38 protein-coding genes (1 of these 38 only partly in view) are annotated in these 46,729 nt (G+C 62.8%); 24 read left to right on the top strand and 14 right to left on the bottom strand.

All coding sequences use genetic code 11. The annotated features are described in order from the left end of the window. A partial coding sequence (locus P3C39_RS08945; protein ID WP_275953149.1) for an alcohol dehydrogenase catalytic domain-containing protein occupies positions 1 to 316 on the bottom strand: 316 nt, incomplete at its 3' end. 198 nt (positions 317 to 514) lie between these two features. Between P3C39_RS08945 and P3C39_RS08940 the strand changes: the two genes are divergently transcribed. The 3 genes from P3C39_RS08940 (at position 515) to P3C39_RS08930 (ending at position 7,033) form a co-directional block, all read left to right on the top strand. Further along, a complete protein-coding gene (locus P3C39_RS08940; protein WP_275953148.1) occupies positions 515 to 2,527 on the top strand; it encodes an acetyl/propionyl/methylcrotonyl-CoA carboxylase subunit alpha in 2,013 nt (670 codons plus the stop codon). A gap of 107 nt (positions 2,528 to 2,634) precedes the next feature. Next, positions 2,635 to 6,162, top strand: a complete 3,528-nt coding sequence (gene dnaE, locus P3C39_RS08935) for a DNA polymerase III subunit alpha (RefSeq protein ID WP_275953147.1) — start codon at positions 2,635 to 2,637, stop codon at positions 6,160 to 6,162. A 67-nt stretch (positions 6,163 to 6,229) separates the two neighbouring features. Further along, entirely contained in the window at positions 6,230 to 7,033 is an 804-nt protein-coding gene (locus P3C39_RS08930) for a potassium channel family protein (protein ID WP_275953145.1), read from the top strand. Positions 7,034 to 7,045: 12 nt separating this feature from the next. On the opposite strand, the gene P3C39_RS08925 is transcribed toward P3C39_RS08930, so the two are convergent. Beyond that, on the bottom strand, positions 7,046 to 7,927 hold the full coding sequence (locus tag P3C39_RS08925; protein ID WP_275953144.1) for a DMT family transporter: 882 nt from the start codon (positions 7,925 to 7,927) through the stop codon (positions 7,046 to 7,048). 197 nt (positions 7,928 to 8,124) lie between these two features. Here P3C39_RS08925 and P3C39_RS08920 point away from each other — a divergent pair, with 197 nt between their 5' ends. After that, complete coding sequence (locus P3C39_RS08920; protein WP_024503586.1) at positions 8,125 to 8,631, top strand: hypothetical protein; 507 nt, start codon at positions 8,125 to 8,127, stop codon at positions 8,629 to 8,631. 6 nt (positions 8,632 to 8,637) lie between these two features. Here P3C39_RS08920 and P3C39_RS08915 read toward each other — a convergent pair whose 3' ends face one another. Beyond that, positions 8,638 to 9,966 carry a DNA polymerase IV gene (locus tag P3C39_RS08915; RefSeq protein ID WP_275953143.1) on the bottom strand — a complete coding sequence of 443 codons (1,329 nt, stop codon included), beginning with the start codon at positions 9,964 to 9,966 and terminating at the stop codon, positions 8,638 to 8,640. Between the two features lie 65 nt (positions 9,967 to 10,031). On the opposite strand from P3C39_RS08915, the gene P3C39_RS08910 reads away from it, so the two are divergent. Together P3C39_RS08910 and P3C39_RS08905 are read left to right on the top strand one after the other, a co-directional pair. Continuing rightward, complete coding sequence (locus tag P3C39_RS08910; RefSeq protein ID WP_275953142.1) at positions 10,032 to 10,607, top strand: GNAT family N-acetyltransferase; 576 nt, start codon at positions 10,032 to 10,034, stop codon at positions 10,605 to 10,607. Positions 10,608 to 10,714: 107 nt separating this feature from the next. After that, positions 10,715 to 12,247 (top strand): hypothetical protein, encoded by a 1,533-nt coding sequence (locus P3C39_RS08905; RefSeq protein WP_275953141.1) that lies wholly within the window; start codon positions 10,715 to 10,717, stop codon positions 12,245 to 12,247. A gap of 10 nt (positions 12,248 to 12,257) precedes the next feature. On the opposite strand, the gene P3C39_RS08900 is transcribed toward P3C39_RS08905, so the two are convergent. Together P3C39_RS08900 and P3C39_RS08895 are read right to left on the bottom strand one after the other, a co-directional pair. Then, complete coding sequence (locus tag P3C39_RS08900) at positions 12,258 to 12,911, bottom strand: hypothetical protein (protein WP_275953140.1); 654 nt, start codon at positions 12,909 to 12,911, stop codon at positions 12,258 to 12,260. Then, the gene (locus P3C39_RS08895; protein ID WP_024503583.1) at positions 12,908 to 13,207 is read right to left on the bottom strand and encodes a DUF3572 domain-containing protein; all 300 of its coding nucleotides are present in this window, start codon (positions 13,205 to 13,207) and stop codon (positions 12,908 to 12,910) included. Before P3C39_RS08895 ends, P3C39_RS08900 begins: the two co-directional genes overlap by 4 nt. Positions 13,208 to 13,453: 246 nt before the next feature. Between P3C39_RS08895 and P3C39_RS08890 the strand changes: the two genes are divergently transcribed. From P3C39_RS08890 to ugpC, 9 genes are all read left to right on the top strand, one after another. After that, complete coding sequence (locus tag P3C39_RS08890; protein WP_013531932.1) at positions 13,454 to 13,825, top strand: response regulator; 372 nt, start codon at positions 13,454 to 13,456, stop codon at positions 13,823 to 13,825. 33 nt (positions 13,826 to 13,858) lie between these two features. Beyond that, on the top strand, positions 13,859 to 15,232 hold the full coding sequence (locus P3C39_RS08885) for a PleD family two-component system response regulator (RefSeq protein WP_064995799.1): 1,374 nt from the start codon (positions 13,859 to 13,861) through the stop codon (positions 15,230 to 15,232). Between the two features lie 521 nt (positions 15,233 to 15,753). Beyond that, positions 15,754 to 17,226: an FAD-dependent monooxygenase gene (locus P3C39_RS08880; protein WP_275953139.1), complete on the top strand. Its 1,473-nt coding sequence runs from the start codon at positions 15,754 to 15,756 to the stop codon at positions 17,224 to 17,226. Between the two features lie 127 nt (positions 17,227 to 17,353). Then, positions 17,354 to 18,088, top strand: coding sequence for a FadR/GntR family transcriptional regulator (locus P3C39_RS08875; protein ID WP_013531928.1), 735 nt, complete (start codon positions 17,354 to 17,356; stop codon positions 18,086 to 18,088). Beyond that, positions 18,085 to 19,272 carry a PLP-dependent transferase gene (locus P3C39_RS08870; protein ID WP_224619355.1) on the top strand — a complete coding sequence of 396 codons (1,188 nt, stop codon included), beginning with the start codon at positions 18,085 to 18,087 and terminating at the stop codon, positions 19,270 to 19,272. Before P3C39_RS08875 ends, P3C39_RS08870 begins: the two co-directional genes overlap by 4 nt. Positions 19,273 to 19,301: 29 nt before the next feature. After that, positions 19,302 to 20,579, top strand: coding sequence for a sugar ABC transporter substrate-binding protein (locus tag P3C39_RS08865; RefSeq protein WP_013531926.1), 1,278 nt, complete (start codon positions 19,302 to 19,304; stop codon positions 20,577 to 20,579). 206 nt (positions 20,580 to 20,785) lie between these two features. Next, complete coding sequence (locus P3C39_RS08860) at positions 20,786 to 21,709, top strand: sugar ABC transporter permease (RefSeq protein ID WP_064995801.1); 924 nt, start codon at positions 20,786 to 20,788, stop codon at positions 21,707 to 21,709. Next, the gene (locus tag P3C39_RS08855) at positions 21,709 to 22,557 is read left to right on the top strand and encodes a carbohydrate ABC transporter permease (protein WP_013531924.1); all 849 of its coding nucleotides are present in this window, start codon (positions 21,709 to 21,711) and stop codon (positions 22,555 to 22,557) included. The genes P3C39_RS08860 and P3C39_RS08855 overlap by 1 nt, the downstream gene beginning before the upstream one ends. A 4-nt stretch (positions 22,558 to 22,561) precedes the next feature. Further along, positions 22,562 to 23,629, top strand: coding sequence for a sn-glycerol-3-phosphate ABC transporter ATP-binding protein UgpC (ugpC, locus tag P3C39_RS08850; RefSeq protein ID WP_024503579.1), 1,068 nt, complete (start codon positions 22,562 to 22,564; stop codon positions 23,627 to 23,629). A gap of 1,109 nt (positions 23,630 to 24,738) precedes the next feature. Here the strand turns inward: ugpC and rpmG are convergent. From rpmG to P3C39_RS08810, 8 genes are all read right to left on the bottom strand, one after another. Next, positions 24,739 to 24,906, bottom strand: coding sequence for a 50S ribosomal protein L33 (gene rpmG, locus P3C39_RS08845; protein WP_006201775.1), 168 nt, complete (start codon positions 24,904 to 24,906; stop codon positions 24,739 to 24,741). 153 nt (positions 24,907 to 25,059) lie between these two features. Next, positions 25,060 to 25,518 carry a hypothetical protein gene (locus P3C39_RS08840; protein ID WP_024503577.1) on the bottom strand — a complete coding sequence of 153 codons (459 nt, stop codon included), beginning with the start codon at positions 25,516 to 25,518 and terminating at the stop codon, positions 25,060 to 25,062. Between the two features lie 111 nt (positions 25,519 to 25,629). Further along, positions 25,630 to 26,808 carry an MFS transporter gene (locus tag P3C39_RS08835; protein ID WP_275953135.1) on the bottom strand — a complete coding sequence of 393 codons (1,179 nt, stop codon included), beginning with the start codon at positions 26,806 to 26,808 and terminating at the stop codon, positions 25,630 to 25,632. 75 nt (positions 26,809 to 26,883) lie between these two features. Continuing rightward, positions 26,884 to 27,624 (bottom strand): NUDIX domain-containing protein, encoded by a 741-nt coding sequence (locus P3C39_RS08830; RefSeq protein ID WP_013531919.1) that lies wholly within the window; start codon positions 27,622 to 27,624, stop codon positions 26,884 to 26,886. Positions 27,625 to 27,710: 86 nt separating this feature from the next. After that, positions 27,711 to 28,145 carry a DUF983 domain-containing protein gene (locus tag P3C39_RS08825; protein ID WP_275953168.1) on the bottom strand — a complete coding sequence of 145 codons (435 nt, stop codon included), beginning with the start codon at positions 28,143 to 28,145 and terminating at the stop codon, positions 27,711 to 27,713. An 11-nt stretch (positions 28,146 to 28,156) separates the two neighbouring features. Further along, positions 28,157 to 30,475, bottom strand: a complete 2,319-nt coding sequence (gene rnr, locus P3C39_RS08820) for a ribonuclease R (RefSeq protein WP_275953134.1) — start codon at positions 30,473 to 30,475, stop codon at positions 28,157 to 28,159. A gap of 6 nt (positions 30,476 to 30,481) precedes the next feature. Continuing rightward, positions 30,482 to 33,118, bottom strand: coding sequence for a type I DNA topoisomerase (gene topA, locus P3C39_RS08815; protein WP_275953133.1), 2,637 nt, complete (start codon positions 33,116 to 33,118; stop codon positions 30,482 to 30,484). Between the two features lie 358 nt (positions 33,119 to 33,476). Then, positions 33,477 to 33,854: a hypothetical protein gene (locus P3C39_RS08810; RefSeq protein ID WP_024503571.1), complete on the bottom strand. Its 378-nt coding sequence runs from the start codon at positions 33,852 to 33,854 to the stop codon at positions 33,477 to 33,479. A 185-nt stretch (positions 33,855 to 34,039) separates the two neighbouring features. Between P3C39_RS08810 and P3C39_RS08805 the strand changes: the two genes are divergently transcribed. From P3C39_RS08805 to P3C39_RS08780, 6 genes are all read left to right on the top strand, one after another. Then, positions 34,040 to 34,786, top strand: coding sequence for a cytochrome c biogenesis CcdA family protein (locus P3C39_RS08805; RefSeq protein ID WP_013531914.1), 747 nt, complete (start codon positions 34,040 to 34,042; stop codon positions 34,784 to 34,786). Between the two features lie 83 nt (positions 34,787 to 34,869). After that, positions 34,870 to 35,307 carry a hypothetical protein gene (locus tag P3C39_RS08800; RefSeq protein WP_024503570.1) on the top strand — a complete coding sequence of 146 codons (438 nt, stop codon included), beginning with the start codon at positions 34,870 to 34,872 and terminating at the stop codon, positions 35,305 to 35,307. A 147-nt stretch (positions 35,308 to 35,454) separates the two neighbouring features. Beyond that, positions 35,455 to 36,813: a bifunctional UDP-N-acetylglucosamine diphosphorylase/glucosamine-1-phosphate N-acetyltransferase GlmU gene (glmU, locus tag P3C39_RS08795; RefSeq protein WP_024503569.1), complete on the top strand. Its 1,359-nt coding sequence runs from the start codon at positions 35,455 to 35,457 to the stop codon at positions 36,811 to 36,813. A 172-nt stretch (positions 36,814 to 36,985) separates the two neighbouring features. Further along, on the top strand, positions 36,986 to 38,809 hold the full coding sequence (gene glmS / locus P3C39_RS08790; RefSeq protein WP_275953132.1) for a glutamine--fructose-6-phosphate transaminase (isomerizing): 1,824 nt from the start codon (positions 36,986 to 36,988) through the stop codon (positions 38,807 to 38,809). Between the two features lie 31 nt (positions 38,810 to 38,840). Further along, entirely contained in the window at positions 38,841 to 39,143 is a 303-nt protein-coding gene (locus P3C39_RS08785) for a HigA family addiction module antitoxin (RefSeq protein WP_024503568.1), read from the top strand. Positions 39,144 to 39,223: 80 nt separating this feature from the next. After that, a complete protein-coding gene (locus P3C39_RS08780; protein ID WP_024503567.1) occupies positions 39,224 to 39,979 on the top strand; it encodes a DUF502 domain-containing protein in 756 nt (251 codons plus the stop codon). On the opposite strand, the gene recG is transcribed toward P3C39_RS08780, so the two are convergent. Then, positions 39,931 to 42,039, bottom strand: coding sequence for an ATP-dependent DNA helicase RecG (gene recG, locus P3C39_RS08775; RefSeq protein WP_024503566.1), 2,109 nt, complete (start codon positions 42,037 to 42,039; stop codon positions 39,931 to 39,933). The two genes, P3C39_RS08780 and recG, sit on opposite strands and share 49 nt — an antisense overlap. Positions 42,040 to 42,131: 92 nt before the next feature. Here recG and P3C39_RS08770 point away from each other — a divergent pair, with 92 nt between their 5' ends. The 3 genes from P3C39_RS08770 to P3C39_RS08760 form a co-directional block, all read left to right on the top strand. Further along, the gene (locus P3C39_RS08770) at positions 42,132 to 42,419 is read left to right on the top strand and encodes a succinate dehydrogenase assembly factor 2 (protein WP_013531907.1); all 288 of its coding nucleotides are present in this window, start codon (positions 42,132 to 42,134) and stop codon (positions 42,417 to 42,419) included. Positions 42,420 to 42,491: 72 nt separating this feature from the next. Next, the gene (gene mfd, locus P3C39_RS08765; RefSeq protein WP_275953131.1) at positions 42,492 to 45,989 is read left to right on the top strand and encodes a transcription-repair coupling factor; all 3,498 of its coding nucleotides are present in this window, start codon (positions 42,492 to 42,494) and stop codon (positions 45,987 to 45,989) included. A gap of 134 nt (positions 45,990 to 46,123) precedes the next feature. Then, positions 46,124 to 46,729 carry the beginning of a 3-deoxy-7-phosphoheptulonate synthase class II gene (locus P3C39_RS08760; protein ID WP_013531905.1) on the top strand. It continues 768 nt past the right edge of the window, so the window shows 606 of its 1,374 coding nt (coding positions 1–606); its start codon is at positions 46,124 to 46,126; the stop codon falls past the right edge of the window.

Genomic DNA, 46,729 nt, shown 5'->3' with positions numbered 1-46,729 from the left:
AGAGGTTCGTCTTTCTCGACAGGCAGGACGGGCACTGGCGGCATTCGGGCGTATAGAGCGGGATGACGTGGTCGCCCTTCTTGAGCGAGGTGACACCCTTGCCGACATCGACGACGACGCCGGCGCCCTCATGGCCGAGGATGGCCGGAAACAGACCTTCCGGATCGGCGCCCGACAGCGTGAATTCATCGGTGTGGCAAATGCCTGTCGCCTTGATCTCGACCAGCACTTCGCCCTCGCGCGGGCCCTCGAGGTCGACCTCCATGATCTCCAGCGGCTTTCCGGCGGCAACAGCGACAGCGGCGCGGGTTTTCATCAGGCGTCCTCCAATGCGAATTTTTTTCCAAGGTTTCAGGTTTTGCCGACACGATCAACTGGCAGCTGGCTCCCCGACTGGGCCACAGCGATGAATTGGAATCGCAAGTCGATTGAAAGGCAGTGAATTGCATGGTCGGCTTGACCCTGCAAGCACAGGCCATAAAAGGAACGGCCGACCCGAGGGATGACATTTCGCATGTTCACCAAGATCCTGATCGCCAATCGCGGCGAAATTGCCTGCCGCGTCATCAAGACGGCGCGCAAGATGGGCATTGCCACGGTCGCGGTCTATTCCGATGCCGATCGCGACGCCGTGCATGTCGAGATGGCCGACGAGGCGGTGCATATCGGGCCTTCGCCAGCCGCGCTGAGCTATCTCGTCCCTGAAAAGATCATCGCCGCGTGCAAGGAGACGGGAGCCCAGGCCGTGCACCCCGGCTACGGATTCCTGTCCGAGCGGGCGGCCTTCTGTGAGGCGCTGGAAGCGGAAGGCATCATTTTCATCGGCCCGAAGCCCAAGGCGATCAAGGCGATGGGCGACAAGATCGAATCGAAGAAGTTCGCCAACGCCGCCAAGGTTTCCACCGTGCCCGGCTGGCTCGGCGTCATCGAGAATGCCGATCATGCCGAAAAGATCGCCGGCGAAATCGGTTATCCCGTGATGATCAAGGCTTCGGCCGGCGGCGGCGGCAAGGGCATGCGCATCGCCTGGAGCGAAGCCGAAGTGCGCGATGGCTTCGACCGCGCGCGCTCGGAAGCCAAGAGTTCGTTCGGCGACGATCGTCTCTTCATCGAGAAATTCGTCGTCGATCCGCGCCACATCGAAATCCAGGTGCTGGCCGACGCGCATGGCAACGCGCTCTATCTCGGCGAGCGCGAATGCTCGATCCAGCGACGCAACCAGAAGGTCGCCGAAGAGGCGCCGTCGCCATTCCTGGACGCAGCGACACGCAAGGCCATGGGCGAGCAGTCTGTGGCGCTGGCCAAGGCCGTCGACTACCAGAGCGCCGGCACGGTCGAATTCATCGTCGACAATGACAAGAACTTCTATTTCCTTGAAATGAATACACGATTGCAGGTCGAGCACCCGGTGACGGAGCTCATCACCGGCATCGATCTGGTCGAGCAGATGATCCGCGTCGCCGCCGGCGAAAAGCTTGGCCTGAAGCAAAGCGACATCGAGCTGAACGGCTGGGCGGTGGAAAGCCGGCTCTATGCCGAAGACCCTTACCGCAATTTCCTGCCTTCGATCGGCCGGCTGACGCGCTACCGGCCGCCGGAGGAAGGACAATTCGGCGATGTCGTCATCCGCAACGACACCGGCGTCACCGAAGGCTCCGAAATCTCGATGTTCTACGATCCGATGCTCGCCAAGCTGTGCACCTGGGCGCCGACGCGTCTGGAAGCCATCGATGCCATGTCGGAAGCGCTCGACAGCTTCGTCGTCGACGGAATCGAGCACAACATTCCGTTCCTGGCTGCCTTGATGCAGCATCAGCGTTGGCGGGAAGGGCGGATATCGACCGCTTTCATATCGGAGGAATATCCCGACGGTTTCGCGCCGGTCGTGCCGAACGACGACGAGAAAGCGGTGCTGGCGTCGATCGCGACCGCAGTGGAACTGCTGCGACGTGATCGGCTTGACCGGCTGGGCGGGCGCCTGGCGCCGCATTCGGGAGCGCTGAAGCGCGGCTGGGTCGTGAAGATCGATGATGACTATCTGTCGGCGTCCATCATCGAGGGCATGATTTCCATTCCGATGGAAGTCGATCTGTCGATCGCGGGCGGCAAGGCGCTGACCGTTGCATCCGACTGGCGGCCGGGCGATCTGGTCTGGCGCGGTACGGTCGGCAAGCGCAAGGTTACGGCTCAGGTCAGGCCGGTCGCCAATGGCTTTCGCATCGCCTGGAAAGGCATGTCGGTGACCGCGCGCGCCATGCTGCCGCGCACCGCCGAACTGGAAAGGCTGATGCCCGAAAAGGTGGCGCCGGACACGTCGAAGCTGCTGCTTTGCCCGATGCCCGGCCTTGTCGTGTCGATTGCCGTTGCCGAAGGCCAGGAGGTCAAGGCAGGCGAGACATTGGCTGTGGTCGAAGCGATGAAGATGGAAAACGTGCTGCGTGCCGAACGCGACCTTGTCGTCTCCAAACTCAACGCCAAGCCTGGCGACAGCCTGGCTGTCGACGCTGTGATCATGGAGTTTGCTTAGGGCCAGCCGGGCAGGCAGCCTGTGATCAGCAGTGGTTTGTACTGGACTGGCATCGCGCGGTCCCGGACAATACATCTCCATCGACTCAAGGACCTTCACGCAGCACCATGGCCGACGAAAAACTCCCCCGCGATCCCTTGAAGCGAGAAGCGGCGATTGCTTTGGCGCGGCCGGAGGCGCCGGCGCGGCCCTTCGTCCATTTGCGCGTGCATTCGGCCTATTCGCTGCTGGAAGGCGCCTTGCAGATCGGCAAGGTGGTGGCTCATGCGGTCAAGGACGAAGCCCCGGCCATCGCCGTTACCGACACCAACAACCTGTTTGGCGCGCTCGAATTCGCGCAGAAGGCGGTGAAGGACGGCATCCAGCCGATCATCGGCTGCCAGACGGCGCTCGCCTTTTCCGGCGAAAACAGCGATGGCCAGCGCGACCGCCGACGGCAAGGTCCCGATATGCGGCCGGTCGTCCTGCTTGCCGCGACCGAGGCGGGCTATTCCAATCTGGTCAGGCTGGTCAGCCGCGTCTACCTCGAAACGCCGCCGGGCGAAGCCGTGCACCTGACCACCGAAATGATGGAAAGCTATTGTGACGGGTTGATCTGCCTCAGCGGCGGACCGCGCGGACCGATCGGCACCGCGCTCAAGGAAGATCGCCGCGATCTGGCCGAAGCCCGGCTTTTGACTCTCAAGGAGATGTTCGGCGACCGGCTCTATGTCGAGCTTGACCGGGTTTCCGGCTACGATCGCCTGATCGAAAAATCCTCGATCGATCTGGCCTATGCCCATGAACTGCCGCTGGTCGCCACCAACGAGGCGTTCTTTTCCTCTCGCGACGACTATGACGCACATGACGCGCTGATTGCCATTGCCGAGGGATCGGTCGTCGCCGCCGACAACCGTCGCCGGCTGTCGCCCGACAATTTCCTGCGCAGCCAGGCCGATATGGCAAGGCTCTTTGCCGACCTGCCGGAGGCGATCGACAACACTGTCGAGATCGCGCTGCGCTGCTCCTATTACCCGAAGAACCGCAATCCGATCCTGCCGCGCTTCACCGGCGGCGATGTCGCCGACAATGACGCCGCCGTGCAGGCGGAAGCCGACGAACTGGCCCGCCAGGCCCATGAGGGGCTCGACGCGCGCCTTGCCATGCATGGCCCGACCGCGGGCTATACGGTCGAGCAATACCGCGAGCGGTTGAACTTCGAGCTTGGCATTATCACCAAGATGAAGTTTCCCGGCTACTTCCTGATCGTTGCCGACTTCATCAAATGGGCCAAGGCGCAAGGCATTCCGGTCGGGCCTGGCCGCGGTTCGGGCGCAGGCTCGCTGGTCGCCTATTCGACCACCATCACCGACATTGATCCGCTGCGCTTCTCGCTGCTGTTCGAGCGCTTTCTCAATCCCGACCGCGTGTCGATGCCCGACTTCGACATCGACTTCTGTCAGGATCGGCGCGAGGAGGTCATCCGCTACGTCCAGCAGAAATACGGCCGCGACCAGGTCGGCCAGATCATCACCTTCGGTACGCTGCAGGCGCGCGCCGTGCTGCGCGACGTCGGCCGCGTCCTGCAAATGCCCTATGGCCAGGTCGACAAGCTCTCCAAGATGGTGCCGCAGAATCCGGCCAATCCGGTCAAGCTCGCCGACGCCATCGCCAACGAGCCGCGCTTTGCCGAAGAGGCCGAGAGGGAGCCGATCGTCCAGACGCTGCTCGACATGGCGCAGAAGCTGGAAGGCCTCTACCGCCATGCCTCGACGCACGCCGCCGGCATCGTCATCGGCGACCGGCCGCTCTCGGAGCTGGTGCCGATGTACCGCGATCCGCGCTCGGACATGCCCGTCACCCAGTTCAACATGAAATATGTCGAGCAGGCCGGGTTGGTGAAGTTCGATTTCCTCGGCCTGAAGACGCTGACCGTGCTGGAGACGGCGGTGAAGCTGATCCGCCGGCGCGGCATCGAGATCGACCTGGCAACCATCCCGCTCGACGATCCCGAGACCTACGCCATGCTGTCGCGCGGCGAAGTGGTCGGCGTGTTCCAGGTGGAAAGTGCCGGCATGCGCAAGGCGCTGATCGGCATGCGGCCCGACTGCATCGAGGACATCATCGCGCTGGTCGCACTGTATCGACCCGGCCCGATGGAAAACATCCCGACTTATAACGCCCGCAAGCATGGCGAGGAGGAGATGGCCTCGATCCATCCCAAGATCGACCATCTGGTGAAGGAGACGCAAGGCGTCATCGTCTACCAGGAACAGGTGATGCAGATCGCGCAGGAGCTGTCGGGCTACTCGCTCGGCGAAGCCGATCTGCTGCGCCGCGCCATGGGCAAGAAGATTCGCGCCGAGATGGACAAGCAGCGCGAGCGCTTCGTCTCCGGCGCGGTCGAGCGTGGCGTCGGCAAGCCGCAAGCCGACTTCATTTTCGACCTGCTGGCCAAGTTCGCCGACTATGGTTTCAACAAATCGCACGCCGCCGCCTATGCGGTGGTTTCATACCAGACCGCCTATCTCAAGGCGCATTATCCGGTCGAGTTCCTGGCGGCGTCGATGACGCTCGACATGGGCAACACCGACAAGCTCGCCGATTTCCGCCAGGACGCGCTGCGCCTCGGCATCGAGGTGCTGGCGCCGTCCGTGACATCGAGCTTTCGCCCCTTCGAGGTCGGTGAGAACCGCATCTATTATTCGCTGGCAGCGCTCAAGGGCGTCGGCGACGCGGCGGTCGAGCACATCGTTGCCCAGCGTGGCGAAAAGCCGTTCAAGAGCCTCGCCGATTTCTGCGAGCGGGTCGATCCCAAGATCGTCGGCAAGCGCGTCTTCGAAAGCCTGATCATGGCCGGCGCGCTCGACTGCTTCGGCCACGACCGCGCGTCGATGATGGCGGGCGTGGAACGCATGATGGGACTGGCGTCGCTGGCGCAGCAGAACGCGGTTTCCGGACAGCACGACATCTTCGGCGCCTCGCTCGGCGCCCAGTCGCAGGCACTCAATCTGCCGGCGACAGAGCCGTGGCTCGCCGCCGACCGGCTGCATCGTGAATTCCAGGTGGTCGGCTTCTACCTCTCGGCCCACCCGCTCGACGAGTACAAGGCGGCCCTGCAGAAGATGCGGGTGCAGACGTGGGCCGAGTTCTCGGCGGCCGTCAAACGCGGTGCCGCCGCCGGCCGTCTGGCCGGCACGGTGACATCCAAGCAGGAACGCAAGACGCGCACCGGCAACAAGATGGGCGTCATCGCCTTTTCGGATACGTCAGGCCAGTACGAAGCCGTGCTGTTTTCGGAAGGACTGGCACAGTATCGCGACCTGCTCGAGGCCGGCCGCTCCGTCGTCATCACCGTTGCGGCCGAGGACAGGCCGGAAGGCGTCAATCTGCGCATCAACTCGGTGCAGTCGCTGGAGGATGAGGCAAGTCGCATCCAGAAGGCGCTGCGTATCTTCGTGCGCAACGCCACGCCGATCAACACGCTGGCCGGCCAACTGACCGTCAGGGGCGAAGGCCAGGTCAGTTTCGTGCTGATCAAGGAAGAAGGCGAGGGTGAAATCGAGATAGAGCTGCCGAACCGCTACCGTATCTCGCCGCAGATCGCCTCGGCGATGCGCGCGGTGCCGGGCGTGGTCGAAGTGGAATTGGTGTGACCCCCGCTCTTTTCGGCGCGCGGCAATCAGCCGGGCGGTCGCTGCCGCCAACGCCGGCGCAGTCAGCATGAAGCCGGCGCAGAGGAATGGGTCGCAGGCGGTTTCAGTCTTGGCGCGGCTGCGTGACCGGCTGCGCAGGCTTTATCATGGGCGCACGCCGGCCGCTTTCCGGTTCCAACTGGTGGCCATCGTCATCGACCTCGCCATCATCGCCTTCTTCATCGCGACGCCGGTTCTCCAGGACAAGCCGTCATTCCTCTGGCTCGACTATTCGGCGGCCGCGCTGGTTGCCGCGGACCTCGCTGCCCGCCTGCTTGCCTCCAAGAACATGCTGCGGCTGATGAAGCAGCCGACCTCGTGGGTCGATGTCTTCATCCTCTTGACGCTGCTGATGCCAACGGCGTTCGCCAATCTCGCCTTCCTGCGCATCCTGCGGCTGTGGTCGCTGTCACGCAGCGGTTCGCTCTGGCGGCATTTCGAGATGCGAGGACTGCGGCCGTGGCGAGAGGCTAGCCACGCGGTCATCAACCTTTTGACCTTCCTGTTCGTCATCACGGGCTTCGTCTACACGTTCTTCTTTCGCACTGGCGCCGGTCTGGAAAACTATATCGACGCGCTTTATTTCACTGTCGCCACGGTGACGACGACCGGCTTCGGCGACATCGTGCTGCCGGGCATGGCCGGCAAGCTGACGGCAATCGTCACCATGATCATCGGCATATCGCTGTTTGTCAGACTGGCTCAGGCGATCTTCCGGCCAGCCAAGGTGTTGTTTCCCTGTCCGCAGTGCGGCTTGCGGCGGCACGAGCCGGACGCCGTGCATTGCAAGGCCTGCGGCCATCTTCTCAACATACCCGACGAAGGGAACTGACGGCCGGCGGGACTACGACGCCGCCACTTCGGCCGGCTTTATCTGCCTGCGCTGCAGATTGAGCAGATTGCCCATCAGGATCAGCAGCGCGCCGCCGGCGGTGAAGGCGTCGATCTGCTCGCTATAGAGCAGCCAGCCGATCAGTGCCGATAGCGGCACGCGTAGAAAATCCATCGGCGAGACGATGGTCGCGTCGGCATAGCCAAGCGCTCGGGCCATACAGAAATGCGACGACATGCCGGTGAAGGCGATCAGCACGATCCATGGCCATAGCTCCAGTGGCGGGTTGCGCCACGCATAGAGCGCCGGGATGAGACCGACCACCGACTGGACAATCAGCATCCAGCAGATGATGCGTACGACGCTGTCCGTCCGGGTCAGCGACTTGACGGTGACCACCGAGATGCCGAAGCAGGCCGCGGCGCCCAGCACGACCAGATGTCCAGGATCGACCGAACCGACACCGGGGCGCACGATGATCACCACGCCTATCAGCCCCAGCGCGATCGCTGCCAACTTGGGCCGGTTCAGCCTTTCGCCCAGAAAGATCACCGCCAGGATAGCTGTCCAGATCGGAGTGGTGAATTCGATCGAGATCAACACGGCCAGCGGAATCAAGGTGAGGGCGTAGAGCCATGCCGCCTGGCCCGTGTAATGGATGACGTTGCGGGCGATATGGGCAACCGGGCGCTGCGTGCGCATGGCTTGAAAGCCGCCACTCATCATCACCAGCGGCAGCAGGATGAAGAAGCCGATCACGGAGCGCAACTCCAGCACTTGGAAGACGTTGAGCTCCGCTGTCGTGGCCCGGCCGGCGACCGTCATGCCAAGGAACGAGGCGATAGACAGCGCCATCCAGAACGCGGCCTTGGGGATCGAGGGGGTGGGTGCCATTCGCGCTATGTCGCAGGCCAGCACCTCTGCCGCAACCGCTAGCCAAGGCATTCTTCTGGGCCAGTCGCGACTGGCTCGATGTTGTAAAACAGTCATGTGGCGGACGGAACCTGAAACGGTAGGTGGCGTTGAGTCCCGATGGTCAGCCGTGCTCGTGGATCGCCCCGCCTTTTTTCGAAACGACAAGGAGAGCTTCGATGAGATCCTTCGCGCAATTCGCGCTTACCGGCGGTCTATTGGTTGCGGCAGGCGCAGCACATGCCGACGAGACCCAATTTCTCCAGTCGTTCAAGGGCAATTTCGCCGGCAAGGGCACTGTCCAGGTAACCACGGATGCTCCGAACGTCAGCGTATCGTGCAGCTTCAAGTCGAATGCGACCTCAACCTCGCTATCGCTGGATGGAAATTGCCGCGGTCTCATTGTGGTGTCGCGGGCCATCAGCGCCAATCTGAAAGTTACAGGTGCCAAATACAGCGGCACCTATGTCGGCTCTCGCACGGGACCGGCGCAACTCAACGGCAGCCGTTCGGGCAATGCGATCAACCTGGGCATTCGCTGGGCCAAGGAGGTCAATGGCGACCGAAGGGCGCAGATGAAGGTCGAGAAACGCGGCGAGAACGGCATGCGGCTGACCGTCATCGACACCGACCCGAAAACCGGCAAGAGCGTGGTGACGAGCAGGATAGACTTGCAGCGCACCTGACGAAAATCAATCTTCGAGCGGCTCCGGCGGATGGGCATCGCGGCCCTTGCCGAATGTGTAGCCGGTTTCCACCGCTTTGCGGCCGAACTTGTCGCGCAAGGCATCGATGGCGCCTTCAGCCATGGCGCGCTTGCGCGACTGGATGTCGACCAGATCGGGCGGGTCGGCCTTGTCATCGTCCGAGAGGTCGCTGACGCCGATGCCGAGCAGCCGATACTTCGTGCCGTCGGTTTCCTTGCGCAGAAGCTCCACCCCAGTCTGAAAGATGCGGTCGGCGAGCCGGGTCGGGTCGCCGAGCTGGCGATTGCGCGTGCGCAGCTTGAAATCCTGGCTCTTCAGTTTCAGCACCACGGTGCGCCCGGCAATGCCTGACTTTTTCAGCCGTGCCGAAACCTTTTCCGAAAGCCCCCTGAGAACCGCGATCAGTTCCTCCAGCGACGCGATGTCGGTGTCGAAGGTGGTTTCGGCCGATACGCTCTTGGCGTCCTGATCGGGATCGACGCGGCGGACATCCTCGCCGCGCGAAAGGTGGTAGAGCCGGTCGCCCATCGTGCCATAGCGGCGCATGAGGTCGCCGCGATCCATCTGCTGCAGCTGGCCGATGGTGCGGATGCCGTCACGCTCCAGCGTTGCGTTGAACGCCTTGCCGACACCCCAGATCATGGTCACCGGCTGCGCCGCCAGGAAGCCGACCGCCTCGGCTTCGCCGATGACCGAGAAGCCGCGCGGTTTACGGAAGTCCGACGCTATCTTGGCGAGGAACTTGCAGTAGGACAGGCCGGCCGAAACGGTGATGCCGATCTCCTTCTCGACCGCCAGCGCAAAGCGCGCCAGCACCACAGCGGGTGGCAGGCCGTGCAGCCGTTCGGTGCCGGCGAGGTCGAGAAACGCCTCGTCGATCGACAGCGGCTCGACCAGCGGCGTCAGCGCCTGCATCATGGCGCGCACCTCGCGGCCGACGCGGACGAATTTCTCCATGTTGGGGCTGATGACCACCGCCTCCGGGCAGGCTTCGAGCGCCTTGAACATCGGCATGGCCGAGCGGACGCCCTGGATGCGGGCGATGTAGCATGCGGTGGAGACCACGCCGCGCTTGCCGCCGCCGATGATCAGCGGCTTGTCCTTGAGCACCGGATTGTCGCGCTTTTCGATTGCCGCATAGAAGGCGTCGCAATCGATATGGGCCAGATGCAGCCGGTAAAGCTCGGGATGACGCGCAAGCCGGGGGCTGCCGCAGCGCTCGCAGCGGCTCGTCTGGCTGCGCTGAAACGTCAGGCAGTCGCGGCAAAAACCGTGATCGGGATTGTTGACAGAGGCCGCCATCGCTGCGAACATAAAGAGAACAGAGGCAATGGTACGACAGTGCAAGGCCAGCGACAAGGCTGGCCTGGGGAGAACGCATGAGCACGACCATAGCGCCGCTTGCGCCCGAGCTTAGGGCTGAATTCGAGGACCTCTTCGGCAAGCAAGGTGCCTGCTACGGCTGCTGGTGCACGCATTTCCGGCTGGCGCCGGCGACGCGCCGCGAGAGCAGCCGGGAACGCAACAAGGACCACATCAAGGCACGCATCGAGGCCGGCCCGCCGCCGGGCCTGCTGGCATTCGAGGACGGTCAGGCGGTTGGCTGGATGCAGATCGGACCGCGCGCCGACGTGCCCGAGTGGAACAACCAGGGCAGGGGGTCGGCACCGGTCGATCCTGCCGACGCCACGGATCCGGCCGTCTGGGCGATCTCCTGCTTCTTCATCCGCGGCAAGGCGCGCGGCAGGGGCATCACGCATCGCCTCGTCGAAGGCGGCATCGATTTTGCCCGCCAGAACGGTGCACGGCTGCTCGAGGCTTGTCCGATAGATCTGTCTCGCGATTCGCGTTCGATCGGCCTGTTCGTCGGCTCGTCGCGGGTCTTCGAGAAGGCTGGTTTCGAGAGGCTGTTGGAACGCAAGGCCGGTCGGCCGCTGATGCGGCTGGTGCTTTGATCGAGATTGCCTGCCCGGATGCCGTTGTCGATCTCACCTTGCGGTTGGAGCGGTAATTTCATACCAGACGGACAAAGCCTTTCTTCTCGGTCAAACGGAGAATTCGCGTGAACCGTGCCCTGCCATTCGTGTTCCTTCTTGCGTTGAGTGCCCCTGCTCTCAGTCAGACCGTCGACAGTCAGGGTGCGAAGCAATTGTCCGACGACTTGTCCCGCTATGTCGGCAAGCAGGCCATCGACAAAGGCATTTTGAAGGTTTCGCTGGAAGGTGGTGCCTACAAGATCCTGTTCGATTTCAAGGCACTTGCCGCATCATTTCCGGACCAGAAACTGCTGAAGTTCGACTTTGCGCCCTATGCCCTGATGGTCAAGCCGCGCAGCGACGGATCCTGGGATGTCTCGATGGATTTCTCCCAGAGCGCCTCCTTCGAGTTCAACGGACCCGAAGGGCTGCAAAGCACTCAGTTTTCGATCAAGGACGGCAAGGGCTCGGGCGTCTACGATCCAAATCTGGCGGCCTTCACCAGCGGCACCAGTTCGATGGCCGGCATGACGATGACGTCGAAGGATGCCAAGCAGCACATGGAGGCCAGCGCCGGCGCTGGCATCGCGACCGTTGCCGCGACCAAGTCGGCGACCGGGGGCGTCGATTTCACAACCTCGCAGAAGGTGTCGAGTTTTGTCGAAGCGATCAATTTCGATGACCCCGAGAGCGGGCTGAAATTCCCGGTCACCGTCAGGTCGCCGGAATTGTCGGTCGAAGCCAGCGGCAAGGGCGTGCAGACCAAGCCATTGCTCGATCTCCTGGCATTTGCTGTGGCCAACGAGGACGAGGCGACGCTGAAGGCCAACCAGGCGCAGCTCAAATCGCTTTTGTTCGCCGCCTTACCGCTTTGGCAGCGTATCGACGGGACCTATGGTTTCAAGGATTTCGCGGTGGAAAGCCCGGTCGGCAATTTCGGCGCCACCCAGCTCAGCACCGTGTTCGGCTCCGACGGCGTCGCCCAAAATGGCACGATCACCTACGGCATCAAGGCATCGGGACTGACCGTGCCGACCCAGCTTCTCCCGAGCTGGAGCGTGGGGTTGTTGCCCACCGATGTCGATTTGAACTTTGGCGGCGCCAATATCGATCTCGACAGCATGGCGAAGAAGGCGATCGAAGCCTTTGATCTCAATAAGAATCCGCCGCTGTCTGCCGAATTCGGCGAGCAGCTTAAGGCCGACTTCATGGCCAAAACGCCGAAGGTCGTGCTTGGCCACAGCACCGTGAAGAACAAGGATACGGAGATCGCCCTGGAAGGCGAGATGACATTCCCAGGCGAAAAGCCCGAAGGTAGCGTGACCGTCGATGTCGCCGGCTTCGACAAGCTTGTCGAAAGCCTGCAGGAAGCGGCAAAGTCGGAACCGGAGGTGGCCCAATACGTGCCAGTCGCTCTCATGGCGAAGGGCTTCGGCAAGACGCTGCCCGATGGCCGGCTGGAATGGATCGTCAACGCCAAGGCCGACGGTTCGGTCACCGTCAATGGCGTCATGCTGAAGCCTGCCGATCCGGCCGTGGACGACAGCGTGGACGATGGTGACGGCGACGATGACAGCGGGGACGACAGCGGCGGCGCAGGTGCGAAACTGAACCCCTGAAGGCTGGAGTTTAGAGCCTCAGCGCGCTTGCGATCTTCGGTGCGGCTTCGTGCCAGTCCTGGACGACGACCACATCGTCCGTCACCGGGGGCAGGAATGCGCGCAGCGAATTATCGGCCATCAGGTGGAACAGTTCGGCGTCGGCGACCGATTCCCGCACCGACGCCAGATTGTGCGGCTGATCGTCGACGAAGACCACCGGTCGGCCGGCCTTGCCGCGAAGCTTGGCCACTGCCGGTCCTTTGGCCATTTCAGTGGTCAGAAGCGGGTAGCTCAGTCCAAGCGCGTCGAGATGGACACGACGCACGGCACGGTGTTTGTGCGGCATGGCCGTCAGCAAGATGATTTCCGCGCGGCCGCCAAGTCCTGCCAGGGCCTCTGCCGCGCCGTCCGTAATGTTTTGCCAATCGGCTTGCGTGTCAAAGAAATCGCCCAGCAGTGCCGTGACTTCGGGCTGTTCGATCAGGCGGCCGCTGGCCGTCTCTGCGATGTTGCCGGTCAGCCGGAACGAGGCCAGCGTCAGGCCATAGCCACGCGTCTTGAGGAAATTCGGAAACGGGCGGATGAATTCGAGCACGACATCGTCGACATCGAGCACCAGCAACGGCCGGTTGTCGGCTGCCAGTTCTTCGATCTGGCGCGCTGTTTCTGGATCATCGCTCATATGGAATGCTCGTGATTGTCATCGCCCAGCGGCAGCGACCGCAGGGCCTTGCCGACAGCAGCCGGCGGGGTGCCTGTTTCCTCGGCAAAGCGCATCAGCGTCGGCTCGTGGGCGAGGATGAATTGCAGGACACCAGCCAGGAAACCTGGCTCACTGGCGGCTTTGCGGATCGAATGGACCTCTATGCCGGTGATAGCCAGAAAGCGCGGCAAAAGCTCCGGATCGGAGGCGACAAAGCCCAGGGCCTTCACGGCAATCGATTCCGCTTCTTCGCGCATTGACGCTGCGTTTGCCATCACTACCTTCGGTGTGTGGAATGAGTCTCTCCCGCAGTAATGGCAAGAGTTGCTTGCGGCAAGCCATTAGAGCGTGGCGCGCCCTTTGGACGCGTAGGCGACGAGGTGGAATTCGCGCTGTTTTCCAGCCGCGGATTTCCGTTTCGTCAATCATATTGCCGTAAAGTGAAGCAGGGTTTGGTGCGTTCAGACATGGGCGCATGACGGTCGCCTTCGAAGCGGAAGGGCGGCCGGGACGGGATATCGATGCCGAAGAAGGTTATGATCGTCGAGGACAATGAGCTCAACATGAAGCTCTTTCGGGACCTCATCGAGGCAAGCGGTTACGAGACCGTGCGCACCCGCAACGGTCTGGAAGCGCTCGATCTGGCACGCCAGCACCGGCCGGATCTCATCTTGATGGATATCCAGTTGCCTGAGGTGTCGGGGCTTGAAGTGACCAAATGGCTGAAGGAGGACGACGAACTGCACGTCATCCCCGTCATCGCCGTGACCGCCTTCGCCATGAAAGGCGACGAGGAACGTATCCGCCAGGGTGGCTGCGAGGCTTATATCTCGAAGCCGATTTCGGTGCCGCGTTTCATCGAAACCATCAAATCCTATCTGGGCGATGCGTGATGTGCCCCTTCAGCCGAGTCGGAGCGTTATGAAATGACTGCGCGGATCCTCGTCGTCGACGATATCCCTGCCAATGTGCGGCTGCTGGAAGTGCGGCTGCTGGCCGAATATTTCGAAGTGTTGACCGCCACCAACGGGCCGGATGCGATCGAGACCTGCGAGAACGGCAAGGTCGATGTCGTGCTGCTCGATGTGATGATGCCTGATATGGACGGCTTCGAGGTCTGTCGGCGGCTGAAGAGCGATCCGGCGACATCGCACATTCCGGTGGTGATGATCACCGCGCTTGACCAGGTTTCCGACCGCGTCCGCGGGCTTGAGGCCGGCGCCGACGACTTCCTGACCAAGCCGGTCAACGACCTGCAGCTGATGACGCGCGTCAAGAGCCTGGTTCGGCTGAAGTCGCTGACCGACGAGTTGCGGCTGCGCGCCTCGACGACGCGCAATATCGGCATCGAGGAGTTGCTCAGCCGCAATTTCGCATCCGAGGACACGACGCCGAAAGTGCTTTTGATCGACGAGCGCAAAACATCCGTCGAGCGCATCCAGAAGATGCTGCGTGATCGGGCCGACCTCGACGTCACACATGATCCGCATGCCGGTTTCTTCCAGGCCGCCGAGACATCCTATGAATGCGTGATGATCTCGACCGCGTTCGCCGATTTCGATCCGCTGAGGCTCTGTTCGCAGTTGCGCTCGCTCGATCGCACCCGCTTCGTGCCGATTATCCTGCTGGCGGAGGAGGGCGAGGAGGAACGTATCATTCGCGGCCTGGAACTCGGCATCAACGACTATCTCATGCGGCCGATCGACCAGCAGGAACTGACGGCACGGCTGCGCACGCAGGTGCGCCGTAAGCGCTACAACGACCAGCTACGGGCCAGCGTCACCCAGACAATCGAAATGGCGGTGACCGACGGTCTGACCGGGCTGCACAATCGCCGCTATCTGGACAGCCATCTGCAGACGCTGTTCGATCGCGCCGTGGCACGGCGCCGGCCGCTGTCGGTGATGATCACCGACCTCGATCGCTTCAAGGCGATCAACGACGCGCACGGTCATGATGGCGGCGACGAGGTGCTGCGGGAATTCGCACGGCGGCTGCGCAAGAATGTCAGGGGTATCGACCTTGCCTGCCGTTTTGGCGGCGAGGAGTTCGTCGTGGTGATGCCGGATACCGACGGCGCGGTGGCCGAGAAGGTGGCCGAGCGCATTCGCGCCGAAATCGCCCAGGCGGCTTTCGCCATCGGCCAGGACGGCAAGGCGATCGAAGTCACGGTCAGCGTCGGCGTGTCGTCGGTGCTGAAGGGCGTGGACACGGTGGCGGCGCTGATGAAGCGTGCCGATCTCGCGCTCTACGAAGCCAAAAGCGGCGGCCGCAATCGGGTCGTCGCCAAGGCGGCGTAGTGATCCAGCCCCGATTATCCAGTCAACCCGACAGGGTTACCCGTTTACCTTAATCCAAGCGATTCGCGAGCCTTGGTTAAGAAACTGTTGATTTTCATAAGCTCTTGCGCGACTGTGCAGGCCAAGACGAAGCCGGCACGAGGATAGACCGCCGGCTCCGGTCCCTGGGAATACCCCATGATGCTCAGGTCCGCCGCATCTCCTGGGTCCGTGGGGTCGGCCGGCCGGCGCTGGCACATAGTGGCCTCCTCGTACCGCTGCCAAACGCCGACCGGCCCCCTTCTTTCCAATGAACATCAGAGCTCCGTGCCAAAGCACGGAAGACTCTGGGTTTTTGCGCCTGAAAATCTGGATATCGTTACGGGAAATTGCCCCGAGCGCTTGTTCCGCGGCAACCAACAGGGGGAACAATACCGTTCCCTTCCATTTCATTCATATGGCGCACAAGGGGCTTGCGGCAAGACCCGGCTCCTCCCGTAAAACCGACCCGAACCAAGGTGCGGAAAACGGGAGTGATGATAATGGTTTCAGATCATGCGGTGGTGATCGCCGGGGGTGGTCCGACGGGATTGATGCTGGCGGGCGAACTGGCGCTAGCAGGCGTCGACGTTGCCATTGTCGAAAGGCGGCCGGATCAGAAACTTGCCGGCCTGCGCGCAGGCGGCCTCCATGCACGCACCATCGAGGTGCTCGACCAGCGCGGAATTGCCGATCGGTTCTTCTCCCAGGGCCAAGTGAGCCCGGCCGTAGGTTTTCACATGATCCGCCTGGACATCAGCGATTTCCCAACCCGGCACAATTACCTGTTGGCGCTGCGGCAGAACCACATCGAGCGCATCCTGGCCGACTGGGTCGGCGAGTTGAAGGTGCCGATCTATCGTGAACACGAGGTTGCGGGGTTTATCCAGGACGACAGCGGCGTCGACGTCGAACTGTCCACCGGTCACCGCCTGAGGGCCGCATATCTGGTCGGCTGCGACGGAGGCCGCAGCACCATTCGCAAGGCGGCCGGTATCGAGTTCGCCGGATGGGATCCGACGATGAGCTGGATGATTGCCGAGGTCGAAATGTCGGAAGAACCGGCATGGGGCTTCCGCAGCAACGCCTCCGGAATTCATGCCCTGGGTAAGATCGAGGACGGCAAGAAGGTTGGCGTCGTGCTGACGGAGCCCCGCCTGGAGGCGCGCGGCGAACCGACGCTACGCGAGCTCAGCGAGGCGCTGGCTGCCATCTATGGCACCGATTTCGGGGTCCACAGCCCGACCTGGCTCTCCCGCTTCACCGACATGACGCGCCAGGCTGCCGCATATCGCGACAGACGCGTGCTCCTGGCCGGCGATGCCGCCCACGTCCATCCGCCGATGGGTGGACAGGGCCTCAACATCGGCGTGCAGGATGCGGTGAACCTTGGATGGAAGCTTGCCCAGGTCATCAAGGGGATATCGCCGGAAAGCCTTCTCGACAGCTATCATGCCGAGCGCCATCCGGTTGCCGCCCGCGTGTTGCGTAACACGATGGCGCAGGTCGCGCTTCGCCGCACGGATGACCGCAGCAAGGCCTTGGCCGACACCGTTGCCGAGTTGCTCGGCATGGATGAACCCCGCAAAAAGATCGCAGCCGAGATGTCCGGCCTGTGTGTCCACTACGACCTCGGCGAGGGGCACCCGCTGCTTGGGCGGCGAATGCCCGATCTCGATCTGACCACCGCCGGCGGACCGTTGCGGGTCTTCACCTTGCTGCACGACGCGCGGCCCGTGCTGCTCAACCTCGGTGAGCCCGGCAGACTGGACATCGCGCCCTGGGCAGAACGGGTTCGGCAGATCGACGCCGGTTACGCCGGTATCTGGGACCTGCCGGCTCTCGGGAGTGTCGTTGCGCCCGACGCGGTCTTGATCCGGCCCGATGGTTATGCGGCTTGGGCCGGGGCGGGAACCCAACGGGGCCTTGTGGACGCGCTGACCACCTGGTTCGGGCCGCCTGCTGCCGCAGGTTAGCAGACGCGATCGCGCGACCGCCTTGAGAATATTGCTTCGCTTCCTCCGACAGTGCTCCTGACAGTTGGTTGACAGGAGTTTTCAACTGTGCAGAATTGGTTGGACCATTGGACCACTCGGAGGAAATGTGGACCAGAACAGCCTGCCACCCATTCAAATCACGGCGCGCGACGACGCCGTGTTGAAGGCGTTGGTGGGATTTGTTCGCGCCGAAGCCCTGCAGCTGGGCGACAGACTCCCAACCGAACGCATTCTCGCCGAGCGGCTGAAGGTCAGCCGCAACACCGTGCGCGAGGCTCTGACACGCTGGGAAGGGCTCGGCCTCGTCGAACGCCGGCAAGGCAGCGGCACCTATCTCAAGGCGGCTGTTTCGCCTGATATGCTGCACATGCCGCTGACACTGGCCGGCGGCAATGATTTCACCAGCCTGATGCAGACGCTGGAGATCCGCCGCGCGCTGGAGGCGGAGGCAGCAGCCCTTTGCGCCGAACGCGCCAGCCAAGCCGATATTGCCGAGATCGCACGCAAGCTCGACATCATGGAACAGGCGTTCCGCACGCGCGAGGGCATGTCGTCGGAAGAGGATTGGGAGTTCCACCAGGCGATCTACCGGGTCTCGGGCAATCCGCTGTTCGAGCAGATCATCGCCGCCATGCATGAGCTGTTTCACCGCTTCTGGGAGCATCCGCTCGGCGTGCGTGACTTCGGCCACGCCAGCTTTCCCTACCACCGGACCATCTACGAACGCATTGCTGCCCGCGATCCGCAGGGCGCTCGCGCCGAGGCGCTCAAGCTGATCGCCACCGTCGAGGACGACCTCAAGCGCGGCGCGGCCAAACTCAAACTCTCGAGCCAGACATGAACGAGCATCCATCAGGTTTCGATTACGACTATCTCGCCGAAGCGGCGACGCTTTTGGCGCATGACGAACCGTTCCCCGGCGGTGCGGTGGTGCCGCCGATCTACCAGACCTCGCTGTTCACCTTCGCCAACTATGCCGAGATGGCCGATACCTTTGCCGGCAAACGAAGGCAGCCGATCTACTCGCGCGGCGACAATCCCACGGTGATGGAGTTCGAGGCGCGCGTGGCAGCGCTCGAGGGCGCAGAAGCCGCGCGCGGCTTTTCCAGTGGTATGGCGGCGATCAGCGCCACGGTGCTTGCGTTCGTCGGTGCGGGCGAGCGCATCGTGGCGGTGCGCAATTGCTATGGCGATGCCTACCGTTTGTTCGAGCGGCTATTGCCGCGGCTCAACATCAAGGTCGATTATGTCGACGGCTCCGACCCGGATGCGGTCGCGGCGGCACTTCCCGGCGCCAAGCTGCTTTATCTGGAAAGCCCGACCTCGATGATGTTCGAGCTGCAGGACATCGCGCATCTGACACGGTTGGCCAAGGAACAGGGCATCGTCACCACGATCGACAATTCCTGGGCGACGCCGGTGTTCCAGAAGCCGATCACGCATGGCGTCGACCTGGTGCTGCATTCGGCCTCGAAATACCTTGGCGGCCACAGCGATACGGTCGCGGGCGTCGTGGCGGGTTCGGCTGCCCACATCAAGCACATCAACGAGCAGACCTATTCCTATCTCGGCGGCAAGCTGTCACCGTTCGAGGCGTGGCTTTTGCTGCGCGGCCTGCGCACGCTGCCGCTGCGCCTGCCGCACCACATGAAGAGCGGCCTGACCATCGCCGAACGCCTGAAGGCGCATGCCGCTGTCGAGCGGGTCAACCATCCCGTCTATTCGAACCACCCGGGCAAGGCGACGCTGGCCGGCTATGCCGGGCTGTTCTCTTTCGAGGTTACGGACGAGATCGACATCCCCGTCTTCGTCGACGCGCTGAAATATTTCCGCATCGGCGTCAGTTGGGGCGGGCATGAAAGCCTGGTCGTGCCGGCCAAGGCGTCGCTGGAGCAGACGCCGGGCCTGAATTCGATGGCGCGCTTCGGCGTCAGCCCCCGAACCATCCGCTTCAATGTCGGATTGGAGAGTGTCGAAGACCTGTGGGCGGATGTCGCCCAAGCCTTCGAAAAAGCCAGAAAATAACAAGCGGGTTCAAAATGGGAGTCTTGAACATGAAAAAACTGACCGTCATGCTTGCCACCGTTGCGGGACTGGCGATTTCCGCCGGAAATGCTGTGGCCGATTCGACCCTGAAAATGGTCGAAGTCATCACCAGCCCGCCACGCACCGAATTCCTGAAGAAGCAGATCGCCGAGTTCGAAACGGCCAATCCAGGCATCAAGGTCGAGCTGATCTCGCTGCCCTGGGGGCAGGCGTTCGAGAAATTCCTGACCATGGTGCAGGCCGGCGATACGCCCGACGTGGTCGAGATGCCGGAGCGCTGGATGGGCCTCTATGCCAACAATGCCCAACTCGAGGATCTCGGCCCGTATATGGCCAAATGGGATGACGCCAAGACGCTTGGCGACCGCGCCAAACAGTTCGGCTCGACCGTCAACAACACCCAGTTCATGATCCCCTACGGCTACTATGTGAACGCGCTGTTCTGGAACAAGAAACTGTTCAAGGAGGCCGGCCTCGATGGCCCGCCGGCGACGCTTGAAGATTTCGTCGCCGATTCCAAGAAGATTTCCGCGCTCCCGGGCAAGTACGGCTACTGCCTGCGCGGCGGGCCGGGCGCCTTCAATGGCATGCACATGTTCATGAACATCGCCGCCGGCAAGGGCGGTTACTTCAACGAGGACGGCACTTCGACGATCAACGAGGAGGGCTCGGTCAAGGGCCTGCAGATGCTGGCCGACATGTACAAGGACGGACTGGCGCCGAAGGATGCGGTGAGCTGGGGTTTCAACGAAACGGTCACCGGCTTCTATTCCGGCACCTGCGCCATGCTCAACCAGGATCCGGACGCGCTGCTCGGCATCGCCGACAAGATGAGCGCCGACGATTTCGCGGTAGCGCCATTGCCGGTCGGGCCGAGCGGCAAATCCTATCCGACACTCGGCTATGCCGGTTGGGCCATGTTCGCCAACTCGCAGCACAAGGACGACGCCTGGAAGCTGATGGCGACCCTTTTGTCGCCGAAGGACAATCTGGAATGGGCCAAGGAAGTCGGCGTCGTCCCGATCCACAACGGTGCCGACCAGGATCCCCATTTCAAGACCGAGCAGTTCAAGGGCTGGTTCACGGAGCTCAGCGACAGCTCCAAATATGAAATGGTCACCCCGCCGACGCATCTGGAGAACCTCGGCAATTTCGTCGACCAGGTGGCGATCAAGAATTTTCAGGAAGTGCTGCTTGGCCAGAAGACGGCCAAGGACGTCGCCGACCAGTGGGCTGCCTTCCTGACCAAGGAACAGCAGGACTGGCTGGCGAAGAACAAGAAGTAGTTTTTCTTCCCTTCTCGCCGTTCAAGGGGAGAAGGTGTCACGAAGTGACGGATGAGGGGCGGCGCTATGCCTCGATAGGTTCGCGCTGCCCCTCATCTGCCTGCCCGTCTTCCGCAGCAGCTGCGGAGGGTGGACCGGCATCTTCTCCCGGTGAACGGGGAGAAGGACGCTGTCCCCGACGCCGTTCCAGGAGCGCCCCCGAGCCAATGACCTACGCCGTGTCCGAAATACGATCCGTCGGCAAGCCGCGTCGCAAGCGGCTATCCCATGCCGCTATCGAGCCATGGCTCTATCTCAGCCCGGCGATCATCCTGCTGGTCGTGGTGCTTCTGGTGCCGCTGGTCATCGGCATCAGCTACTCCTTCCGCAAGTTCTCCGCCTTCAAGTCCGAATATGTCGGGCTCGGCCAGTATCAGGCGATGCTGTCGGATCAGGTGCTGGGCCAGGCGCTGGTCAACACGTTGTGGTGGACGGTCGCCAGCCTTTTCTTCCAGTTCTTCCTCGGCCTTGGCCTGGCGCTTCTGCTCGACAAGCCGTTTCGCGGCCGCAAGGCTGTACAAGCCCTGGTGTTCCTGCCCTGGGCGGTGCCGTCCTTCCTGTCGGGCCTGACCTGGGCCTGGCTGTTCAATCCGATCATCGGCCCGCTGCCGCACTGGCTGTTTGCATTGGGGCTGAAGGCCGGGCCGACCAATGTGCTGTCCGATCCGTCAACCGCCATGTGGGGGCCGATCGTCGCCAATATCTGGTTCGGCATTCCTTTCTTTGCCATCACGCTCTTGGCGGCGCTGAAGTCGATCCCGTCGGAACTGCATGAGGCGGCGGCGATCGACGGCGCTTCGCCCTGGCAGCGCTTCACCAAGGTGACGCTGCCGTTTCTGGCGCCGACCATCGCCATCACCGTGATGTTGCGCACCATCTGGATCGCCACCTTCGCCGACCTGATCTTCGTCATGACCGAAGGCGGACCGGCCGGCTCGACCAACACGGTGCCGGTCTACATCTATGTCAGCGCCTTCAAATCGCTGGACAAAGGCTATGCCTCGGCGGTGGCCGTGCTGCTATTGGTCCTGCTCATTGCCTATGCGATTGCGCTGATCGGTATCCGCCGCACCCTGGTGAGGCACGTCTGATGATCGCAGGACGCACAGCCTCGCAGCGCTTCTTCGGCGGCATCGGCCTCTACGCGGCAATCGCGGCTTACGTGCTCTTTGCCTTGTTCCCGATCTACTGGACGCTGAAGATCTCGGTCACGCCGGAGCGGCTGCTTTATTCCGAAGGCATCACCTTCTGGCCGTCGCACATGACGCTGCAGAACTTCGTCACCGTGCTCGAGGCCACCGATTTCCCGCGCTATTTCCTCAACAGCGTCATCGTCTCGGTATCGACGGCGGCACTGGTGACAATCATCGCCACGCTTGCCGGTTATGCCATGTCGCGCTTCACCTTTCGCGGCAAGGCAGCACTGGCGCTGATGTTGCTTTTGACCCAGACCTTTCCGCTGGTGATGGTCATTCCGCCGATCTACCGCGTGATGGGTCAGATCGGACTGATCAACAGCCTGACCGGGCTGATCATCATCTACACCGCCTTCAACACGGCTTTTGCCACCTTCCTCATGCAGTCCTTTTTCGACGGCATCCCCAAGGATCTGGAGGAAGCGGCGATGATCGACGGCTGCACGCGTGCGCAGGCGATGCGCAAGGTGATTGTACCGCTGACGCTGCCCGGTATGGGCGCCACGCTCGGTTTCGTCTTCACCGCCGCCTGGAGCGAGCTTCTGTTCGCGCTAATGCTGATTTCCAGCGACGACCAGAAGACCTTCGCCGTCGGCTTGCTCACCTTCATCGGCAAGTTCGCCGTCGATTGGGGACAGATGATGGCGGCATCCATCCTGGCGCTGATCCCGGTCTGCATCTTCTTCGCCTTCCTGCAACGCTATCTCGTCACCGGCCTGACCGCCGGCGCCGTCAAAGGATAGATCGATGGCCTCTGTTACGCTCGAGAAGGTCCGCAAGGACTATGGCGCCGTCCGCGTCCTGCACGCGGTCGACCTTGAAATCGCCGATGGCGAGTTCGTCGTCCTGGTTGGGCCGTCGGGCTGCGGCAAGTCCACGCTTTTGCGCATGATCGCCGGGCTGGAGGAGGCTTCCGGCGGCGAGATCCGCATTGGCGAGCGGCTGGTCAATGACGTAGCACCCAAGGACCGCGACATCGCCATGGTGTTCCAGTCCTACGCGCTTTATCCGCATATGGACGTGTCGAAGAACATGGGCTTCAGCCTGCTCCTGAAGAAGGCGGAGAAGGCGACGATCGACGCCAGGGTGGACGGCGCCGCCAAGCGGCTCGGGCTCGACACCTTCCTGCAGCGCCTGCCGCGGCAATTGTCCGGCGGCCAGCGCCAGCGCGTCGCCATGGGCCGGGCGATCGTGCGCGACCCCAAGGTCTTCCTGTTCGACGAGCCGCTGTCGAACCTCGACGCCAAGCTGCGCGTCCATATGCGCGCCGAGATCAAGGCGCTGCACCAGCAACTGAAGACGACATCGGTCTATGTCACGCACGACCAGATCGAGGCGATGACCATGGCCGACCGGATCGTCGTCATGCATGACGGGCTGATCCAGCAGGTCGGCGCGCCGCTCGATCTCTACGACCGGCCGGCCAACATGTTCGTTGCAGGTTTCATCGGTTCGCCTGGCATGAATTTTCTGCCGGCGACGGTTCGCAAGGGCGCTACGTTGGAGGCCGTACTGGCCGACGGCCAGGCGCTGCGGCTGCCGGAAGGCTTGCCACTGACCCACGGTGACGCCATCACCGTCGGTTTGCGGCCCGAGCATATCAAGCTGGCGGACGAGGGTGCGTTGAAGGGCGAGGTGGGTGTGGTCGAGCCGCTCGGCCTTTCGACGCAGTTCTACGTCAAGCTAGCCAGCCAGCAGCTGTGCGTCTTTGCCATGGGCCGTGCCGGCGTCAAGTCCGGCGACGTGGTGCGGTTGGCGGCCGAACCGGACCAGCTGCATCTGTTCGATGCGAAAAGCGGCGAGCGCATCGGCTGAGGGGACGCAGCCGGGTCGGATGCGGGCAGCCGGATCAGGCGCCGCTATCGAGCGGGACATACACGGTAACGCTACATTTCAATTGGATAAAATAGCGGAACGTCCAAGAGACATTTCCGGAACCTAACAGGATCGCTCGGACCTTTGCGTCTAGGGCGCAAGACCTTAGTCCCGCCGTCTTCTCAAAAGAACGGAGGTCATTTCGCCGCGAACTAGGCCACCGTCGGAGTTAGTCAACACCGACGGTGGCACCTGCAATATGGGCGAGTGGGTTGTGTGCGGATATGGTGTGATCGCGGAAGGCGATTGTAGACCGCTAACCGCGAGGGGTTCTTTTGGACAGCGGCGAGCTGTCCAACGGGTTTTCAGCCGATTTGGCCGATCGCCGCTCCTTCAGCCACAGGGACTTCTTTCTCCTTGCCAGGTTCTCGTCTCGAACGCTGTCTTCGGCGGTCACTCCGCCATGCATCGCGGCAATCACGTAGTCGGCTCTGTTGGTTCGAAAGTCGCCTTTTTGTACGGACATCGTTTTCTCCCAGTGCGAGGCATTTCCCCCCTTTTTGCCTGACGCTGAAACTAACTACTTATCCGTGGTGCAAGTCTACCAATTGGCGATTGTATTAAAACGATACACTCAGATGGCGCGATCGCACGAGAGGAGCCCATCCTGGCGAGGCTTCTTCATTGACCCTGTTGTGATCCTTGCGGGGGTGCCGCGGCGGGAGGTGTCGGAGCCTGCGGTGCGGGTTCCGTGGAAGGCGTGGCGGGGCTGTCAGGCTGAGGTGCAGGCGGTGCGGCCTCTTCCTCAGTCAGAACCTGGTCAGTCCTGGCCTTGATCTCATCGGCCGTCTGCTGGCTTATCAGCCCGTTGCTGACGGCAAAGCCAGCAGCCAGAGCGACAAGGGCTGCAATGATTGCAGCTTTCAACTTCTTCGACATCCATAGGCGCCTTATTCGTGACACCCAACCCACGGCCAAGGGTGCCGCAACCATGGCTAAGGGTCAATCCTTTGGCTGGAGTCTCTGCTCGGATGCAACGAAATCAACTGTTACAAACGAAAAACGCCGCCCATTGGGCGGCGTTTCGGCATTGCGGCGGGAAACCCGGATTACTTGATCTTGGTTTCCTTGAACTCGACGTGCTTCTTGGCGACCGGGTCGTACTTGCGGAACGACAGCTTGTCGGTCTTGGTGCGGCTGTTCTTGCTGGTCACGTAGAAGAAACCGGTGTCGGCGGTCGACAGAAGCTTGATCTTGATGTTTGCGGCTTTGGCCATGATATCAGTCCGTTTGTTCGTGGGGTTTTGGCCGCTGGAGCACGGGGAAACACCCGGACGCGGGAAACTTGGCGCGACACATAAAGAACGCGCCCGGAAAGTCAAGCCCGGTAGGCCTTGTGCGACCCGCCAGAGCCGGCTCGGGAGCGGAAATCATGCGGTTTCCGTCGCCGATGCCGCAACCTTCTTCCAGTCTCCGGTCGTGTTCCACCAGCGATTCGGATTGGCGCGGTCGTCCAGCCCCTTGGAACGGCTGGCGAGAATCGGCTGAATGCGGATCACCGGTTCCTGGTAGGAGTGCGCCTGGAAAATCGCCTCGACGACGCGGGCGGCCAGCGCCTGGTCGTCCGGCAGTTCGAAGGAAACCTCGACCGTGCCGGGGCGCCGCCGCAATTCGGTTTCGGCGCCGGCGGCCGCACCGTCAAGCGGCCTGTAGCGTTCGATGCCGTGCGCCGACTGATAGGCATTGCGGTCATATTTGCCCATGGCCAGCGGCGCGATCGCCACCACGGCATCCATGATGCGGTCGACGTCGGCGGCCGGAGCCTGGAAGGTCACGAGCAGAAGCAGTGTCATTCGTAGCGATGTGGTTTCAAAGCCGCTGTCGATCATGGAAGTGTCCTCAAGTGTTTTGGGACACCTTTTTAGCCCTGTGCTCCTGACACGGTTCTGTCAGCAGCCTGTCACCGTGCCGTGCCAAATGCATGGCAGGCCGCAGTCGCGCTACAGCAGGATCTTGCGAACCAACCTGACGGCGACCAAAGCGATATAGGCGGCGAAGAACAGGCCGAGCGACCAGCCGAAGCCGGACGGGCCGAACGCATCCATGCCGATGCCGATCGCCTGCGGGCCGAGCACCATGCCGACGCCGTAGCACAGCACGAAGGCGGCATTGGCCGACGCCAGTTCATGGCCGGAAAGCTGCGAGCCGAGATGGGCAAGGCCGATCGTGTACATGGCAGCGACGACGCCGCCCCAGACGAACAGAAGCGCGGCCATCAAATGCCAATTCTGGGCGAAGAAGGGCATGAACACGGTGCCGATAAGACCAACCGTCGCGCAGGCAATCAGCAGGTAGCGGCGATCGCTGACGCGGTCGCTGATCATGCCGATCGGGATCTGCAACAACACATTGCCAAGGCCGATCATGGTCAGCAGAAGGGCCGCATCGGCCTCGGAATAGCCGATTCGGCTGCCGTAGATCGGGAACAGCGCAAAGCCGCCGGTTTCCACCGCGCCGAACACCAGCACGGCAGCGGTCGCCGACGGCACCAGCCAGATGTAGCGCAGGAAATTGCTGGTTTCGCCATCCGAGGCGATCGACGGGCTCTCGTTGCGTGCTGCCAGCACGGGTATGGCCGCCAGCGTCACCAACGCAATGATGACGCCGAACGGCCTGAAGCCGGAACTGCCGAGATGAGCGAACAGCCACGGTCCGGCGGCAAAGCCGAGCGACAGGACAGTGGCGTAGATGCCAAGGACAAGGCCGCGCCGGTGCGGCGGCGCCGAGGTGCTGATCCAGAATTCAGACAGGATGAACAGCACCGTCAGCGCAATGTGCAGCACGACGCGCAGTGGAAACCACATCCAGAAATCGGGTGCGAAATGGAAGCCGACAAAGGCCAGCGCGCCGGCGGCGATCATGGCGATCATGGTCCAGGCAACGCCGAAGCGCATGGCGAGCGGGGTCGCCAGCGGCGCGCCGGCGATCGAGGCGAGGCCGGCGACGGCGGTGTTGAGGCCGATCATCGAAGCCGAGTGGCCGCGTGTTTCAAGGATGACGCTGAGCAGCGGCATGCCGAGGCCGATGGCGATGCCGACGACGCTGATCGACGAGATCGCCGCCACCATCGGCAGCCAGTGTACGCGCTCGTCGCCCTTTGGTTGGGTATCGACCGTCATGGATGCTGAATACTCTGTCTGTTTGATCTTACGCAATTCGGACGGAAAACCGCGTCACACTTTCCTGGAATTGCTCTAGAGAAGTTCGCGGATGAAGCGGCTGCGGACAAGCCGGTAGAAGGGCACGGGACCGCCTGGACGCAACAGTGGATCATGGGCGAGGCGCTTTTCCAGCTCGTCCAGGATCATTCGGGTGATGTCGGGTATGTCGGCTTCCCTGGCCTTGGCAAGCGGCAGCCAGACCAGCTCTTCCAGTTCGTTGGTCGGACCGCCACCGGGCAGCTCGACCGCGACGTCGTCACGCCAGGCGCTGAAGAAGCGGGTGTCGAAGCGGCGCACCCGGTTGGGCGGCGTGATGGCGCGCGCGACAAAGCGCAGCATGTCGAGAGAGGGTTGCACGCCGTGTTCGGCAAAGCCTTGCCAGTCGGATCTGGGGGTTGCGAAAGCACCCTTGCGGCCGATCAGCAGCCCGGCTTCCTCATAGGTCTCTCGGATGGCCGACAGGGCGATGGCGCGGGCTCGTGCGGCGCTTGTGCGCCCCGGCCCGGCGATCAGCTTGGCTTCCTGCTTCGGGTGCAGGGCGGCGACGACCGGTATGCGGCTATCGGCCGGATCGGTGCGGCCGCCGGGAAAGACGAACTTGCCCGGCATGAAGGCGTGGCCGGCATGGCGGCGACCCATCAGAACCAGTACGTCGTCGTCCTTGCGGTCGAGCAGGATGAGGGTTGCCGCGTCGCGCGGGCGAATTGGCCGGTCGCTATGAGCGATCATGCTCCGCTCGATCCTGTCGACTTCCGCCTTGGTCATACCGTCCATGCGCAGGACCTAGCGGAAACTTCTGGCAAGCGAAAGTGGCCTTTCACGGTCGGTATGTTGCGCCAGGCAGCATTCTTGGCTGCGGCCTAGGCTCCGGGATGCGGCTCGATCACGTCGTGCTCGCCGCCGAAGCCGTGCATATAGAAGGCCCATTGCAGTCCGATGACGGCACCCTTGACCGGCTGCAGCAGCGCAACCGACAAAAGGATGGTCAGCGGCACCCAGATGGCGATGTGCTGCCATATGGACAAAGTCGACGTCGCCTCAACGCCCATGAAGGCGCCCAGCACCATGTGGCCGACGATGACGATGACGAGGTAGGCCGGCAGGTCGTCGGCCCGGTGGTGATGCAATTCCTCGCCGCAGACGCCGCATGTGTCGACGGTCTTGGTAAAAGCGCGAAACAGCTTGCCTTCGCCGCAATGCGGGCAGCGGCCGAGCAGGCCGCGCTTCATCGCCGTCCACAGCGGGCGTGCGGCCCGGCCCGAGTGATGTTCTCCGCCGAAAACCTGTTCTTCCATGGCTGTTGTCATCATCGTCTCCTGCCGCGCGAACCCGGTCGCGATTGCGACGCGCGGGCGCGGCCCTTGGCCTTGTGAAACGACCGCTTGGAGCCCGGCAGAGGCTTTGGGTCGGTCAACATCTCGAAGCGCATTGCGCCGGCCATCGGCGCCACCTCGACAAGCCGGACCTCGACGCGGTCCGCGAGTTGGTAGCCTTTGCCAGAGCGTTCTCCGAACAGGGAGCGAGCCGTTTCATCGTATATATAGTAATCGCCGCCCAGAGTTGACACCGGGATGAAACCATCCGCGCCGTACTGCGGCAATTGGACAAATAGTCCTGATTTGGTGACGCCGGAGATGCGGGCATCGAACCGGTCATCGACGCGTTCGGCGAGATAGGCGGCGATCAGACGGTCGACCGTGTCCCGCTCGGCCGCCATTGCGCGGCGTTCCGTGCCGGAGATCAGCACCGCGACATCTTCGAGCCGTGCCGCTTCGTCCTGCGTCAGCCCGCCTGGACCCAGTCCGAGTGCGGCAATAAGTCCGCGATGCACGATCAAATCGGCATAGCGGCGGATCGGCGAGGTGAAATGGGCGTAGCGGCGGAGGTTGAGACCGAAATGGCCGATGTTCTTTGGCGAGTATTCGGCCTGGCTCTGCGAGCGCAGCACCACTTCGTTGACAAGGCCTTCATTGTCGGCGCCGCGCACGCGCTCCAAAATGCCGTTGAACTGGCTTGGCTGCATCTGCGCGCCGCGCGCCAGTGACAGGCCCAATGTCTGCAGGAACTCGCGCAGCGATTCCTGCTTGGCGAGCGACGGCGCGTCGTGGACGCGATAGACCAGCTCCTGCTTCTTCGCCTCCAGCGTCTCGGCCGCGGCGACATTGGCCTGGATCATGAATTCTTCGATGAGCTTGTGGGCATCGAGCCGCTCCGGCACGATGACGCGGTCGACGGTGCCGTCCGGCTTGAGTACGATCTTGCGCTCCGGCAGATCGAGTTCGAGCGGCTGGCGGCCATCGCGGCCGCGCTTCAGGATCGCATAGGCGTCCCACAGTGGCTTCAGCACGGTTTCGAGGATCGGGCCTGTCTTGTCGTCCGGCGCGCCGTCGATCGCCGCCTGAGCCTGTTGGTAGGCGAGCTTTGCCGCCGACTTCATCATGACGCGATGGAAGGTGTGCCTGAGCTTGCGGCCCTCGGCCGAAAAGATCATGCGCACCGCCAATGCCGGCCGGTCCTGGCCCTCGCGCAGCGAGCAGAGATCGTTGGAGATGCGCTCGGGCAGCATCGGCACGACACGATCCGGGAAATAGACCGAGTTGCCGCGCTTCAGCGCTTCGCGGTCGAATGCAGTGCCATAGCGCACATAGGCGGCGACGTCGGCGATCGCCACGGTGGCGACCACGCCGCCCGGGTTCTTCTCGTCGAGGTCCGGCGCGGCGAAGACGGCGTCGTCATGGTCCTTGGCGTCGGCCGGATCGATGGTGACCAGCGGCAGGTCGCGCCAATCCTCGCGGTGATCCAGCGTCGCCGGCTTGACCGCTTCGGATTCTGCGATGACGTCGGCCGGGAAAATATGCGGAATGTCGTGCGCATGGATGGCGATCATAGAGACCGCCTTTTCGCTGGTTAGAGAGCCCAGCACGTTGAGCACCTTGGCTCTCGGCAAGCCGAAACGGGAGGCTCGCGCCGGCTCGACCTCGACCAGGTCGCCATTCTTGGCGCCGTTCTGGAATTCCTTGTCGACGATCAGTTCGGGCTGGCGCCGTTCCACCGGTTCGATGCGGAAGGTGCCGTCCTGCAGGATGCGAAAGATACCGAGCACGGCATCGGTACGTTTTTCGAAAATCTTCACCACCCGCCCGGTGTAGGCGGGGCCGCCCAGGGCGACGTTCGTGTCGTCGGCCGGAAAGGTCTTGGCCAGCACGCGGTCGCCAATGCCGGGCGCCGGTCCACTGCCACTGCGCGACAGGCGGATGGAAACGATGGGCGGCGGCCCATTGGCTGTGTGTTCGGTTGGGCGCGCCAAGAGCACGCCATCGGCATCGCGGTCGAAAATATCGAGGACCGTGACATGGGGCAGGGCACCGACGCGGGCCAGCCCCTTGCGCTCCTTGGTGAGGACGCCTTCGTCCTGCAGGTCGCGCAAAATGTCCTTCAGCCAGATGCGGTCGTCGCCGCGCAGCGCGAACGCCTTGGCGATGTCGCGCTTGCCGGCGCGATCGGGATTTTCGGCAATGTAGCGCAGGATTTCGTCACGCGACGGCCGATAGTCGTCCTTGACCTTGGCCCTGGTGTCGGCGGTGCGCGGATCGCCGTGGGTTCTGCCGGTGATCTTGCGCGCCACGCTGTCCTACCCTTTTTTCTTCGCGGCCGGCTTCTTCGCAGCCGGCTTCTTGGCGGCTACTTTCTTGGTTGCCGGAGCTTTGGCCGCGGCCGCCTTGCGGAACGGCTTCTTGCCGCCGCCGCCCTTGGCTTCCTTCTCGGCAATCAGCGCCAGCGCATCCTCCATCGTCACCGACTGGGGATCCTTGCCCTTGGGCAGCGTAGCATTGACCTTGCCGAAATTCACGTAAGGCCCGTATTTGCCGTCGCGCACGACGATCTTGCCGCCGCCATCGGGGTGGTCGCCGAGCTCCTTGAGCGCAGCGGCCGTGCCGCCATTGCGGCCACCCTTGCCCTTCAGCTGCTTCTCGGCGATCACCGACACGGCGCGGTTGAGGCCGATCGAGAACACGTCCTCGATGCTTTCGAGATTGGCATAGGTGCCGTCATGCAGCACGAACGGGCCGTAACGGCCGAGCCCGGCCGAGATCATCTTGGCCGTTTCCGGATGCTGGCCGACATCGCGCGGCAATGACAGCAGCGCCAGCGCCTTTTCGTGGTCGATCGACTCTGCCGTCCAGCCCTTGGGCAGGCTGGAGCGCTTGGCTTCCTTGCCGTCGCCGCGTTGCAGATAGGGGCCGAAGCGGCCGCTGCGCAGCGTGATTTCCTCTGACGTATAGGGGTCCTTGCCGATGACCTTGGTGCCGTCTTCGCCGCCGCCATTCTCACCATTGGGGTTGGCGGCGTCGCCGAGCTGACGGGTGAAGGAGCATTCGGGATAGTTGGAGCAGCCGACAAAGGCGCCGAACTTGCCGAGCTTCAGCGACAGATTGCCGGTGCCGCATTTCGGGCAGATGCGCGGATTCGAACCGTCTTCGCGCGCGGGGAACACCAGCGGCGCCAACTCCTCATTCAGCGCGTCGAGCACGTCGGTGACGCGCAGTTCCTTGATATCGGCGACGGCGCCGGAAAAATCCTTCCAGAAATCGCGCAGCACGTCCTTCCAGGCGAGCTTGCCGTCCGAAATCTCGTCGAGCTTTTCCTCGAGGGACGCGGTGAAGTCGTACTCGACATAGCGCTTGAAGAAGCTTTCGAGGAAAGCCGACAGCAGCCGGCCCTTGGCCTGCGGCACCAGCCGGCGCTTGTCGATGGTGACATAGTCGCGGTCCTCGAGCGTCTTCAGGATCGCCGTATAGGTAGAAGGCCGGCCGATGCCGAGCTCTTCCAGCTTCTTGATCAGCGACGCCTCGGAATAGCGCGGCGGCGGCTCGGTGGTGTGCTGGGTGGCGTTGATCGCCTGGCGGGCAAGCTGCTCGCCGGCACGGATCTCGGGCAGGCGACGATTTTCCTCGTCTTCCGCATCGTCGTCCTTCTGGTCGGTGTATGCGGCGATGAAACCGTCGAACCGAACGACCGAACCGATGGCACGCAGCTCCGCGGTGCGCGATCCATTGACCGCCTCGATCTCGGCGGTGGTGCGCTCGATTTCGGCCGGCTGCATCTGGCTGGCGATGGCGCGCTTCCAGATCAGCTCATAGAGCCGCATCTGGTCGGAATCGAGATACTGCCTGACCGATGCCGGGGTGCGCATGAAATCCGTCGGGCGGATCGCTTCGTGCGCTTCCTGGGCGTTCTTGGCTTTGGCCGTATATTGGCGCGGCTTTTCCGGCAGGTATTTCGGACCGAATTCCTTGGCAATGGCATCGCGTGCGGCGTCGATCGCCTCGGGTGCCATCTGCACGCCGTCGGTTCGCATATAGGTGATCAGACCGGTGGTCTCGCCGCCGATCTCCATGCCTTCATAGAGGCGTTGCGCCACCTGCATGGTGCGGCTGGCCGAGAAGCCGAGACCCGACGAGGCGGCCTGCTGCAGCGTCGAGGTGGTGAAGGGCGGGCCGGGATTGCGCTTGGTCGGCTTGGCTTCCACCGACACCGCCTTAAAGGTTGCGCCTTCGAGCATCGACTTGATGTCGTCGGCCTGCGCCTTGTTGGAAATGTCGAGCTTTTGCAGCTTCTTGCGATCGAAGGCGGTCAGCCGCGCTTCGAAATTCTCGTTGCGCGGCGTGCCCAGCAGTGCAGCGATCTGCCAGTATTCCTCGCGGATGAAGCGCTCGATCTCGGATTCGCGGTCGCAGACGAGACGCAGCGCAACCGACTGGACGCGTCCGGCCGAACGGGCGCCCGGCAGTTTGCGCCACAGCACCGGCGACAGCGTGAAGCCGACGAGATAATCCAGCGCCCGGCGGGCGAGATAGGCATCGACCAGCGGCGCATCGATCTGGCGCGGATTGGCCATCGCTTCCAGCACCGACGATTTGGTGATGGCGTTGAAGACGACGCGGCTGACCGGCTTGTCCTTCAGCGCGCGCTTCTGCTTCAGAACTTCCAGCACATGCCAGGAAATCGCTTCGCCTTCGCGATCCGGATCGGTGGCGAGGATCAGGCCGTCGGCGTCCTTGACCGCCTTGGCGATGTCGGCGAGGCGCTTGCCGGAGGCGGTGTCGACCGCCCAGGACATGGCGAAATCCTCACCCGGACGCACCGAGCCATCCTTGGCCGGCAAGTCCCTGATATGGCCGAACGAGGCCAGAACCTTGTAGTTCTTGCCGAGGTATTTGTTGATTGTCTTCGCCTTGGCCGGCGATTCGACGACGACGACGTCCATGAGGTCTCATATCAGCTGTGGTGCGGCAGAAGAATTCCGCTGCGCGCGACGAAATCTCGTTCTATTTGTCGCTCACATGGCCGCGCTTTTGCATCCGGTCAAGGGGAAGCGCCCAAATTGCGGGCCGGTCCGCAGCAATACACTCTTAGAGTGTATGGAGAAAATCACAGAATTTGGGAAAGGCAGATGGTGGGCCTGAGTCAGCGGAAACGACCCGATTCATTTTTCCGCCGAGTCGTTGAAATGCTGCCCAAACCGGGACGGGCGACATTATAACGGGCTGTTCGATGCCGGTCGCCGGTGGCATGGAGATGCCCGGCGACCAGCCCTTGTCCCGCCAGCAGCGGGAATGGCGTGCTTAGTCGGCCTTGACGATATGCCAGACTTCGCCGACGCCGTCGCCGGTCACATCGCCGGGCTTCTTGTCCTTTATGAAGGTGTAGACCGGCTTGCCGTCATAGGCCCACATCTTGGTGCCGTCGGTGCGGTCGACGACGCTCCACTCGTCATCCGCCTTGGCGCCGGCTTCGGCTTTCAGCGGCGGCCAGTTGGTGGCGCATTTGTCGTAGCAGTTGCTCTTGCCCTTCTCGTCCTTGTCATAGGTGTAAAGCGTCATGCCGTTGGCGTCGGTGTAGATCTTGGCGCCATTGACCTCGGCTTCCTTCCACGCGTCGGCAGCGAAGGATGCGGCGGTGCTGAGCAGAAGCGCTGCCAGTCCTGCGGTTATGGTTTTCATGGAAATCTCCTGACTGATATCTGGAGACGCGCGGGAAATCGCGGCCTCACCGCGTCAACGCCTGCGGGCTGTCGTTTCTTCCTGGCAAGTGCGTCGGGCAATGGATGATCTTGCCAACACAATGGTGATTGGTGGACAAGGCTGCGCGTCGCTATATCGGCGTCACGACATTGGAGTTCTTGGAAATGGCATTGGACATCGGCTATGTCAGCGCGGTCGGGGCTGGGGCGATTTCGTTCCTGTCGCCTTGCGTGCTGCCGCTGGTGCCGCCTTATCTCTGTTATATGGCCGGCGTCTCGGTCGACGATTTCCGTGGCAATGCGGGTGCGACAGCGCGTGAAGGCGCACGCGGCGCGCTGATCTATTCTTCGATCGCCTTCGTGCTCGGCTTCTCGACCGTCTTTGTCGCGCTCGGCGCCGGCGCCTCGACCATCGGCCGGCTGCTACGCGTCTGGCAGGAGCCGCTGGCCATGGGCGCAGGCGTGCTGATCATCCTGATGGGCCTGAATTTCCTCGGCGTCCTGCGCATTCCGCTGCTGTCACGCGAGGCGCGCTTCCAGTCACAGGGAAAGCCGGCAAGTGCGGTCGCGGCCTATGTCATGGGGCTGGCTTTCGCCTTTGGCTGGACGCCCTGCATCGGCCCGGTTCTGGGACCGATCCTGACGCTGGCCGGCGGCCGTGAAACGGTGGGCGAGGGCGCGCTGCTGCTCGCCGCCTATTCGCTCGGGCTGGGCATCCCGTTCCTGATCGCAGCGCTGTTTTCCGGCGCCTTCATGCGCTTCCTCGGCAAATTCCGCGTCCATCTCGGCCGCGTCGAAAAGGCCATCGGCGCGCTGCTGGTGATCGCCGGTGTGTTTTTTCTGACTGGTGGCGTGCAGACCGTGTCGTATTGGCTGCTGGAGAATTTTCCAGTGCTGGGGCGGCTGGGGTAGTCTCCCCCCCGCACGGGAACGATGCACACCAGCCCGCATTTGCAGTGCCGTTGACCAACACTTTTTCGAGCCGGGAGGCGAGAATGGTAGCCAAGGCGGATGTGCGAAAATTCTTCAAGGCCTATGAGGAAATCTACAATGACGCGATCGCCGACACCGCCGATCTCAACGACGTCGCGGACATGTATTCGGCGGGTTTTGTCTCGGTGACGCCGGCGGCGGTCATGGTTGGCGAGAATGGCGAGCAGTTGAAGGCCATTATGACAAAGGGTTTTGAGGCCTATCGTGCCCTCGGCAGCAAGAGAATGACCTGCGTCGATGTCTCGGTGATGCCAATCGATCAGGACCATTGCGTGGCTGAGGTAAACTGGTCCGGTGACTATGAACGCAAGGATGGGAGTCTCGTGACCATCGACTTTGCGATCAACTATCTCGTCGAAAAGCGCGATGGCAAGCTGAAGGTGTTTGGCTGGATATCGGGTGACGAGCAGGCGGAATTCAGGAAACACGGCCTGTTGTAGGGGGGCTGACTGCCGAATTCTGTCCTAAGACCCGCTGATTAAGAGTCAGCTGCTCCGCCATCTCACCGGAATTTAACCGCATTGGTGAAGCATGGGCCCACTGCTATCCTGTCTTGATTCCCAACCCTTTCATATGGTTGCCCATCCATGAGCCAGAGATCCTGCCTGTCCGTCATCCTCGCCGCCGGCGAAGGCACGCGCATGAAGAGCGTGCTGCCGAAGGTGCTGCACCAGATTGCCGGCCTGCCGATGGTCGCCCATGTGGTGAAGGCAGCGGAAGAGGCGGGTGCCGGCAGCCAGGCGCTGGTGATCGGCCATGGCGCCGACGAGATGCGCAAGGCCGCGGCAAAGTTCGCGCCCAAGGCCGAGACTTTCGTGCAGGAAAAGCGCCTTGGCACCGCGCACGCCGTGCTTGCCGCGCGCGATGCAATATCAAAGGGTTATGACGATATCCTGGTCATGTTCGGGGACACGCCGCTGATCGATGCAGATGCGCTGACCGTGGCGCGGCTGAAACTGGCTGAAGGCGCTGCCGTCGTCGTGATCGGCTTCCGCCCGCCCAGTCCGACTGGTTATGGCCGGTTGATCGAAAAGGACGGCAAGCTGACCGCCATCCGCGAGGAGAAGGACTGCTCCGAGGAGGAGAGGAAAATAACCTTCTGCAATGCCGGCATGATGGCGGTGGCCGGCGCCCATGCGCTGGCGCTGCTCGATCGGGTCGGCAACAAAAATGCAAAGGGCGAGTATTATCTCACCGATATTGTCGAGATCGCCAGTGCGCGAGGCCTCAATGTCGTGGCCACCGAAGCCAGTTTCGAAAGCGCGCTCGGCATCAACAACCGCGCCGAACTGGCGCAAGCCGAAGCCATCTGGCAGGCGCGCCGGCGGCATGAGGCGATGCTGTCGGGCGTGACGCTGATCGCGCCGGAGACCGTGTATTTCTCGCATGACACCGAGATTGGCACTGATACCATCGTCGAGCCCAATGTCTGGTTCGGTCCGGGTGTGAAGATTGCCACGGGCGCCAAGATCCATGCGTTCAGCCATATCGAGGGCGCCACCATTGCGTCCAATTGCGATGTCGGGCCGTACGCGCGGCTGCGGCCGGGTGCCGATCTCAGGAACAAGGCCAAGGTCGGCAATTTCTGCGAGGTCAAGCAGGCGGTTATCGAAGAGGGCGCCAAGGTCAACCATTTGACCTATATCGGCGACGCCCGTGTTGGTGCTGGGGCCAATATCGGCGCCGGCACCATTACCTGCAATTATGACGGCTATTCGAAATTCTTCACCGACATCGGCGAGGGCGCTTTTGTCGGCTCCAATTCGTCGCTGGTGGCGCCTGTCACCATCGGCAAGGGCGGCTACATCGCCTCAGGCAGCGTGATCACCGAAAGCGTGCCCGACGACGCGCTGGCCTTCGGCCGCGCCCGCCAGAAGACCATTCCAGGCAAGGGCAAGGAGTTGCGCGAGCGCTTTGCTTCGGCGGCGGCGGCGAAGAAAAAGTAAGACCAGCCCGCAAACCGAACGATTGCAGTAACCGGATTGCAAGAGCGGCCTGTCATGGTGCATCGACAGAATGAGCGTTCCGTTATACGGGACGAAATGCAATGTGACTTTCCACGGCAGGCTGGCCATCCCTAAATAGCGCTGGTTTTCCGGGGAATCGGGGGCTTTCTGCATGTGCGGTATCGTTGGAATCGTCGGCCACTCGCAGGTTGCGCCGCTCATCGTCGATGCGCTGAAGCGGTTGGAGTACCGTGGCTATGATTCGGCCGGCGTCGCGACCATCGAGCGTGGCGAACTCGCCCGCCGCCGCGCCGAAGGCAAGTTGATCAACCTGGAGCGCCGGCTCAAGGACGAGCCGCTCGATGGCACGATCGGCATCGGCCACACGCGCTGGGCGACGCATGGCGTGCCCAACGAGACCAATGCGCATCCGCATTTTTCCGACGGCGTCGCCATCGTCCACAACGGCATCATCGAGAATTTCGCCGAACTGCGCGACGAACTGGTCCGCGACGGCTATTCTTTTTCGTCGCAGACCGACACCGAGGTCGTGGCGCATCTGGTGGCCCGCGAACTCGCCAAGGGGCTGAATCCGGTCGAAGCCGCGCACCAGGCGCTGAAGCGGCTGGAAGGCGCCTTTGCGCTGGCGATCATGTTCAAAGGCGACGAGGATTTGATCGTCGGCGCCCGCAACGGTCCGCCTTTGGCCGTCGGCCATGGCGATGGCGAGATGTTCCTGGGCTCCGACGCCATCGCGCTCGCCCCGTTCACCAATTCGATCACCTATCTGGAAGATGGCGACTGGGCGGTGGTGCGCTGTGGCGGTGTCACCATCTTCGACATTGACGGCACAAAGGTCGACCGCAAACGCCAGCAGTCGCTGTCGACCAGCTTCATGGTCGACAAGGGCAACCGACGCCATTTCATGGAAAAGGAAATCCATGAGCAGCCCGAGGTGATCTCGCACACCTTGGCGCATTACGTGGATTTCGTCTCCGGAGTGTCGAAGCCGCTCGACCTGCCGTTCGACTTCGCCAAAATTGGTCGGCTGGCGATCTCGGCCTGCGGCACGGCGTATCTGGCCGGCCTGATCGGCAAGTACTGGTTCGAACGCTACGCGCGCCTGCCCGTCGACATCGATGTCGCCTCCGAATTCCGTTACCGCGAAATGCCGCTGTCGAAGAACGATGCGGCGTTTTTCATCTCGCAATCGGGCGAGACCGCCGACACGCTGGCCTCGCTGCGTTATTGCCGCAAAGCCGGCATGAAGATCGGCGCGATCGTCAATGTGCGCGAATCGACCATGGCGCGCGAATCCGACGTCGTGCTGCCGACGCTTGCCGGACCCGAGATCGGCGTCGCCTCGACCAAGGCCTTCACCTGCCAGCTTTCCGTGCTGGCCGCGCTTGCGGTGCGCGCCGGCGTGGCGCGCGGTATGATTTCGAAGGAACAGGAGAAAACCCTGGTGCGCGCGCTTTCGGAAGCGCCGCGCTACGCCAACCAGGTGCTCAAGCTTGAAGAGCAGATCGAGCGGATCGCGCGCGAACTCTCGCGCTACAAGGACGTGCTCTATCTCGGCCGCGACACCAACTTCCCGCTGGCCATGGAAGGCGCGTTGAAACTCAAGGAAATCTCCTACATCCACGCCGAAGGCTATGCAGCCGGCGAACTGAAGCATGGGCCGATCGCGCTGATCGACGAGAATATGCCGGTCATCGTCATCGCGCCGCATGACCGGATCTTCGAGAAAACCGTTTCCAACATGCAGGAAGTGGCGGCGCGCGGCGGCAAGATCATCCTGATCACCGACAGCAAGGGCGCGGCGCAGGTGAGCGTGAAGACGATGGAAACAATCGTGCTGCCGGATGTGCCCGAAATCATCTCGCCGATCATCTATGCGCTGCCGATACAGATGCTGGCCTATTTCACCGCCGTGTTCATGGGCACCGACGTCGACCAGCCACGCAATCTGGCGAAATCGGTGACGGTGGAATAGGTTTTGCCTTCCAGACCGGAGGTTGAGCCGAATGGCATCGAAGTTCGCACGTCCAGTTCATCCTGGAGAATTCCTGCGTGAAGAATATCTCGTCCCGCTCGGCATGAGTGTAGGCGCGCTGGCGAAAAAGCTCAACCTTCCGCGCACCCGTATCGAACGCATTGCCAAGGAAGAGATCGGCCTGACTCCCGATACCGCTCTTCGCCTCGCCAGATTTTTCAACACCACGCCCGAATTCTGGATGAATTTTCAACAGGCCTATGAGCTTGAAACCGAAGCCAGAAAGCTGGCGCCGGAGCTCGAGAAGATTGAGCCGTTGGAAGTAGCGGCATAATCGGCTCTTTAAAAACTTCGCAGTTCCAAAGCTTCGTCCGGTTCACTAATGTTGCGCTGCAACCCGCGCTCCGGTGAACCATGTCCGACGCTCCCAAGACCTCCGGCATGACCCGGCTGAGGAACTATTTCCTCACGGGCTTCATCGTCTGCGCGCCCTTGGCGATCACCGCCTACATTGCCTGGTCGTTCATCGGCTGGGTCGATTCCTGGGTGAAGCCTTATATTCCGGCCCGCTACAGCCCTGACACCTACCTGTCGTTTCCGGTGCCGGGGTTCGGACTGATCGTGGCGCTTATCCTGATCACGCTGATCGGTTTCCTGACGGCAAACATCGTCGGCCGCGCCATCGTCAATTTCGGCGAGCGCCTGCTTGGCCGCATGCCGCTGGTGCGAGGCATCTACGGCTCGCTGAAACAGATTTTCGAGACCGTGCTGTCGAACAAGGGCGACATGTTCCGCCAGGTCGGGCTGGTCGAATATCCGCGCAAGGGCGTGTGGTCGCTGGTGTTCGTCGCCAGTGAAAAGGAAACCGAGATCAACCAGAAGCTCGACCAGGAAGGCGATCCGCTGATCGCCGTATTCATGCCGTGCACGCCAAACCCGACCACGGGCTTCCTGATGTATGTGCCGAAGTCGGACATCGTGCCGCTCGACATGACGATCGAGGATGGCGCCAAGCTGATCGTCTCCGCCGGTCTGGTGGCGCCCGAAGTAAAGCAAATGGTTGTCGTGAATGGCGAGCCGATCGAAGGGATGCTCGCCAACCCTTCGGTTGCCGCCCTGGCTCAGCCGGCGCGCAGAAGCCGCACGGCTTCGTCGCGACCGAACAAGTAAAGCAGCAGGCGCAACGCCTCACCACGCTGCGATTGCAGCTCCGGATCGCGTGACAGGATCAGCCTGGCATCGTCGCGGGCGGCCTCCAGAAGGTCGGCATGCGCCTCGATGCGAGCCACCTGGAAGCCCGGCGTGCCCGACTGGCGGGTGCCCAGCAATTCGCCTTCGCCGCGCAGCTTCAGGTCCTCCTCGGCGATCAGGAACCCATCCTCGGTCTCGCGCATCACCGACAGCCGGCGTTTTGCGGTCTCGCCGAGCGGGTCCTTGTAGAGCAGCACGCATGAGGAGGGCTTGTCACCGCGTCCGACCCGGCCGCGCAGCTGGTGCAACTGGGCCAGGCCGAAGCGCTCTGCATGCTCGATGACCATGACGGTGGCGTCCGGCACATCGACGCCGACCTCGATGACGGTGGTGGCGATCAGGATGCGTGTCTCGCCCTGCTTGAAGGCGCGCATCGCCTCGTCCTTCTCGGCACCCTTCATGCGGCCGTGAACGAGACCGATGCGATCGCCGAACAATGGTTTCAGCGAGGCGAAGCGGTCTTCGGCCGACATCAGTTTGATCTCTTCGGATTCCTCGACCAGCGGACAGATCCAGTAGATCTTCTGGCCGCCGGCGACGGCGTCCACCATGCGGGCGACCAGTTCGTCGAGCCGCTCGAGCGGCAGCGTAACGGTACGGATCGGCTGGCGGCCGGCCGGTTTTTCCGTCAGTTTCGACACGTCCATGTCACCGAAAGCGGTCAGCACCAGGGTGCGCGGGATAGGAGTGGCCGTCATCACCAACATGTCTGGCGCGTCGCCCTTGGCGGTGATGGCAAGCCGCTGATGGACGCCGAAACGATGCTGCTCGTCGATGACGGCGAAGACGAGGTCTTTGAAGGTGACGGTCTCCTGGAACAGCGCGTGGGTGCCGACGACGATGTCGATCTCGCCGGTTGCCAGGCCGACCAGCGTATCCGCGCGTTCGCGGCCCTTCTCGCGACCGGTGAGGATGGCGATGCGAAGCCCTACCTTGGCGGCAAGCGGCGTGATGGTCGCAAGATGCTGGCGCGCCAGGATTTCGGTCGGTGCCATCAAGGCTGCCTGGCCGCCGGCCTCGACGGCACGCGCCATGGCCAGCAGCGCGACGACAGTCTTGCCGGAACCGACATCGCCCTGCAGAAGCCGCAGCATGCGCTCTGGGTCGGCGAGGTCGGCATTGATTTCGGCCAGCGCAAACTCCTGGCTTGATGTCAGCGAATAGGACAGTGCGGCCCGCAGTTTTTCGACGATGCGGCCGTCGCCGACCAGGGGTCGCCCGGACAGCCTGCGGACTTTCGCTCGCACCAGCGCCAGCGAGACCTGGCCCGCCAGCAACTCGTCATAGGCGAGCCGCCGCCAGGCGGCACCATCGATGGAGACGTCAATCGGGTCGGCCGGATTGTGGATGCGGGCAAGCGCATCGCCAAAGGCCGCAAAGGTGTGCCGCCGCATGAAGGCGCCGTCCTGCCATTCGGGAAATTCAGGCACGCGCGTCAGCGCCTGGCCGATCGCCCGGCGCAGCACCTTGCCCGAGAGCCCGGCTGTCAGAGGATAGACCGGTTCGACCAGCGGCAGGTTTTCCGCTTCGCTGGCCAGCGCAATATGGTCGGGGTGGACCATGCTCGGGCGGCCGTTGAACCATTCCATGCGGCCCGAGACCACGACATGCTCGCCCTCGGGCATCGCCTTTTCGAGATAGGAGGCGTGAGCATGGAAGAAGGTCAGCGCGATCTCTCCGGTATCGTCATGGGCGAAGACCCGGTAGGGCACCGACCTGTTGCCACGCGGTGGCGGCTGGTGGCGGTCGATGCGCACATCGAGCGTGACGATCTGGCCTTCCGCGGATCCCGCGATACCAGGCCGACTGCGCCGGTCGATGACGGTGTGCGGCAGCACGAACAGAAGATCGCCGGCACGCGCCGCGCGGTCGCCGAGATCGGCCGGAACAACCTTCTCGATCAGCGCGCCGACTTTCGGTCCGACGCCTGCAAGCGACGTAATCGGGACAAACAAGGGATCGAGGATGGTCGGGCGCATGATGTCAGCTTATGTTGCGACGGCGGCAGCGCAAGGCTGACAGCCCCTTCTATCCACGCTATATGCGCCGCAGCAAGCAAGGATGCGGTACGATGACCGGAACGACGAGATCAAGCGAGGGGCTGGACGTGCGCCGCCGCAAGCTTCTGTTTCGCTCCTGGCATCGCGGCATGCGCGAGATGGACCTGATCCTCGGCACTTTCGCCGACGCTGAGATCGGCGTCTTGACCAACGAGGAAATCGACCAATATGAGAGGCTCCTCGACATTCCCGATACCGAATTCCTGCCCATGGTCACCGGCGAACGCCCGGTTCCGGCCGATATCGATTGTGCCGTCCTGCGAAAGATCCTGGCTTTCCGCCGCTCTCTGACATTCTGAACACAAGCAATTCCAGGAAAAGTACGAAGCGGTTTTCCGTTCGGAATTGCGATAAAACAAGACCGTGATTTCATGAGCCTCATTCCCACCATCGGTCTGCCGAAAGGCCGCGCCGGTCAGTTCATCGTCGATGGCGTCGCCGACGGCTACGAAGCCTTTGCGCTGGTGCAGGCGGCGCTCGAGATCGCGCCCGACAAGCCGGTTCTGTTCGTCGCGCGCGACGGTCAGCGCCTGCCGGCGATCATCGAGGCATTGTCCTTCGCGGCCCCCGGCCTGCCGGTGCTGGAACTGCCGGCCTGGGATTGCTTGCCCTACGACCGCGTCTCGCCCGGCTCCGATGCGGCCGCCAAGCGCCTCGATGCGCTGACCGCCATGATCGCTCTGGCGAAGAAGCCGCACCGCGCCGTCATCCTCACCACCGCCAATGCGCTGCTGCAGCGCATTCCGCCGTCCGAGTTGGTCGAGGCGCAGACTTTTCATGCCAGGCCCGGCAACCAGATCGACATGAACGCACTGGTCTCGCGGCTGGAAACGTCCGGTTTCGAGCGTGTGCCGACAGTGCGCGGCATCGGCGAGTTCGCGGTGCGCGGCGGCATTCTCGACCTGTTCGCTCCCGGCTGGACCGAGGCGCTCAGGCTCGATTTCTTCGGCGACACGCTGGAATCGATCCGTGTGTTCGACGCCGCCACGCAGCGCACCACCGGTCAACGCAAGTCGATGGCGCTGCAAGCGATGAGCGAGGTGGCGCTGACGCCGGAAACCATCAGCCGCTTCCGCCGCTCCTATATCGAAGCCTTCGGCGCACCGCAGCGCGACGACGGGCTCTATGCGGCGGTCAGCGAAGGGCGTCGCTTCGCTGGCATGGAGCACTGGCTGCCGTTCTTTTACGAACGGCTGGAGACGGTGTTCGACTATCTGCCTGACACGCCCGTCATCTTCGACCATCTGGCGCATGAGGCGCTGGCCGAGCGCCACACGCTGATCCTCGATCACTACGAGGCGCGCAGGAAGCAGGCCGACGGCGCGCTGAAGGATGCGGTGCCCTATAAGCCAGTCGCGCCGGACCTGCTCTATCTCTCCCCGGAAAACCTGATCACCTCGCTCGGGCCGCGCGAAGCGATCGACTTTACGCCATTCGACGCGCCCGACGTTGGCGCCAAGAAGGTCTATCACGCCGGTTCGCGCCACGGCCGCAGCTTCGTCGAGGAGCGCGCCGATCCGAACGCCAACGTGTTCGATGTCGTCGTCAAACACATCGCCGATGAGCGCGCGGCGCGCCGCCGCGTCGTCATCGCCGGCTGGACCGAAGGCTCGCTCGACCGGCTTGGCCAGATCCTCGCCGAACACCATCTCGGCAACCTCAAGCAGGTCGTGACGCTGGCGGAAGCCGAAAAGCTCGAGCCGGGGCAGGCGGCCCTGGCCGTGCTGCCGCTCGAATCCGGCTTCGAGACCGAAAAACTGGTCGTCGTCGCCGAACAGGACATTTTGGGCGACCGGCTGATCCGGCGCTCGAAACGCAAGAAGCGTCCCTCGGATTTCATTGCCGAGGCCTCGGCGCTGTCGGCCGGCGACATTGTCGTCCATGCCGACCACGGCATTGGCCGTTTCATTGGCCTGCGCACCATCGAAGCGGTCGGCGCACCGCATGACTGCCTGGAAATCCACTATGCCGGCGACGACCGGCTGTTCCTGCCGGTGGAAAACATCGAACTCCTGTCGCGCTACGGTTCTGACACGGCCGAGGCGACGCTGGACAAGCTTGGCGGCGGCGCCTGGCAGTCGCGCAAAGCGCGGCTGAGGAAGCGCCTGCTCGACATGGCCGGTCAATTGATCCGCATCGCCGCCGAGCGGCAGATGCGCTCGGCGCCGCCACTGGTGCCGGCAGAAGGCCTCTATGGCGAGTTCGCCGCCCGCTTTCCCTATGAAGAGACCGACGACCAACAGACGGCCATCGATTCGGTGCGCGACGATCTTGCTGCCGGCAAGCCGATGGACCGGCTGATCTGCGGCGATGTCGGTTTCGGCAAGACCGAAGTGGCGCTGCGTGCCGCCTTCATCGCGGCGATGGAAGGCTTTCAGGTGGCGGTGGTGGTGCCGACGACATTGCTGTCACGCCAGCATTTCAAGACGTTTTCGCAGCGGTTTTCCGGCCTGCCGATCCGCGTCGCCCAGGCGTCGCGGCTGGTCGGCGCCAAGGAACTGACCGAGACCAAGAAAGGCATCGCCGAAGGCCAGGTCGACATCGTCATCGGCACGCACGCGCTGCTCGGTTCCGCGATCTCGTTCAAGAACCTTGGTCTGCTGATCATCGACGAAGAGCAGCATTTTGGCGTCAAGCACAAGGAACGGCTGAAGGACCTGAAGACCGACGTGCACGTGCTGACGCTGTCGGCGACGCCGATCCCGCGAACGCTGCAACTGGCGTTGACCGGGGTGCGCGAGCTGTCGCTGATCGCCACGCCGCCGGTCGATCGCATGGCGGTGCGCACCTTCATATCGCCCTTCGATCCGCTGGTGATCCGCGAGACGCTGCTGCGCGAACGCTATCGCGGTGGCCATTCCTTCTATGTGGTGCCGCGCATCAGCGATCTCTCGGAAATACATGATTTCCTGAAGGAATCCGTGCCGGAGTTGAAGGTGGCGGTGGCTCATGGCCAGATGCCGCCGGGCGAACTCGACGACATCATGAATGCCTTTTATGACGGCCAGTACGACGTGCTGTTGTCGACCACCATCGTCGAATCCGGCCTTGATATTCCGACCGCCAACACGCTGATCATCCACCGCGCCGACATGTTCGGCCTGTCGCAGCTCTACCAATTGCGCGGCCGCGTCGGCCGTTCGAAGGTGCGGGCCTACGCGCTGTTCACGCTGCCAGCCAACCGCAAGCTGACGGACACCGCCGAGCGGAGGCTCAAGGTGCTGCAATCGCTCGACACTCTGGGCGCCGGCTTCCAACTGGCCAGCCACGACCTCGATATCAGAGGCGCCGGCAATCTTCTCGGCGAGGAGCAGTCCGGACACATCAAGGAGGTCGGCTTCGAACTCTACCAGCAGATGCTGGAAGAAGCCGTCGCCGAGGTGAAGGATTCGGGCGAGGTGCAGGATGGCGGCTGGTCGCCGCAGATTGCCGTCGGCACGGCGGTGATGATCCCGGAAAGCTATGTTCCGGACCTGCAGCTCCGGCTGGCGCTTTATCGCCGTCTCGGCGATCTCGAAAACACCGAGGAAATCGACGCTTTCGGCGCCGAGCTGATCGACCGCTTCGGCCCGCTGCCGGAGGAGGTGAAGCATCTGTTGAAGATCGTCTTCATCAAGGCGCTCTGCCGCAAGGCCAATGTCGAAAAACTCGACGCCGGGCCGAAGGGCGTCGTCATCCATTTCCGCAAGCGCGAATTCTCCAACCCGGTCGGGCTGGTCAAGTTCATTGGCGAACAGGGATCGTTGGCCAAGATCCGGCCGGACCACAGTGTCGTCTTCGTGCGCGACTGGCCGACAGCCGAGAAGAGGCTGGCGGGCTCGGCGGTCGTCATGACGCAGTTGGCACGGCTGGTGGAGAAGGCGGCGTAGCTAGCCTCGGACCATTCGCCAGCGCTGAAATTCCGGTCTAGAATAGGAAATCGGCTTCGTGTATGGAGCCGCGATCCCCAATTGGGGCGGGAATGGCGGAGTATAGGCCGCTGGAAAGAGCGTTGGGTGCAGCGATGACGAAATGGTCGCCGAATTCGTGGAGAGCAAAGCCGATCAAGCAGGTTCCTGCTTATCCGGACCTCGCCGCGCTGAAGAACACGGAAGCCCAGCTCGCAACCTTTCCGCCGCTGGTTTTTGCCGGTGAGGCGCGCAAGCTCAAGAAGCAGCTCGCTTCGGTCGCTGCCGGTGACGCATTCCTCCTTCAGGGTGGCGATTGCGCCGAGAGCTTCGCCGAGCACGGCGCAGACAACATCCGCGACTTCTTCCGCGTCTTCCTGCAGATGTCGGTGGTGCTGACCTTCGCCGGCGCGCAGCCGGTGGTCAAGGTCGGCCGCGTTGCCGGCCAGTTCGCCAAGCCGCGCTCGTCCGACAACGAGACCAAGGGCGAGGTGACGCTGCCCAGCTATCGCGGCGACATCATCAACGGCATCGAATTCGACCCGAAGTCGCGCATTCCGGATCCCGCTCGCCAGGAGATGGCGTACCGCCAGTCGGCGGCGACGCTCAACCTTCTGCGCGCCTTCGCGCAAGGCGGCTATGCCAGCCTGGAGAATGTGCACCGCTGGATGCTCGGCTTCGTGTCCGACAGCCCGCAGGGCGAGAAATACGAGTCGCTCGCC

This window comes from Mesorhizobium sp. XAP4 (assembly GCF_029269325.1).
In the GTDB taxonomy this organism is placed as follows: Bacteria; Pseudomonadota; Alphaproteobacteria; order Rhizobiales; family Rhizobiaceae; genus Mesorhizobium; species Mesorhizobium ciceri.
This window is presented reverse-complemented; position numbering and strand designations above follow the sequence as displayed.

Coding starts and splice junctions, on each gene's coding strand:
- P3C39_RS08940 (WP_275953148.1), top strand. CDS start 515: ATGTTCACCAAGATCCTGATCGCCAATCGCGGCGAAATTGCCTGCCGC.
- dnaE (WP_275953147.1), top strand. CDS start 2,635: ATGGCCGACGAAAAACTCCCCCGCGATCCCTTGAAGCGAGAAGCGGCG.
- P3C39_RS08930 (WP_275953145.1), top strand. CDS start 6,230: ATGAAGCCGGCGCAGAGGAATGGGTCGCAGGCGGTTTCAGTCTTGGCG.
- P3C39_RS08925 (WP_275953144.1), bottom strand. CDS start 7,927: ATGGCACCCACCCCCTCGATCCCCAAGGCCGCGTTCTGGATGGCGCTG.
- P3C39_RS08920 (WP_024503586.1), top strand. CDS start 8,125: ATGAGATCCTTCGCGCAATTCGCGCTTACCGGCGGTCTATTGGTTGCG.
- P3C39_RS08915 (WP_275953143.1), bottom strand. CDS start 9,966: ATGTTCGCAGCGATGGCGGCCTCTGTCAACAATCCCGATCACGGTTTT.
- P3C39_RS08910 (WP_275953142.1), top strand. CDS start 10,032: ATGAGCACGACCATAGCGCCGCTTGCGCCCGAGCTTAGGGCTGAATTC.
- P3C39_RS08900 (WP_275953140.1), bottom strand. CDS start 12,911: ATGAGCGATGATCCAGAAACAGCGCGCCAGATCGAAGAACTGGCAGCC.
- P3C39_RS08895 (WP_024503583.1), bottom strand. CDS start 13,207: ATGGCAAACGCAGCGTCAATGCGCGAAGAAGCGGAATCGATTGCCGTG.
- P3C39_RS08890 (WP_013531932.1), top strand. CDS start 13,454: ATGCCGAAGAAGGTTATGATCGTCGAGGACAATGAGCTCAACATGAAG.
- P3C39_RS08885 (WP_064995799.1), top strand. CDS start 13,859: ATGACTGCGCGGATCCTCGTCGTCGACGATATCCCTGCCAATGTGCGG.
- P3C39_RS08880 (WP_275953139.1), top strand. CDS start 15,754: ATGGTTTCAGATCATGCGGTGGTGATCGCCGGGGGTGGTCCGACGGGA.
- P3C39_RS08870 (WP_224619355.1), top strand. CDS start 18,085: ATGAACGAGCATCCATCAGGTTTCGATTACGACTATCTCGCCGAAGCG.
- P3C39_RS08865 (WP_013531926.1), top strand. CDS start 19,302: ATGAAAAAACTGACCGTCATGCTTGCCACCGTTGCGGGACTGGCGATT.
- P3C39_RS08860 (WP_064995801.1), top strand. CDS start 20,786: ATGACCTACGCCGTGTCCGAAATACGATCCGTCGGCAAGCCGCGTCGC.
- P3C39_RS08855 (WP_013531924.1), top strand. CDS start 21,709: ATGATCGCAGGACGCACAGCCTCGCAGCGCTTCTTCGGCGGCATCGGC.
- ugpC (WP_024503579.1), top strand. CDS start 22,562: ATGGCCTCTGTTACGCTCGAGAAGGTCCGCAAGGACTATGGCGCCGTC.
- rpmG (WP_006201775.1), bottom strand. CDS start 24,906: ATGGCCAAAGCCGCAAACATCAAGATCAAGCTTCTGTCGACCGCCGAC.
- P3C39_RS08840 (WP_024503577.1), bottom strand. CDS start 25,518: ATGATCGACAGCGGCTTTGAAACCACATCGCTACGAATGACACTGCTT.
- P3C39_RS08835 (WP_275953135.1), bottom strand. CDS start 26,808: ATGACGGTCGATACCCAACCAAAGGGCGACGAGCGCGTACACTGGCTG.
- P3C39_RS08830 (WP_013531919.1), bottom strand. CDS start 27,624: ATGGACGGTATGACCAAGGCGGAAGTCGACAGGATCGAGCGGAGCATG.
- P3C39_RS08825 (WP_275953168.1), bottom strand. CDS start 28,145: ATGGAAGAACAGGTTTTCGGCGGAGAACATCACTCGGGCCGGGCCGCA.
- topA (WP_275953133.1), bottom strand. CDS start 33,118: ATGGACGTCGTCGTCGTCGAATCGCCGGCCAAGGCGAAGACAATCAAC.
- P3C39_RS08810 (WP_024503571.1), bottom strand. CDS start 33,854: ATGAAAACCATAACCGCAGGACTGGCAGCGCTTCTGCTCAGCACCGCC.
- P3C39_RS08805 (WP_013531914.1), top strand. CDS start 34,040: ATGGCATTGGACATCGGCTATGTCAGCGCGGTCGGGGCTGGGGCGATT.
- P3C39_RS08800 (WP_024503570.1), top strand. CDS start 34,870: ATGGTAGCCAAGGCGGATGTGCGAAAATTCTTCAAGGCCTATGAGGAA.
- glmU (WP_024503569.1), top strand. CDS start 35,455: ATGAGCCAGAGATCCTGCCTGTCCGTCATCCTCGCCGCCGGCGAAGGC.
- glmS (WP_275953132.1), top strand. CDS start 36,986: ATGTGCGGTATCGTTGGAATCGTCGGCCACTCGCAGGTTGCGCCGCTC.
- P3C39_RS08785 (WP_024503568.1), top strand. CDS start 38,841: ATGGCATCGAAGTTCGCACGTCCAGTTCATCCTGGAGAATTCCTGCGT.
- P3C39_RS08780 (WP_024503567.1), top strand. CDS start 39,224: ATGTCCGACGCTCCCAAGACCTCCGGCATGACCCGGCTGAGGAACTAT.
- recG (WP_024503566.1), bottom strand. CDS start 42,039: ATGCGCCCGACCATCCTCGATCCCTTGTTTGTCCCGATTACGTCGCTT.
- P3C39_RS08770 (WP_013531907.1), top strand. CDS start 42,132: ATGACCGGAACGACGAGATCAAGCGAGGGGCTGGACGTGCGCCGCCGC.
- mfd (WP_275953131.1), top strand. CDS start 42,492: ATGAGCCTCATTCCCACCATCGGTCTGCCGAAAGGCCGCGCCGGTCAG.